The 57,022-nt window shown below is 50.7% G+C and carries 57 protein-coding genes, 1 pseudogene and 1 other annotated feature (2 of these 59 only partly in view); of the genes and pseudogenes, 21 read left to right on the plus strand and 37 right to left on the minus strand.

The annotated features are described in order from the left end of the window. Position 1, minus strand: a 1-nt sliver of a protein-coding gene (locus ACQKPA_RS14680; protein ID WP_427493568.1) for an SgcJ/EcaC family oxidoreductase. Its footprint begins 455 nt before the window's first position; just 1 of its 456 coding nucleotides falls inside the window; only part of the start codon is in view: it crosses the left edge, with 1 base visible at position 1; the stop codon falls past the left edge of the window. 228 nt (positions 2-229) lie between these two features. Between ACQKPA_RS14680 and ACQKPA_RS14685 the strand changes: the two genes are divergently transcribed. Both ACQKPA_RS14685 and ACQKPA_RS14690 read left to right on the plus strand, forming a co-directional pair. Then, complete coding sequence (locus ACQKPA_RS14685; protein ID WP_427493352.1) at positions 230-1,057, plus strand: MerR family transcriptional regulator; 828 nt, start codon at positions 230-232, stop codon at positions 1,055-1,057. Between the two features lie 190 nt (positions 1,058-1,247). After that, entirely contained in the window at positions 1,248-2,012 is a 765-nt protein-coding gene (locus tag ACQKPA_RS14690; protein WP_427493354.1) for an SDR family oxidoreductase, read from the plus strand. Between the two features lie 179 nt (positions 2,013-2,191). On the opposite strand, the gene ACQKPA_RS14695 is transcribed toward ACQKPA_RS14690, so the two are convergent. Together ACQKPA_RS14695 and ACQKPA_RS14700 are read right to left on the minus strand one after the other, a co-directional pair. After that, positions 2,192-3,766, minus strand: a complete 1,575-nt coding sequence (locus tag ACQKPA_RS14695) for a sigma-70 family RNA polymerase sigma factor (protein WP_427493569.1) — start codon at positions 3,764-3,766, stop codon at positions 2,192-2,194. A gap of 86 nt (positions 3,767-3,852) precedes the next feature. Further along, on the minus strand, positions 3,853-4,803 hold the full coding sequence (locus tag ACQKPA_RS14700; RefSeq protein WP_427493570.1) for a hypothetical protein: 951 nt from the start codon (positions 4,801-4,803) through the stop codon (positions 3,853-3,855). Between the two features lie 119 nt (positions 4,804-4,922). Further along, positions 4,923-5,197: a binding site (T-box leader), on the plus strand. 49 nt (positions 5,198-5,246) lie between these two features. Here ACQKPA_RS14700 and trpS point away from each other — a divergent pair. Then, positions 5,247-6,230 (plus strand): tryptophan--tRNA ligase, encoded by a 984-nt coding sequence (gene trpS / locus ACQKPA_RS14705; protein ID WP_427493356.1) that lies wholly within the window; start codon positions 5,247-5,249, stop codon positions 6,228-6,230. A 74-nt stretch (positions 6,231-6,304) separates the two neighbouring features. On the opposite strand, the gene ACQKPA_RS14710 is transcribed toward trpS, so the two are convergent. The 6 genes from ACQKPA_RS14710 to ACQKPA_RS14735 form a co-directional block, all read right to left on the minus strand. Next, positions 6,305-7,456 (minus strand): ABC transporter permease, encoded by a 1,152-nt coding sequence (locus ACQKPA_RS14710; protein WP_427493358.1) that lies wholly within the window; start codon positions 7,454-7,456, stop codon positions 6,305-6,307. Continuing rightward, positions 7,456-8,574: an ABC transporter permease gene (locus ACQKPA_RS14715; RefSeq protein ID WP_427493360.1), complete on the minus strand. Its 1,119-nt coding sequence runs from the start codon at positions 8,572-8,574 to the stop codon at positions 7,456-7,458. The genes ACQKPA_RS14710 and ACQKPA_RS14715 overlap by 1 nt, the downstream gene beginning before the upstream one ends. Before the next feature lie 29 nt (positions 8,575-8,603). Next, entirely contained in the window at positions 8,604-9,539 is a 936-nt protein-coding gene (locus ACQKPA_RS14720; protein WP_427493362.1) for an ATP-binding cassette domain-containing protein, read from the minus strand. A gap of 208 nt (positions 9,540-9,747) precedes the next feature. Continuing rightward, positions 9,748-10,821 (minus strand): sensor histidine kinase, encoded by a 1,074-nt coding sequence (locus ACQKPA_RS14725; RefSeq protein ID WP_427493571.1) that lies wholly within the window; start codon positions 10,819-10,821, stop codon positions 9,748-9,750. A 47-nt stretch (positions 10,822-10,868) separates the two neighbouring features. Beyond that, complete coding sequence (locus ACQKPA_RS14730) at positions 10,869-11,522, minus strand: response regulator (protein ID WP_427493364.1); 654 nt, start codon at positions 11,520-11,522, stop codon at positions 10,869-10,871. A 206-nt stretch (positions 11,523-11,728) separates the two neighbouring features. Next, the gene (locus tag ACQKPA_RS14735) at positions 11,729-12,907 is read right to left on the minus strand and encodes a YhgE/Pip domain-containing protein (RefSeq protein WP_427493366.1); all 1,179 of its coding nucleotides are present in this window, start codon (positions 12,905-12,907) and stop codon (positions 11,729-11,731) included. Between the two features lie 171 nt (positions 12,908-13,078). Here ACQKPA_RS14735 and ACQKPA_RS14740 point away from each other — a divergent pair, with 171 nt between their 5' ends. Further along, positions 13,079-13,690, plus strand: a complete 612-nt coding sequence (locus tag ACQKPA_RS14740; RefSeq protein ID WP_427493368.1) for a TetR/AcrR family transcriptional regulator — start codon at positions 13,079-13,081, stop codon at positions 13,688-13,690. A 78-nt stretch (positions 13,691-13,768) separates the two neighbouring features. Here ACQKPA_RS14740 and ACQKPA_RS14745 read toward each other — a convergent pair whose 3' ends face one another. Beyond that, complete coding sequence (locus tag ACQKPA_RS14745) at positions 13,769-14,818, minus strand: NAD(P)/FAD-dependent oxidoreductase (protein WP_427493370.1); 1,050 nt, start codon at positions 14,816-14,818, stop codon at positions 13,769-13,771. 324 nt (positions 14,819-15,142) lie between these two features. On the opposite strand from ACQKPA_RS14745, the gene ACQKPA_RS14750 reads away from it, so the two are divergent. From ACQKPA_RS14750 to ACQKPA_RS14770, 5 genes are all read left to right on the plus strand, one after another. After that, complete coding sequence (locus tag ACQKPA_RS14750) at positions 15,143-16,015, plus strand: ABC transporter ATP-binding protein (protein ID WP_427493572.1); 873 nt, start codon at positions 15,143-15,145, stop codon at positions 16,013-16,015. Further along, positions 15,939-16,916 (plus strand): iron-hydroxamate ABC transporter substrate-binding protein, encoded by a 978-nt coding sequence (locus ACQKPA_RS14755; RefSeq protein WP_427493372.1) that lies wholly within the window; start codon positions 15,939-15,941, stop codon positions 16,914-16,916. Before ACQKPA_RS14750 ends, ACQKPA_RS14755 begins: the two co-directional genes overlap by 77 nt. Before the next feature lie 68 nt (positions 16,917-16,984). Next, on the plus strand, positions 16,985-17,995 hold the full coding sequence (locus ACQKPA_RS14760; RefSeq protein ID WP_427493374.1) for a FecCD family ABC transporter permease: 1,011 nt from the start codon (positions 16,985-16,987) through the stop codon (positions 17,993-17,995). Beyond that, on the plus strand, positions 17,992-19,002 hold the full coding sequence (locus tag ACQKPA_RS14765; RefSeq protein ID WP_427493376.1) for a FecCD family ABC transporter permease: 1,011 nt from the start codon (positions 17,992-17,994) through the stop codon (positions 19,000-19,002). The genes ACQKPA_RS14760 and ACQKPA_RS14765 overlap by 4 nt, the downstream gene beginning before the upstream one ends. A 156-nt stretch (positions 19,003-19,158) precedes the next feature. Further along, positions 19,159-19,641, plus strand: a complete 483-nt coding sequence (locus tag ACQKPA_RS14770; RefSeq protein ID WP_427493377.1) for a hypothetical protein — start codon at positions 19,159-19,161, stop codon at positions 19,639-19,641. Positions 19,642-19,713: 72 nt separating this feature from the next. Here the strand turns inward: ACQKPA_RS14770 and ACQKPA_RS14775 are convergent, their stop codons facing one another. Continuing rightward, positions 19,714-21,264 (minus strand): BCCT family transporter, encoded by a 1,551-nt coding sequence (locus ACQKPA_RS14775; protein ID WP_427493379.1) that lies wholly within the window; start codon positions 21,262-21,264, stop codon positions 19,714-19,716. A 129-nt stretch (positions 21,265-21,393) separates the two neighbouring features. Then, positions 21,394-21,732, minus strand: coding sequence for a winged helix-turn-helix transcriptional regulator (locus ACQKPA_RS14780; RefSeq protein ID WP_427493381.1), 339 nt, complete (start codon positions 21,730-21,732; stop codon positions 21,394-21,396). Positions 21,733-21,859: 127 nt separating this feature from the next. On the opposite strand from ACQKPA_RS14780, the gene ACQKPA_RS14785 reads away from it, so the two are divergent. Further along, entirely contained in the window at positions 21,860-22,264 is a 405-nt protein-coding gene (locus ACQKPA_RS14785) for a YybH family protein (protein ID WP_427493383.1), read from the plus strand. Between the two features lie 81 nt (positions 22,265-22,345). On the opposite strand, the gene ACQKPA_RS14790 is transcribed toward ACQKPA_RS14785, so the two are convergent. From ACQKPA_RS14790 to ACQKPA_RS14815, 6 genes are all read right to left on the minus strand, one after another. Then, a complete protein-coding gene (locus ACQKPA_RS14790; protein WP_427493385.1) occupies positions 22,346-23,323 on the minus strand; it encodes a ring-cleaving dioxygenase in 978 nt (325 codons plus the stop codon). Positions 23,324-23,551: 228 nt separating this feature from the next. Further along, positions 23,552-24,070: a peptide deformylase gene (gene def, locus ACQKPA_RS14795; protein WP_427493387.1), complete on the minus strand. Its 519-nt coding sequence runs from the start codon at positions 24,068-24,070 to the stop codon at positions 23,552-23,554. 4 nt (positions 24,071-24,074) lie between these two features. Continuing rightward, complete coding sequence (locus ACQKPA_RS14800) at positions 24,075-24,317, minus strand: helix-turn-helix domain-containing protein (RefSeq protein WP_427493389.1); 243 nt, start codon at positions 24,315-24,317, stop codon at positions 24,075-24,077. Positions 24,318-24,482: 165 nt separating this feature from the next. Beyond that, a complete protein-coding gene (locus ACQKPA_RS14805; RefSeq protein WP_427493390.1) occupies positions 24,483-25,436 on the minus strand; it encodes a DMT family transporter in 954 nt (317 codons plus the stop codon). A 274-nt stretch (positions 25,437-25,710) separates the two neighbouring features. Further along, the gene (locus tag ACQKPA_RS14810) at positions 25,711-25,923 is read right to left on the minus strand and encodes a copper amine oxidase N-terminal domain-containing protein (RefSeq protein ID WP_427493573.1); all 213 of its coding nucleotides are present in this window, start codon (positions 25,921-25,923) and stop codon (positions 25,711-25,713) included. Then, positions 25,924-27,222, minus strand: a complete 1,299-nt coding sequence (locus tag ACQKPA_RS14815) for a copper amine oxidase N-terminal domain-containing protein (protein ID WP_427493391.1) — start codon at positions 27,220-27,222, stop codon at positions 25,924-25,926. A 263-nt stretch (positions 27,223-27,485) separates the two neighbouring features. Between ACQKPA_RS14815 and ACQKPA_RS14820 the strand changes: the two genes are divergently transcribed. From ACQKPA_RS14820 to ACQKPA_RS14835, 4 genes are all read left to right on the plus strand, one after another. After that, a complete protein-coding gene (locus ACQKPA_RS14820) occupies positions 27,486-28,175 on the plus strand; it encodes a response regulator (protein WP_427493392.1) in 690 nt (229 codons plus the stop codon). Beyond that, positions 28,172-29,176 (plus strand): sensor histidine kinase, encoded by a 1,005-nt coding sequence (locus ACQKPA_RS14825; RefSeq protein WP_427493393.1) that lies wholly within the window; start codon positions 28,172-28,174, stop codon positions 29,174-29,176. Before ACQKPA_RS14820 ends, ACQKPA_RS14825 begins: the two co-directional genes overlap by 4 nt. Positions 29,177-29,275: 99 nt before the next feature. Beyond that, positions 29,276-30,037, plus strand: a complete 762-nt coding sequence (locus ACQKPA_RS14830) for an ABC transporter ATP-binding protein (RefSeq protein WP_009591195.1) — start codon at positions 29,276-29,278, stop codon at positions 30,035-30,037. Continuing rightward, positions 30,027-31,973 carry an FtsX-like permease family protein gene (locus ACQKPA_RS14835; protein ID WP_427493394.1) on the plus strand — a complete coding sequence of 649 codons (1,947 nt, stop codon included), beginning with the start codon at positions 30,027-30,029 and terminating at the stop codon, positions 31,971-31,973. The genes ACQKPA_RS14830 and ACQKPA_RS14835 overlap by 11 nt, the downstream gene beginning before the upstream one ends. Before the next feature lie 140 nt (positions 31,974-32,113). Here the strand turns inward: ACQKPA_RS14835 and ACQKPA_RS14840 are convergent, their stop codons facing one another. From ACQKPA_RS14840 to ACQKPA_RS14875, 8 genes and pseudogenes are all read right to left on the minus strand, one after another. Next, the gene (locus ACQKPA_RS14840) at positions 32,114-32,599 is read right to left on the minus strand and encodes a DinB family protein (protein ID WP_427493395.1); all 486 of its coding nucleotides are present in this window, start codon (positions 32,597-32,599) and stop codon (positions 32,114-32,116) included. Between the two features lie 136 nt (positions 32,600-32,735). Continuing rightward, positions 32,736-33,134, minus strand: a complete 399-nt coding sequence (locus ACQKPA_RS14845) for a hypothetical protein (protein ID WP_427493396.1) — start codon at positions 33,132-33,134, stop codon at positions 32,736-32,738. A 211-nt stretch (positions 33,135-33,345) separates the two neighbouring features. Continuing rightward, positions 33,346-34,209, minus strand: coding sequence for an NAD(P)-dependent oxidoreductase (locus ACQKPA_RS14850; protein WP_427493397.1), 864 nt, complete (start codon positions 34,207-34,209; stop codon positions 33,346-33,348). A 322-nt stretch (positions 34,210-34,531) separates the two neighbouring features. Beyond that, positions 34,532-35,107 carry a TetR/AcrR family transcriptional regulator gene (locus ACQKPA_RS14855; RefSeq protein WP_427493574.1) on the minus strand — a complete coding sequence of 192 codons (576 nt, stop codon included), beginning with the start codon at positions 35,105-35,107 and terminating at the stop codon, positions 34,532-34,534. Positions 35,108-35,340: 233 nt separating this feature from the next. Beyond that, positions 35,341-35,955 (minus strand): annotated as a pseudogene (locus ACQKPA_RS14860) (FMN-dependent NADH-azoreductase). A gap of 42 nt (positions 35,956-35,997) precedes the next feature. Beyond that, a complete protein-coding gene (locus tag ACQKPA_RS14865; protein ID WP_427493398.1) occupies positions 35,998-37,362 on the minus strand; it encodes an MFS transporter in 1,365 nt (454 codons plus the stop codon). Between the two features lie 93 nt (positions 37,363-37,455). After that, positions 37,456-38,046, minus strand: coding sequence for a TetR/AcrR family transcriptional regulator (locus tag ACQKPA_RS14870; RefSeq protein ID WP_427493399.1), 591 nt, complete (start codon positions 38,044-38,046; stop codon positions 37,456-37,458). Positions 38,047-38,183: 137 nt separating this feature from the next. Next, positions 38,184-38,957, minus strand: a complete 774-nt coding sequence (locus ACQKPA_RS14875) for an HAD-IIB family hydrolase (protein WP_427493400.1) — start codon at positions 38,955-38,957, stop codon at positions 38,184-38,186. Between the two features lie 101 nt (positions 38,958-39,058). On the opposite strand from ACQKPA_RS14875, the gene ACQKPA_RS14880 reads away from it, so the two are divergent. The 3 genes from ACQKPA_RS14880 to ACQKPA_RS14890 all read left to right on the plus strand — a co-directional run bounded on the left by ACQKPA_RS14880 (position 39,059) and on the right by ACQKPA_RS14890 (position 41,067). Then, positions 39,059-39,754 carry a Crp/Fnr family transcriptional regulator gene (locus tag ACQKPA_RS14880; protein WP_427493401.1) on the plus strand — a complete coding sequence of 232 codons (696 nt, stop codon included), beginning with the start codon at positions 39,059-39,061 and terminating at the stop codon, positions 39,752-39,754. Positions 39,755-39,838: 84 nt separating this feature from the next. Continuing rightward, on the plus strand, positions 39,839-40,327 hold the full coding sequence (locus ACQKPA_RS14885) for an RNA polymerase sigma factor (protein ID WP_427493402.1): 489 nt from the start codon (positions 39,839-39,841) through the stop codon (positions 40,325-40,327). Continuing rightward, positions 40,324-41,067 carry a zf-HC2 domain-containing protein gene (locus tag ACQKPA_RS14890; RefSeq protein ID WP_427493403.1) on the plus strand — a complete coding sequence of 248 codons (744 nt, stop codon included), beginning with the start codon at positions 40,324-40,326 and terminating at the stop codon, positions 41,065-41,067. The genes ACQKPA_RS14885 and ACQKPA_RS14890 overlap by 4 nt, the downstream gene beginning before the upstream one ends. 167 nt (positions 41,068-41,234) lie before the next feature. On the opposite strand, the gene ACQKPA_RS14895 is transcribed toward ACQKPA_RS14890, so the two are convergent. The 4 genes from ACQKPA_RS14895 to ACQKPA_RS14910 all read right to left on the minus strand — a co-directional run bounded on the left by ACQKPA_RS14895 (position 41,235) and on the right by ACQKPA_RS14910 (position 44,048). Further along, entirely contained in the window at positions 41,235-42,296 is a 1,062-nt protein-coding gene (locus tag ACQKPA_RS14895; RefSeq protein ID WP_427493404.1) for an LLM class flavin-dependent oxidoreductase, read from the minus strand. Between the two features lie 261 nt (positions 42,297-42,557). After that, positions 42,558-43,067, minus strand: coding sequence for an SRPBCC domain-containing protein (locus tag ACQKPA_RS14900; RefSeq protein WP_427493405.1), 510 nt, complete (start codon positions 43,065-43,067; stop codon positions 42,558-42,560). Positions 43,068-43,085: 18 nt separating this feature from the next. Then, a complete protein-coding gene (locus ACQKPA_RS14905) occupies positions 43,086-43,424 on the minus strand; it encodes an ArsR/SmtB family transcription factor (protein ID WP_427493406.1) in 339 nt (112 codons plus the stop codon). Positions 43,425-43,691: 267 nt separating this feature from the next. Next, positions 43,692-44,048: a nucleotide excision repair endonuclease gene (locus ACQKPA_RS14910; protein WP_339268879.1), complete on the minus strand. Its 357-nt coding sequence runs from the start codon at positions 44,046-44,048 to the stop codon at positions 43,692-43,694. A gap of 152 nt (positions 44,049-44,200) precedes the next feature. Between ACQKPA_RS14910 and ACQKPA_RS14915 the strand changes: the two genes are divergently transcribed. After that, a complete protein-coding gene (locus ACQKPA_RS14915) occupies positions 44,201-44,512 on the plus strand; it encodes a hypothetical protein (protein WP_427493407.1) in 312 nt (103 codons plus the stop codon). Between the two features lie 610 nt (positions 44,513-45,122). Beyond that, complete coding sequence (locus ACQKPA_RS14920) at positions 45,123-46,328, plus strand: MFS transporter (protein WP_427493575.1); 1,206 nt, start codon at positions 45,123-45,125, stop codon at positions 46,326-46,328. A gap of 118 nt (positions 46,329-46,446) precedes the next feature. Here ACQKPA_RS14920 and greA read toward each other — a convergent pair whose 3' ends face one another. From greA to ACQKPA_RS14945, 5 genes are all read right to left on the minus strand, one after another. Then, complete coding sequence (gene greA, locus ACQKPA_RS14925) at positions 46,447-46,923, minus strand: transcription elongation factor GreA (protein WP_071220557.1); 477 nt, start codon at positions 46,921-46,923, stop codon at positions 46,447-46,449. Between the two features lie 321 nt (positions 46,924-47,244). Further along, positions 47,245-48,414, minus strand: coding sequence for a mannitol-1-phosphate 5-dehydrogenase (locus ACQKPA_RS14930; RefSeq protein ID WP_427493408.1), 1,170 nt, complete (start codon positions 48,412-48,414; stop codon positions 47,245-47,247). After that, positions 48,411-48,851: a PTS sugar transporter subunit IIA gene (locus ACQKPA_RS14935; protein WP_427493409.1), complete on the minus strand. Its 441-nt coding sequence runs from the start codon at positions 48,849-48,851 to the stop codon at positions 48,411-48,413. The genes ACQKPA_RS14930 and ACQKPA_RS14935 overlap by 4 nt, the downstream gene beginning before the upstream one ends. Before the next feature lie 17 nt (positions 48,852-48,868). Continuing rightward, the gene (locus ACQKPA_RS14940) at positions 48,869-50,938 is read right to left on the minus strand and encodes a BglG family transcription antiterminator (RefSeq protein ID WP_427493576.1); all 2,070 of its coding nucleotides are present in this window, start codon (positions 50,936-50,938) and stop codon (positions 48,869-48,871) included. Between the two features lie 74 nt (positions 50,939-51,012). Beyond that, the gene (locus tag ACQKPA_RS14945; protein ID WP_427493410.1) at positions 51,013-52,446 is read right to left on the minus strand and encodes a PTS mannitol transporter subunit IICB; all 1,434 of its coding nucleotides are present in this window, start codon (positions 52,444-52,446) and stop codon (positions 51,013-51,015) included. 371 nt (positions 52,447-52,817) lie between these two features. On the opposite strand from ACQKPA_RS14945, the gene ACQKPA_RS14950 reads away from it, so the two are divergent. Further along, positions 52,818-53,276 carry a hypothetical protein gene (locus ACQKPA_RS14950; protein WP_427493411.1) on the plus strand — a complete coding sequence of 153 codons (459 nt, stop codon included), beginning with the start codon at positions 52,818-52,820 and terminating at the stop codon, positions 53,274-53,276. Between the two features lie 76 nt (positions 53,277-53,352). On the opposite strand, the gene ACQKPA_RS14955 is transcribed toward ACQKPA_RS14950, so the two are convergent. Next, on the minus strand, positions 53,353-54,978 hold the full coding sequence (locus ACQKPA_RS14955) for a glycoside hydrolase family 9 protein (RefSeq protein ID WP_427493412.1): 1,626 nt from the start codon (positions 54,976-54,978) through the stop codon (positions 53,353-53,355). Positions 54,979-55,167: 189 nt separating this feature from the next. Continuing rightward, complete coding sequence (locus ACQKPA_RS14960) at positions 55,168-55,863, minus strand: FHA domain-containing protein (protein WP_427493413.1); 696 nt, start codon at positions 55,861-55,863, stop codon at positions 55,168-55,170. Positions 55,864-56,055: 192 nt separating this feature from the next. Here ACQKPA_RS14960 and ACQKPA_RS14965 point away from each other — a divergent pair, with 192 nt between their 5' ends. Further along, positions 56,056-57,022 carry the 5' portion of a glycerophosphodiester phosphodiesterase family protein gene (locus tag ACQKPA_RS14965; RefSeq protein WP_427493414.1) on the plus strand. The gene runs 20 nt beyond the window's last position, so the window shows 967 of its 987 coding nt (coding positions 1-967); it begins with the start codon at positions 56,056-56,058; the stop codon falls past the right edge of the window.

Genomic DNA, 57,022 nt, shown 5'->3' on the forward strand with positions numbered 1-57,022 from the left:
TCATCCTTAACTCCTTTCTTGCTCTTAAGCGGGATCACTGAACCTTCTTTGAACACATTGTACGGTAATTCGGCCGAACTGAATTCCCGCTCCAGGATGAAAACAGACTCGGTCTTGGGACCGAGTGCTCCTTCAGATCCGGCAAGTTGCGTTCTTTACGCAAGCGGGAGCGCGAGATATGATATCGTTATCGACGAGAGACCGAATTGTAAAGGAGGTTGTAACCGGCATGATGAAGATCAGCGCTTTTGCCAAGGTCAGCGGCATTTCCATCAAAACATTGCGATATTATGATGAGCTGGGCCTATTGAAGCCGGCCCATGTTGATGAACAAAGCGGATACCGTTACTATTCCGAGGAGCAGCTTCTGACCGTTAAGCGGATTACCGCCTACAAGAAACAGGGGTTTACCTTGGAACAGCTCAAACCTTTTTTTGAAGAGGATATAGGAACCGATGTCGTCAAGAACAAACTTGAGGATAAAATGACGGAGCTTCAGCATGCGATGCGGAGCCTCCAGCTGCAGTTGGATGAAGTGAACAGCAGGATGACGCGCTTGGAACGATCCGAAGCAGGGAATCCGGGTGGCCCCACTATCCGGGAAGTCCCATCCCAGCGTGCCGCTTTCATTCGTGACCAAGTCCCCCGCAGCCAGCTATGTCTCTTGCTGGATGAGATTACGAAATACGCTGCCTCTTATGGAGAAGAGGAAGCCAGGCAGCTAACCATTCTTTGGCATGACCACGGCAGCGGGAATGCCGACATCGCCGATATCGAAGTCGCAGTCCCCATAACTAGGGGCATACCTGCTAATGGGCGTGTTCGTGTGGACTTTCTGCCGCAACTGATATCTGCCGCATCTCTTGTACATCGTTGTGATCCGTGCATCCATAGCTGCCCCGTTATACCCGAGCTCAAGGCATGGATTTCGTCCCAAGGCCTCGTTCAATCGGAATCGGAGCCGATCCGCGAGATCTATCTCACCTCGGATAAAGATATCTATGGTAAGAAGCGCCCTGCGGAATTGCTTATCCCCTTGCAAGGTAACGCGGAGTAACCCTTCCTTGCCGTGAGGGCTACCGAAACGAACCTCGACTCAGTCTCTATCCATACTTGAAGAAGCAGTAACTCCGGATGTCCTTTTTGTTCATGAAAGACTCTTGAATAATTCTAAACCGCCCTCTTGACTCTCCCCTTAACAGGAGAGTGTACAGTAGCGTTAAATCGAACAAGAGGAGTGGGATTTCATGAAACGATTAGAAGACAAAATCGCATTGGTTACAGGCGGAAGCCGAGGCATCGGCAAAGGAATCGCGCTTCGGTTAGCGGAAGAAGGGGCTCTGGTCGTTGTCCATTACGGAACCCGCCGGGATGCTGCGGATCAGGTTGTCCAGACTATACAAGATCAGGGTGGGCGAGCTATCGCCCTAGGCGCCAAACTGGAATCGGTAGACGGAGCAAAAGGACTCATTCATTCGCTGGAGGAGGAACTTGTTCGCGTAACGGGGGACAACCGTTTCGATATTCTGGTGAATAACGCAGGCATCGGAACCTCCAACACCTTTGAAGAGACGACCGAGGAAAGCTTCGATGAGCTGCTTGCCGTTAATGTAAAAGCACCGTTCTTCCTTGTCCAACAGGCCCTGCCGCTCCTGCGTGACGACGGGCGCATCGTCAACATTTCCTCCGGCGTTACGCGGATCGCCTACCCGCATATTATGGCTTACAACATCACCAAGGGAGCCGTCAATACGTTCACCCTGCATCTCGCCAAGCTGCTCGGTCCACGCGGGATCACGGTGAATGCGGTTCTCCCTGGCATCGTGGATACGGATGTGAATGCTGCATGGCTGCATACGCCAGAAGGGCAGCAGCATGCCGCTGAGATGTCCGCGCTTGGCCGAATCGGTCAGCCGTCGGATATTGCGGATGTCGTGGCGTTTCTCGCATCAAGCGACGGGCGCTGGGTCACGGGACAAATGATTGACGCTACTGGCGGCTCTCATCTGTAACGATAAGAACAACGACTATCGACGCACTCTCAAAGAAGACAGACCACGTTTAGCGGTAGTTTCTCTTGCGATATCAGGCGCAGATCCTCCGAAGTTTATACTTTCTGATATCTTAAAAAGAAGCGATTCATGCCCGGCATCAACGCCAAGCAGGATCGCCCTTTTCTTGTATCTGTTGTTTAATCGGATTCAGCTATCTGCACAACCGACTTCCGCCCCGGGTTCCAGCGACATGACGGATCCTTCCCCCGCACATCCAGGCCTCCTACCCATTTATCTATCCTTCCCGTGCAGGCATAGTCGGTCTTCCCGGCTAATACCTCCCCCCCCAGACTCGTCACTTGGAGCACCCGATCTTGGAAACGGGGTACGGCCAGCTTGAAATTCGGAAATTGTGCTGTATCATCGATATTCAACAAGGAATCAGGCCCCTCTGTCATCTTCGCCAGGTAATACCAGAACTCCAGATCTCCCATTCCGAGTGTATGGAGTTGGTCACCTACCTTGCGGAACAACTCATACGGCTTATGGATTCCGCCCGCCACAGCCTCCAACGTCGTCTGCTCGATGATCCCGAGTCCATTGTTCACAGAGGGCAGCCGTGCCAGATGGGCTTCGAATGCAGCCCTCGCAAAAGGCAGTGCCGAGGAATCAACCTCCAACATGCGCTGATGTTTCTCCGGCAGATCCGAGGCATAGCCTTCCCACAACATGCTGCCCAGCATAAGCTCTTCTTCTCCAATCGTGTGCCATGTGCCTGATAACGTCTTGAGCTGCTCTGTGCTAAGCTGCCCCAGCCCGCGAAACAGCTCGATCCCCGGGTATGCGCCAATGCACAGCAGACTCAGCTTCGTATTTCCCAGTGACTGCTCCTTAAACCAATGCAGCAAGCAGGTCAGCATCGTCTGGTCAAACAGATCATGCTCAAACCAGAGCACGATTTCATCATATTTTTGAAAATCCACAAGCTTCCTCTCCTGCGACTCGCAGGTCTCGATATATTCCTTCTGCGGAATCCCCAGCGTTAGCTCCAGATACTGAGCTCTTGTTCTCCGATGATCCGGCTCGTCCATCTTCGTGAAGACCGGACCAAACGAATAAATCTCCCTCCACACCAGGATATCTCCTTGAACGTTCCCTTGCTTCAGCTTATCCCCTACTGAATCTCCGTTAACGATATGCAGCATACGCCTGCCTCCCTCATACAGATCGGTGAACACCGAGACAAAGTCGGCTACATGAAGCGTATTCTTCAGCTTCCGCCGGGCATCAAAGAGGCGCTTCTTTAAAGCCGGCAAGGATATATCCAAATATTGCGAGATCTCCCGCAGGCTGTAGCCTTGAAAATAATAGAGCTGAACCGCAATCCGCATGTTCGATGGCAAATCCGCTATCGTAGTATGCAGCTGACCGATCATCTCTCTCTTTTCCACGACCGACTCCAAGCTTCGCTGATCTCCCACCGGCAATTCAATCTCATGCAGCGGGAACGTCTGAAATTGCTTGCGGCGCAAGTCTCTGTAACACTGCCGCTCCACGATCACTTTGAACCATCCTGGAAAACGCCGGGGATCCTGCAGCTTATGCAGATTCACAAAGGCCTCCGTAAACGCCTCCTGCACGGCATCCTCCGCTAAATGGGAATCCTGCAATTTATCGTAGGCCACGGCCAGCGCCATGCCGGTATAATGCCGGACCAAGCTTTCCTGGGCCTCCGTACTGCCCCGCCGGGCTTCCTCAATCCACTGGAACACGTTCACTAAAACCTCCCTTCTCGGTGTCTCATAAACTAAGTGCCGATTCGTACTAAAAAGGTTACCTCGCTTCGGAAAATGATCGGCTACGCCGGATGGACAATATAACGGAAATTCTCCAAAGCCTTCTCTGGCGCTTCCGAAGTACGGTTCCAGTGATGATAGAAGCTGAACGGAAATTTGAAAAGATGGCCAAACTCCCAGTCGATAGAAGCCCCGTCTATAACCGCCCAATACTCCGGCTGATTCGGAAGCCACACCGATCTTGCGGCCTCCGCAAGAGGCAGCCTATCCACCGGTGACACAATTCGGATCGGCTGAGCAGCGTCCAGTTCGCGGCTGGCACGGAGTACCTTCACGATTTTAAGCAAACCGGGTAATCCTCTGTGGAAATAAGCACGATGACCAAGATCGTACAATATGTTCAAGGCATGTGAGAAGGTAAGCATATGCCCTATCAAATCATGATGGGCTTCCGCTCTGTAGATCACCGAATAAGCGGCCAGTTCATTCAGAATAAAGGCCGATAGCTGATCGGCGCCCGTTATTTCAGGTATTCCATCAACCTTTTCCAGGGTCAAACGTTTGACCTCGGCTGCCGAATATCCGATCCAAGACCTTCCCGGAATCGTCTTCGCGAAAGAGGAGATTAATTCCGCAATATCTGTTACTTCATGCTGGAGACCTCCTTCCAGCTCATGAAGTGCAGCCAGGCTTATTGCTGCATAAATCACGTTGTGCCCAACCCAGTGCAGACCATCGATCGTATCGTCAAGAGCCGCAAGAATCGTTGACTCTGCGCTTTTCACGTCCATGCTTTCCCCTGTCATCGTTCCCTGCTGCAAGTACTTGTCGATCATCCTTCGATTCTCCGCCGCCACGGCCTCTTCGATTATCTCGGACCCGTGGTTTTCCTTTATAAAAAAATAACCCGCGATTGCAGCCGCTCCGTAGTGTGCTTGCCAAACATCCCCCGTTAGCCGTCTGCACTGCGACAGTATGGATAATCCATCTGCGAGAATCACCGTATCCTTCATCATAACTCCTCTACCCCCCTTGACATTCCCCTAACGCCTGTGTAATGATTCTCATCATATTCATCTTGCTCTCTTCTCATCGGAACAGAGCAGTTCGGATGAATTTAAGAACAACATACCACACGGCTATGAGAAGAAATAGTAGCTTATCTCTCGAGGTCCAAGCGAACCGGCGAATGGTGCGAGGCCCGGTACCCCGGAATAAGTGAATGGATCTTCTCGCTTCAACCCGAACCTTTCGGCTGTGCCGGGGCAGTAGGCCTTGACGGCTCTCCACCGTTATAATGGAGATATGGCAGGAATAATGGTGCATTGCCCCATTTCCACGTCATGCTAGAGAGCGACCGTATAGTCGAATTCGGGTGGTACCGCGGAGTTACACTTCGTCCCATAGTGGGATGAGGTGTTTTTGTGTTGTTCTCAAAACAATTAGGAGGTGTGTTATGCAGCGATTATTGTCAGGCATTAAGCCGAGCGGAGATTTGAATATTGGCGGATATGGAGGTGCTCTCCGTCAATATGTGAAGCTGCAGCATGAGTATGAGTCCTATTTCTTCGTACCGGATCTGCATGCGATCACGGTCTATCAGGATCCCAAGAAGCTGCACCAGCGCACGCGGGACATTGCAGCTCTGTACATTGCGTCGGGCATTGACCCCGATAAAGCGACGATCTTTCTGCAATCCCAGGTCCCCGCGCATGTAGAGCTCGGGTGGTTGCTGGAGACGCAGGCGCACTTTGGTGAATTAAAGCGGATGACCCAATTCAAGGAAAAATCCGAAGGTCAAGAAACGGTAAGCTCGGCGCTCTTCACGTATCCCGTCCTCATGGCTGCCGATGTGCTGCTCTATCAGGCAACGCATGTGCCTGTCGGTGACGACCAGAAGCAGCATCTGGAACTAACCCGCGATGTGGCCGAGCGTTTCAACAACCGGTATGGCCGCACGTTTACGGTGCCTGAGCCGATCATTCAGGATATTGGCTCCCGCATCATGGGCCTTGACGATCCATCCAAGAAGATGAGCAAGAGCAATCCGAACAAAAACAGCTGCGTTCACATGATGGATACGCCGGAGGATATCCGCAAGAAATTCTCGAAGGCCGTTACCGACTCAGACGGCGAGGTCCGGCATGACTGGGAGCAGAAGCCGGCGGTCAGCAATCTGATCGAGATTTATTCGGTATTCTCCGAGGAAGCCATCTCCGTCATCGAGAAACGGTATGAAGGCCAAGGATACGGCACGTTCAAGAAGGAATTGGCCGAAGTGGTCATCGAGAAACTTCAACCGATCCAGGAGAGGTTCCATCAAATCGTGAATTCCTCCGAGCTTGATCGCATCTTGATGGACGGAGCGAAGCGGGCTTCCGAAACCGCAGGCCCAACACTGCTTGCCGCCAAGAAAGCGATGGGATTGGTCACGTTCTGAAAGAACCGAGAGGGCGTCCCTTTGATTACTGTTTCCTTATCGGAAATCAGAACAAGGGACGTCCTGCTTATGTTTTATACATAGCTCTGTGTATCTCTATTTCTTGCGAACTTATAGGTAGCAATCAGCGTTAACGCCAAGGCAAAAGCCAGCAGAATCGCAACATTCAGAATCACGTCGTTCAGCCCGCTTCCTTGCTGAAGCTTGCCGAACGTATCGAGCAGCCAATACTGCGGCAGGAAATCGGCGATTCGCTGAATCGCTTCGGGCATCACGGATAGCGGGAATACACACCCCGCCAGCAGCGAAGTCGGCATGATCACCATCGTCTGGATTCCGTTCGCCATCATGGTGCTGTCCGAGAACGCGACAATGACCTGCGATAAACTGACCGCGACCAGAGCGAACAGCGACAGAATCAGAAACATCTGCCAGAGCGGAATGCCTGGCTCGATATGAAAGAACCGGGTCATGACGAACAAGGTGGCCGCAATCTGGATCATCATCAAAACGATGTTCACGATGGCATTCGAGAAGACGTAGCTGCGGGCCGTAATAGGCGACGATAAGAGTCTATAGTACGTACGGTTCTCACGATCTCGGATCGTCAATGCCGATAAATTCACGGCGGAGAATAACATGAACACAACCAAGTAACCGATCGTCCGGTTGGTCATATCAAGATTGGCCGATTGATCCGCAACCGTAGTCGTGGACAATTGAAACGTTGAGCTGCGATAACCGCTGTATAATTCGTTAAATGCGGCGGCATCGCCACCCGCCATAACCCCCATGGATGAAATATTCTGGACGTACGCGTTCAGATACGATTTGACATACCCCGTAACCTGAGCTCCCTTAATCGATTCGATCCGGACCGGCTCGGGTGCCCCCTGAATTACGCCCTGCGCAAACCCCTCGGGGAAAATCAGCACCGCATCCAGCTCACCCGACACAACCAAGTCATCCGCTTCCGATTCCCTAATGACCGATACCTCGGTATGCTCCAAATGAGCAACAAAATCGATCGTATCTTGCGTGACCTTCTGTTCGATATCGTGGTTCACGATCCCAATGTTAACGGAAGTCTCTCCAGAACCCTTGTAGATTAAGGTGGATAGCATAATGCCGACAATAGGAAGCGCGATAACGAGCAGCAGATTTTTATAATCCTTCAACGAGGTCAATATCGTCTTTCGAATGAGCCAGAGCATATCCTTCATCATTACAGCCCCTCCCTTCTTCGCATCGAAATCATGGCTACAGCCAGCAGCAGGATGGAAAAACCGATATTCAGCATCATCGCGTGCATAGCTGCCGACCCATTGCCTGAATAGATGAGCTGCAGCAGCGCTTCATTGGACCAATGCAAGGGAGAATACGTTGCGGCCTCCCTCATGAATCCCGTTGTGCTTGCAACCGGCGTATATCCTCCGCCGAAAAACGCAGCCAGTTGAATAATGACCATGATGACAGCTCCGGCTGCATTTCCCTTCAGCACGTAACTGATGCCGAGCCCGAGGCTGAGTGCAAACAGGATCTCGGTGAACAAAACCAGGAATACCATGATGGGGTTCTCCCCCCAATAGGCATTGAACATATACTTGCTGATCAGCACAACGATGATGACAAATACGGCATTGATCGCGAGCGTGCCCGTTATTTTTCCGGCAAAAATCTCGGCTTTCGTCACCGGTGAGGCCAATAGGCGCTGTGCGGTGTTTCGCTTTCGCTCACTATCGATGAGTCCGCCTGCCGTCAAGGCGCTATACAGGATGATCATCGTGGTGACCGCAATGGAAAAATAATCAAGCGAACCCGGCTGCCTCGCTCCCTGAATGGAAGACTCCAGCACATAGCTCCCTCCACCATCAACAAGCGGCTTGCTCTTATATCCCGGATCGATCTTCGCGGCTTCGGCTGACAGCCGGTACCGGTCGGTAAATGCGGACAGCATCCCCTGCACAATCCCGTTCTCCATACTGCTGCGGCTGTTTCCATCATAACGGATCCCTTGGCCGTCCATTTCCACGTAACCGGTGTACCGGTTGTTTCTCACTTCCTGCCCTCCGTCCATGCCTTCCTCGACTTGCTCAAAGACGATGCCCGATGAGCGTTCCGCCTCCTGCATGAAAACCTGCCATTGCTCCGTAAGCGCGGGTTCTGCACCGTCGTTATGGTATAACACCCGGATGTCTCCAATCGTGGTACTGCCGTTAAAGGCATTCGAAAGCGCCGTCCCCAGGATCAGAATGAGCAGCACCGGGGTTGCCAGCATGAATACCAGCATCCGCGGCTCCCGGACGATCTTCATCTCCTTCAGCGCGATTCTCAGTACGTTCATGTACTTCCACCTCCTTCTTCCTAAGTCCGCTAATCCCGAAGGCTCCGGCCGGTCAACGTCAGGAACACCGTTTCCAAATTCGGCTCGGACGCTTGAACGGAACGAATTTCAATGCCTTGCGCCATGAATTGCTGAATGATTTTATTCAGGTTATTGACTCCTGCGTCGGAGCTGATGTGCACGATATTCTCCTTCACTTCAACCGATTTGACGCCTGCAATCTCCTTCAGCTTGCTCGATTCAAGATGGGCGGTCGTTTGCACTTCGATCCCGATATCCTTCTGGTCCGTAATAATGGCCTTCAGCTGTGCCTTCGTGCCCTCCGCTATGATCTTGCCGTGGTCGATAATGGCAATCCGTGTGCAGAGCTCCTCCACTTCCTCCATATAATGGCTCGTGTACAGGATCGTACTGCCCATCTCGTTCAGCTTCCTGACCGAGTTCAGAATATAATTCCTCGATTGGGGATCGATGCCGACGGTCGGCTCATCCATGATGATCAGCTTCGGTCTGTGGGCAATCGCGCAAGCGATATTCAGTCGTCTCTTCATGCCTCCGGAGAAGCTCTTCGGGTACATTTTATGTTTGTCACTAAGTCCGACGAAGGAAAGCGCCTCTTCGGCCCTGCTCCTAAGCTCCGATCCTCTCAGTCCATACAATCCGGCAAAAAAGTGAACATTCTCATAGGCGGTCAGATCCTCATATATCGCGACCTCTTGCGGAACCATGCCGATCTGCTGCTTCGCGAACTTTCGAAACTTCATCAGATCCTTGCCCAGGACATGAACCTCTCCCTTGGTCATGGGCATGAGCGACGATATGATATTGATGGTTGTGCTCTTGCCTGCTCCGTTCGCGCCCAGGAAGCCGAAGATCTCGCCTTCCCGTATGTTCAACGACAACTGATCTACCGCTATGAAATCCCCAAACTTCTTCGTAAGCCCTTTGATCTCCAGCACGTTCATACGTTTTTCGCCTCCATATTCCATCCACGCATCAACCGGTGGACTTGATCTGCATTTATCGTACGAAAAAAGGATGCCCTTGCGATAGTGCACAAGTTCATCCTTACCCATGAGAATCTTCATGTTGTTGACGATCCAAATCTTCACCCTTATGGGAAATGTTTTGTTTGACCCGATATCCCTAATCCGCCAAATGCGCTTACCGGGTTTAGCTATAAGGAATTAAAGTGGTCACCGAGAAGCCGCTCGAGCCATCCACGATCACGGTTCCGTTCACGACCGCGGCTCGCTCCTCCATGCCTATGATTCCAAGACCCTTGATTACTTTCTGCATGCCCTTGCCGTTGTCGCTGATCTTGGCCTTGATCATGGTGCCCAGAACTTCGATATGTAACGAGACTGCCGTTGCATTAGCATACTTCATCGTATTGGTTAACGCTTCCTGGGTGTTGTCCTGAATGATTTTCCACTGAAGCGGCGTAATCACATCCATATTGCCCTCATGCGTTAATACGGTCTTGATCGGGTGCTGAGCGGAGAACTCCTCAAGGAATAAACGCATTCGGTTGATGCCGAGCTGCTCCGTCGGAGGCTTTACGTTCTTCAGAACCTGCCTGATGCTCTCAATGCCTTCTTTGGAGATGGATATAGCATTCTGCAGCAGCTCGGCGGACTTGTCCGGCTTCGTTGTCATCAAGCGCTTGGCCGCTTCCATCTGAATCAACGCTCCCGTCATGGAATGCCCGATTTTGTCATGAATTTCCTGGGACAGCCGATTTCGCTCTTCCAGCTTGAACATATATTCAAACTGCCGGATGTACTCATTATTTTCGCTCAGCCGCTGGGTCAACCGATCCAGTTCACGGTGCATCTGCTCGTTCTGCTCCTGATAGGATGCGGCTCGGTTAACAAAAGTTCTGAGCATCGTAAGATAAATATAGGATAGAACGGATGTAGAAACATAGGCCATTACAAACCCCTGAGGTACGATAAGCGCTGGAACCAGCAGGGAGATCAGGATCATCCAGCTCCTGCGAACGTAAAGGGACAACAGCTCGTACAGATTCACGGGAAGCAGCATGAAGAGCAGCGGATGGATGTAGAATGAGGAAGCCGCGACAACAAGAACAGCAAGCAGCATGAGGTACGGCTGTATACTTCGGCTCTTGAAAATATAGACGGATACATTCACGGACAGGTAGAGAAGTACGACAAGGATATACCATGGCGTCATCGCAAGATCAGAGGCATACGACTGGCTGATCACATACAGGAACAGCATGCTTTTGAACCCGATGACCCACAGTTCGGCATAGTTTCGGCGTTCGCTCACTTATTCACTTCCCCCGTCAGATAAAAAATCGCAATCTGGGTTCGATGCTCAAGACCTGTCTTGCTGAGAACCGAAGTGATGTGATTGGCAATCGTGCCTTCGGAAATAAACAGCTTCTTCGAGATTTCCTTGTTGGCCAGCCCTTTGGCGATGAGCGCCATAATATCCAGTTCCCTTTCGGTAAATAGACTCCGGTCGAACTTGTCTGCCTTATCTTCCTTGTCAGGCTTTCCGGGAGACAGCCCGGATTTGATTTTATCCAGTACGACGTCCTGCAGCACATGATGGCCGTGGTACACGGTTTTGATTGCATCGCGAATCCGTTCCGGGTCGTTATTCTTCAGCAGATAACCCTTGGCGCCATTCAGGATCGCATCGGTAATGTATTCATCGTCGTCGAAGGTCGTTAAGATCAGTGTCTTAGTCTGAGTGCGTTCCGTGAGCTGTTTCGTGGCCTCAACGCCATTCAGGTTCGGCATCCGGACGTCCATCAGCGCCACATCCACTTCATGCGCTTCGCAATAGGCCACCGCTTCCTGGCCGTCTTCAACGGTCGCCACGACGTCGAACTCATCAAACGTAGTCAGAATGATTTTCATACCTTCCCTGATAAAAGAGTTATCGTCCGCTATGATCACTTTAATCTTCAACTTACGCTCACACTCCCTTATTCAGGATTATACAGGCTGTCATCTTGAAGAACGATAGTATTTTATTCGCCTAAATAAAAGAGGGGCCGTCACGATGCTAACGCACTACTCCAGGTTCCCGGCTAACATGTACCAACCTGCTTTAAGCAAAGCAAAAAAGCAGTGCGGGTACACACCCCACACTGCCCATTCACCAGCCTATTCTATTAAGAAGCGGTCATCGACTTTCTTTTATCGGAAAGGCTCCCCTTCTTCAGCACCGAGGCAAGCAGCAGAACAAGGAAACCTCCGGCGATGGACCATAGTACGGCAGCATTCGCGGAAGATGCGGAAACCCCGTCAAAATACATCACATCTCTTAGAGCCGAAGCAGCAAAGCGGAGCGGTGTCCACGAGTACAGCCAATCCTGTGTTGCCTGCGGCAGAAACTCCGGCGCCATATTGAGAAGCGGCATTGAGAAGAACATCAGGAGCACCAAAATCCCCATAGCCGGGAGACCCATCCAGTTGAGCAGGGTCGACTGAAGAAGGAAGAAAGTTGAACCGGCCAGCCACAGCATCAACCAAACACGGCCCCCGTTGGTAAACTCCATGCCATACCAGGAGGAGGCCATCCATACCAGGAAACCGGTAGCCAGACCAGCCAGCAGCAATCCGGCAGCGCCTTGCAGCACAATCGAGGTTCCCCTGCCGCTGCCATCAGCTACAGCTTTCTGCAGCGCCTGGAACAAGAACACGCTAATGATCAGACATCCGATCCATAAAATCTGTACCAGCATGCCCGGCGCATTGCCGCTTGCGTGGTTAACCCCGACAGGGTGAACAACCTCCTCATGAACCTCAAACGGGGTAAGGAGAGCCTGTGCGGTTGTTACGGGCAGCATATCCGTCTGCATACTGATCATGGTCAATGCCTGGTTGGAGAGCTGCGCTCCCACCATCTTCATCGCTTGCCCGAGCATCTGTTTCACCGCAGTGGATGCCTGCGTGCTCATCCCCTCGTTCACCAGCACTTGCACCACAGCCGGCTTCGGAGCAGGCGATTGCAGCGACAAGATGCCTGCGCTTAAGTCCTCAGGCAGCACGAGGGCTCCATAATACTTCTGGCTGTCGAGCCCTTTCCGTGCCTCCTCTTCCGAATTGACGATCTCCCACTGAATGGGCAGCTGTGAGTTTCCCTGCAGCATCCCCTTCATCATGTCGCCAACAGCAAGGGGTTCGCCGTTCGGTAACTCCGCCGGCTGATCCAAGACGACCAAGGCAACGGGCAGCGACTTCGGCTTCGCTCCCGCGATCGATCCCATCATGGCCACGCCGAAGACCGACAGCACCAGAATGACAACCAATGCGCCGATCCACAGCATGTTTTGTCTTAAGAAACCCATATCTACCACTCCTCATTGTTAATGAACAAACTGTTGATTAATGATCACATCGTTAATTATAATGAAGAGAGAAATATGTTCAATCATCAGCTTTCAGCGGAGTGTTCATTACTCATCAGTGTACGAGCATTCTGTTGATTAAGTGTTCAAATTGTACTGGAGGGGAATTCCTTGGCCAAAAAGGCGGATCGCCGGCAAATCCGGACCAATCAGCTGTTGCGGCAAACTCTGTTTGAGCTCATGGACGAAAAAAACATAAGCGCGATTACCGTCACCGATATCGCCAATCGTGCAAATATCAACCGCGGTACCTTCTATCTGCATTATCGGGATGTGCCGGATATGCTGGATAAGATCAAAGAAGAGGTGCTTCAGAAGATTAAGAACATCGTGGTCCATATCGATCCCAGGGATTCCAGGGACTATGCGGACAAGGGAGAGCCTTATCCGGCGTCAGAACAAATATTCGAGGAGCTCATGCGTCATGCCGACTTCATCAAGGCCATTGTCGGACCTAATGGGGACATGTCCTTCGTTCGGCAATTCAGGGAGTTCATGAAAGAGCATATGTTTGCTAAGCATGCGTTCAGAATTCCCTCGGACGAGAATCAGATCATTCCGAGCGATTACCTGATTGCATATATGACCTCCGCCAATATTGGCTTGGTTATACACTGGATCGAATCCAGCATGAATAAATCCGCAAGGGAAATGGCGATCATGATGACGCAGCTGATCAACTACGGCCCGTTGATTACCTCAGGGATTATAAAAAAACAATAAGAACGCAAAAAAGAGAAGCGGGGATTCCCTTGCTTCTCTTCTATAGTTAAATGGCATATACACGCATGTCCGCGTCCGCTAATTGATCAATTGCTTCACTAATTCGCGATTGCGCTCCTTGAACATCTCGTTATGCGAAGAGACCATCGCGTACTTTTTGGCATCCGGCTCAATGAACTGCTTCGCGCTGTTCACCGCGTTCGCGGCATCCTGGAAGGCGCCCGCAATCAGGTGCAGCTTCCCTTCAAAATGCAGGATGTCGCCCGCGGCATACAATCCCGGTATGGAGGAGTTGCAGCTTGCGTTGCCCGCGATATAGTAATCATCCACCCGATGAATATCGAGTTTGCTGTTCTCCAAGAGCGACATATCCCGTTCATAGCCATGGTTAATGATCACTTCGTCCACGGCCAGATAGGAAACCTCCCCCGTCTCATTATTGGTCAATTCCACCCGCTCGATCACCTCATGATTATCCGAAGCAATAAGCTTCGTGATCGATGTATTGAGATGGCAAATCGCCTTGCTGTTCATCAGCTGCTCGACCTGGGCTTCATGGCCTGATAATTCGCCTTTTCGATAGGCCAGGTACACCTTCTTCGCCACAGGCTCCAACTCGTTCGCCCAATCCACGGCCGAGTTTCCTCCGCCGGACACAATGACGGTTTTATCTTTGAAATGCTGCAGGGACTTCACAGTATAGTTCAGGTTCGACACCTCAAACCGCTCAGCTCCTTCGATATCCAGCTTCTGCGGATTCAGGATGCCTCCTCCAACCGCCACGATGACTGTTTTCGACAAATGCACGCCGGAATTCGCCGTATGTAATTCGAACAGCCCTTCCTCATTGCGGGCGATCGATTCAACCTTCTCGTTTAACAGCACTTCGGGATTAAACGTCAGACCTTGCTGAACCATCTGCTCGATCAGCTTCGCGCCTGGAACGGGTGTCAGCCCGCCGACGTCCCATATCATTTTTTCCGGATAGACGTGAACCTTCCCGCCAAGCATGGGTTGATATTCTATAATCTTGGTCTTCATGCCGCGCAGTCCACTATAAAAAGCAGAATATAATCCTGCTGGTCCTCCACCAATAACCGTTACATCAAATATCGCTTTCCCACTCATGCATTTCACTCCCGGTCTATAGATTAAAAGGCTGTTTGTGATCACCTTGTAACGTAAATGATTATCATTATCAATTAGTATACGTTGCCTTTCACCGTTTTACAATCAATCATTTAGAAAAAATTCATATTGTCACAATTTCGCCTATATATAGTCATGTAACACCCAGCCAATCTATATATGGATATTATTCGGTTGAAACATGAATATTATTTAAAATTTCCATTAAGATATTTATTGACAATGACGCGGCCCCCCATTATATTTATGGTTGAAATTGAGAATCATTATCGTTTGATAGCTAACTACTCTGGAGGTGAAATGATGATTCGCCTAAGTACAGATCGAATAAGCGTCGGTTACGGCGAGAATCTGATATTGAATCGTCTTAACGTAGATATTCCCGATAAAAGAATCACAACCATTATTGGGCCTAACGGCTGCGGCAAATCCACTCTTTTGAAGGCTGTTACCCGCATTATTCCTTACCAGTCCGGAGCTGCCATTCTGGATGGAGAAGAAATCGCCAAGATGAACACCAAGCTGCTGGCGAAAAAGCTGGCCATTCTGCCCCAAACCCCCGAAGGACCGGGCGGTTTAACGGTTGGCGAGCTTGTCTCCTATGGCCGATATCCTCATCAACGCGGTTTTGGCCGCTTGACCAAGCAGGATATGGAAGTGATTGACTGGGCGCTGGAGGTTACCGGAACCCAGGATTACAAATATCGCTCGGTGGATGCTCTATCCGGTGGACAAAGACAGCGGGTGTGGATTGCGATGGCACTTGCTCAGGAGACCGAAATGATCTTCCTCGACGAACCGACCACGTATCTGGACATGGCGCATCAGCTTGAGATCCTGGAACTGCTGGAGAGGCTTAACATCGAGCAGGAGCGTACCATCGTTATGGTTCTGCACGATTTAAACCAAGCCGCCAGATTCGCAGATTACATTATCGCGATGAAGGATGGAGATATCATTCAGGCCGGAGATCCGGATGCCGTCATTTCACATGACGTATTAAAGAAAGTATTCCATATCGACGCCGAGATCGGCCGCGATCCACGCACGGCAAAACCGATCTGTATCACATACAATTTATTAAAAGGGGAAAAAGAGGATGTACTCAAAACGGAGCAAAACGACAACTACGAAGAAACTACTCATCCCGTTTATAGCGCTGCTGCTCATTCTTAGTGCTTGCAGCAGCAAGCCTGCGGAGACAAGCAGCAACAATGCAGGTGCGGCCGAAACACCTAAAACGGAACAAAGCGAAACTCCTTCCGGGACCATTACATATGAGTCCGAGAACGGACCCGTCGAAGTACCTGCCAATCCGCAGCGCGTGGTTGTGCTGTCCTCCTACGTAGGCGACCTGCTTGCACTCGGCGTCAACATGGTGGGCGTTGATTCCTGGTCCAAGGCCAATCCCGCATTTGCGGACAAGATCAAAGATGCCGAAGAAATTACGGATGAAAGCCTGGAGAAAATCATCGAGCTGGACCCCGACCTCATCATTGGCCTGTCCAATATCAAGAACGTGGATAAGTTGAAAGAGATTGCCCCAACCGTGACCTTCACCTACGGAAAAGTCGATTATTTGACGCAGCATCTTGAAATCGGCAAGCTTGTGAACAAAGAAAAAGAAGCCCAGGCCTGGATCGACGATTTCAAACAACGGGCGCAAAAAGCCGGCGAGGACATCCGTGCCAAAATTGGAGAAGACGCCACCGTATCCGTTATCGAGAGCTTTGATAAACAGCTTTATGTATACGGCGATAACTGGGGCCGCGGTACTGAAATCCTGTATCAGGAAATGAAGCTGAAAATGCCGGAAAAAGTGAAAGAAATGGCAATGAAGGACGGCTATTATGCCCTTTCTGCGGAAGTGCTGCCTGAGTATGCCGGCGACTATGTCATTCTGAGCAAATTTGCCGATGCCGATACGTCCTTCCAGCAAACCGAGACGTATAAGCAAATCCCGGCGGTGAAGAATGGCCGCGTATACGAAGCAGACGGAAACCGGATTTATTTTAATGATGCCACCACGCTGGAGTACCAGCTGGAGTTCATTACGGAACACTTTTTGGGCAACTAGCATATAGGCTGCCCTTGCTCAGACTTATTTAGATTGTATATCCAACTTTAAGATGAAAAGATGATTCCATGACAATGCCTACGAAACGGTCCATTCCTTTTTCCATCAAATTGATTGCGGGCATCATCGTATTTATGGGCATGTTTGTCGTTGCGATGGTGTTCGGCGCAGCTGAAACCAGCATCAAGGATGTGTGGTTTGCCCTCACCACCTCGATGGAGGGCGAGAAATTATCCCTCCTTCGCGAAATTCGGCTGCCCCGTGAGGTTGCCGCCATTCTGGTCGGGGCCGCTCTTGCGGTCTCCGGCGCCATCATGCAGGGCATTACCCGCAATCCGCTGGCGGATCCCGGCCTGCTCGGCCTTACCAGCGGGGCAAATGCGGCGCTTGCCTTCACGCTGGCTTTCCTGCCGGCTGCCAATTATTTTGGCATTATGGTGGCCTGCTTCATCGGAGCAGCGGTCGGTGCCGTGATGGTTTTCGGCATCGGAGCCATGCGAAAAGGCGGCTTCTCTCCCCTGCAGATGGTGCTGGCTGGCTCAGCCGTATCCGCATTCCTGTACGCCATCGCCGAAGGAATCGGCATTTATTTTAAAATATCCAAGGATGTGTCCATGTGGACAGCAGGCGGTGTGATCGGCACATCATGGGGGCAGCTGCAAACGATATTTCCGTTTATTCTCATTGGAATTATGATTGCCATCGTGTTATCAAGACAGCTGACCATTCTTAGCCTCAGTGAAGAAGTCGCCGTCGGTTTGGGACAGAACATTGCTGCTATCAAAGGCATCCTGTTTGTCGTGATTGTCCTCCTGGCTGGAACCTCTGTGGCATTGGTGGGAAATCTGGCCTTCCTCGGCCTGATGATTCCCCATATCGTCCGCGGGATCGTCGGAACCGACTACCGCCATGTCATTCCGATGTCCGCTCTGGTGGGCGCCATCTTCATGCTGTTTGCCGATACGGTGGGCCGAACGCTGCATGCTCCTTACGAAACACCCGTAGCCGCTCTGATCGCCGTCATGGGATTGCCCTTCTTCCTGTTTATCATACGCAAAGGAGGGCGGGGACTGTCATGATTCATCCATCGTTATTAAGAAAACAACGCATTACATTTCTGGTCTTGTTGATCCTTACAGTGGTTACTGTCATCGTTGGTCTGGGTCTCGGTTATTCGTCCGTTAGCTATGACCGGATTATTCCAACCCTGTTGGGCCAAGGCAGCTTCAAAGAGAAATTCATTATCTTCGATGTGCGTCTGCCGCGCATGCTCATTACTTTGATGGCCGGAATGGCGCTCGCCTTATCCGGTGCGATTCTGCAGAGCATTACCCGGAATGATCTCGCGGATCCCGGTATTATCGGCATTAACTCGGGGGCCGGGGTCGGCGTGGCCGTATTTTTCCTGTTCTTCCCGATTGAAGCCGGCTCCTTTATTTACATGCTGCCCTTGGCGGCATTTATCGGAGCTGTGCTAACGGCCGTGGGCATCTACCTGTTCTCTTTCCGAAAAGGCGAAGGACTGCAGCCCGTTAAATTGGTGCTTACCGGTGTCGGGTTCTCCATGGCACTCTCGGGTGTTATGATTGTGCTCACATCATCTGCCGAGCGGACCAAGGTCGATTTTATCGCCAAGTGGCTGGCGGGCGGGATATGGGGAACAGATTGGCCCTTCATTGTGGCGCTGCTGCCCTGGCTGATTATCCTGATTCCGTTCACCCTGTACAAAGCGCAGCGCATGAATCTGCTGGGATTAAGCGATCCCATGGGCATCGGCGTCGGCGTATCCATTGAGAAAGAGCGCATCGTGCTGCTTCTGGCCGCCGTAGCGCTTGCAGCATCCGCGGTGTCCGTTACGGGCGGGATTACATTCATCGGACTCATGGGCCCACACATTGCCAAAGCGCTGGTCGGCCCGCGGAATCAGATGTACATTCCGATTGCCGTATTGATCGGGGGCTGGCTGCTGCTGCTCGCGGACACGATCGGACGCAACATCGTGGATCCCGACGGCATCGCCGCAGGCATTATGGTCGCCATCATCGGCGCGCCGTATTTCGTATATTTGCTGCTGAAGAAAAAATAACCGTTATTTTCTTTTATCTGAACGCCTAAGCCCCTATTGCACTCTTTCCGGTGTAATAGGGGCTTTTTTGTATGCGGTGAATCGCTTTATTTCATACATAGGGTTCATAAATAAGGTAATATAAGGATAATCAGCTGGGTAAACAAAGGAGGCATTATGGCAAAATCAAAGGAAGCGATCGATTCAGCTGCAAAGCGGTGGAGGTCAACATTTCCTCTATGGATCATTATGGCGATCAGTTCACTATGCCAGTTCTTGATATTCGACCTCTTGATCGACCTCGGGCTGCCTCGACAGGATGCAGGCTGGATCAACATCGTCATCGTGGGAGCGTATCTCACAGGTTACTTTGTCGGCGAGCTGTATATCTATCTGGATCGAACGTATGTAGATGCAGAGCAATCCTACACCCCGGGTGACGACATGAAGTCCGGATCCTTCAAGAAACGAATCCTCCTTCAATCTCCCATATACCTCTTTGTGATCCTGACCATCCTATGTTTCAATTGGATTCACGGCTTATTTAGATCCCTTGCACTGCCATCGTGGTATGCCTATTACCTGCACATGTCCTTCCTCTGCTCGTACTGGTTTGGCTATGGTTGCCGTCTTTTCCGAGCTTATCTCCTCACAAAATAAAGAGGGCACCGCATGGATGCCCTCTTTATTGTGCAGGTCATAAAAAGCCTCGTTCCGCCTCGCTGATTGTCTTCACTTCTTGCCCCGGTTGGCCGCTTCCTCCAGACGGCGGAACCGTTTCAGATCGGACTTCCGAATCGGAATCGGCTCGCGGCGCAGCAGCTTCACCACGGCAATGACCAGCAGGAGCAGCAGCACCGTAAACGGCAAAGCCGCAATCATTGAGGCTGTCTGCAAAGCTTCCAGCCCGCCCGCAAACAGCAGGACACCAGCAATGGCTGCCATGAGCGTGCCCCACACGAATTTTGCAATGTGAGGAGGGTTCAGACTGCCGTAGGTGGTCATGCTGGATAAGATATAGGTCGCCGAATCCGCTGATGTCACCAGGAATGTCAGAATGAGTAGAATCGCCAGCACATTCATCACCATGGAGAAGGGCAGCTGGTTAAAGAGCTGAAACAGCGCGGATGTCACGTCCACATTAACGGCCGCCGCGATCCCCGTGTTCTCATGCAGATCAAACCAGATGGCGGTCCCGCCGAACACGGCGATCCACAGACAGGCAATGACCGGCGGCACGACCATTACGCCCACTATGAATTCGCGAACCGTTCTTCCTTTGGATACCCTCGCCACGAAGGCTCCTACATACGGTGACCAGGCAATCGCCCAAGCCCAGTAAAATATGGTCCATTCCCGTACCCATTGGCCCTCGGCATAGGGCTGAAGCCGTAGACTGTACGAGACAAAATTCGTAATGTAATCCCCAAGCGCCAATGTAAAGGTCTCCAGGATAAAAACGGTTGGGCCAGCAACAAACACAAACAATAGCATGATAAGCGCCACAGCGAGGTTCAGGTTGCTCAAGTACTTAATCCCTTTATCCAGCCCTGTTGTCGACGAGATCATATAGGCTACAAAAATAAGCCCCAACATCATTAACTGCAACCCGACGCCGTTGTTCACTCCCATGATGGTATTCAAACCGCCGCTCATCTGCAGTACGCCAAGCCCAATGGAAGTCGCAATGCCCATGACCGTTGCAATCACCGCCAGGATATCAATTGTATTCTTCACGCCACGCTTCGAGCCGGTGACAGGCTCAAGCGCTGTAGATACCAATCCATCCTTCTGCTTACGGAACTGAAGAAACGCGATCACAAGTCCGACAAGGGCAAATACGGACCACTGACTAATCCCCCAGTGAAAAAAAGAATAGCCCATAGCCACACGCGCTGCGTCCACACCTTGTGCTTCGACGCCGCCGAACGGTGTTTTGAAAAAATGGCTCATGGGTTCAGCCACACCCCAAAATACGAGCCCTACACCAAATCCCGCAGAGAACAGCATGCCCATCCAGGTGAAGAACGGATACTCGGGCTGCTCCTTATCACCGCCAAGACGAATCGTGCCGTACTTACTGGCTGCAACCCAGATCAGAAATATAATAATCGCAAAGATCGAGAGCAGATAGAACCAGCCGAACGTATTCGTCGTAAATCTGTACAAATACCCTGCCACTTCACCGAAAGCTCCGGGCATAACAGCCCCTAGAATAGCAAGAATGGCAATGATAACGGCCGAAACCGTAAATACGATGTTCTTGAATAAACTCCCTTTCATATGCTCCACCTCAGGCTATTAAGTCATCCATTCCTATACAGTATTTGTATTTAAACCAGAATTGATGTACTTAATCGGTAAATGTGTGCAGCAGGGGGTTATTCTTCTGATCGAGGCTGACTTGAAGTACTATTCGTCAGGAACCTGTTGCGTATCGATATACAGTTGTCCCAGAATGACCATTTGCTCAAGCACCGCTTTGAAATGGGTCCCGAACTCCGTTATGGAGTACTCCACCTTGGGAGGTACCTCTTGATACACCGTCCGTTTCACGATGCCACTCTCTTCCAGCTCCCGCAATTGTACGGTAAGCACATGCCTTGATACTTCAGGTATTCTCCGATGCAGCTCACCAAAACGCAGCGTTTCCTGAAACAGTTCATACAGTACTCGAGGCTTCCACTTTCCACTAATCATGTGCAAGCCCACTTCAGCCGGGCACCCATACCGCTCATCCTGATATGGCATATGTATCGCTGGACCCCCTTGATCATTGGTCATAAATAGATGACTATGTCATAAAATTCTGCGTACTACTCACAGCTTTTATTTTCAGATAGGCTATTGCTATCATCATACAGAAAGAGGAGATTCAATGAAACCATCCATTCCCGCAAGCCGAGTCTGGAAGCCGGAGGATATGAATGCTGCATTTGCTGATGCTTATAACTCAGGGGACATCGATCAAGTGCTGGCGTTATATGAACCGAACAGTATTCATGTCCACAGCAATGGAAGCTTGGAGATCGGAATTCATTCCTTCCGCCATACGCTGGAGGAACTGCTGCTGCTTCAAGGCAAGATGGTCTCCACCAATCTATACTGCATCCCCTTTGAAAATATCGCTATGATGCGTGCCCATTTTGCCTTGCATACCGTGGACCCGGATGGCCAACCTCTTGTGCTGCAAGGTTATACCTCCGAGATCGTGAGACAGCAACCTGATGGAAGCTGGCTGTACATCGTGGACCATCCGTTTGGTTCGGATGTTATGAAATGAAGGGGAGCCGTGTTTTTCGGGGTACAAAAAAAGCAAACCGGATGGTCAAAACCCTCCGGATCGCTTCTAAGATGAAATGCATTATTCCTTCACGAACTCCTTCGCGCTGCGCACTGTATCGATTGGACGAACCATATTCTCGATCTGCTCGCGCTTTGGCTCCAGGAACGGAGGCAGGGACAGCTTCTCGCCCAGTGTTTCATATGGCTCATCACCCATGAAGCCTGGACCGTCGGTTGCGAACTCAAACAGAATTTGCGGTGCAACTCGTGCATATAGGGACTGGAAGAAATAGCGGTCTACAAAGCCCGACGTATGGAACTGGAAGTCGTCCAGACGCTTGATCCAATGCTCCAGCACCGAGCGGTCCTCTACGCGGAAAGCTGCGTGGTGTACGGTGCCGAAGCCCTGCTGAGCCCGTGGGAGCACGTCGTTGTATTCGACAACCACCTGTGCGCCATTGCCGCCTTCACCAACCTCAAACAGATGAAGCGAGCCTTCCTTGCCGATTTCCGTGAATTGGAGCACTTTCTCCATCATTTCCTTGAAATGATCGAAGTTGGACACCCGTACAAACACCGGGCCGAGTCCTGTAATCGCATGCTCCAACGGAATCGGTCCCTTCTGCCAAGGAGTTCCTGAAGCTACACCCTCATTGTTCTCATCGGAGATGAGCTGATACTGCTGATCGTCAAAATCAACAAAGGCGAGTGTTTTTTTGCCGAATAACTCTTGAATCCCTTGATGCTTTACATCCATTCGGTCAAATCGCTTGACCCAATATTCGAGCGCAGCATCGTTAGGAACACGGAACGAGGTTTTGTAAATCTCGTCTGTACCGTGTCTGCCCTGCGGGATACCCGGAAAATCGAAGAAGGTCATATCGGTGCCGGCACTGCCCTTGTCATCCGCAAAGAACAGATGGTATGTCTGAATATCGTCCTGATTTACCGTCTTCTTCACGAGCCGCATGCCAAGCACATAGGTGAAAAACTCGTAGTTCTTCTCGGCACTGCTCGTAATGGCTGTTACATGGTGAATTCCTTTTAATCCGTTCATGGTTAAATTCCTCCGTCTCTTATATTTAGAAAGTGTTTGCCCGACCTTCAAAAATTATTATTTCGATTTAAAACATCTTTAATTTAAGATAATAATATCATGACAATCCTGTTCCGTCAACCATCTCCACGCATTATCCTAATTTAGCCGTCAATGATATAAAAAAACGGTCGGATATAAGACATCCGACCGTTCTTCTATTTCTTGATAAGAAACTCTTCTTGATCATTAGGTGCCTGTATTGGATAACCCAATGACAGGCAACAGCTCGATGCGTTGATGCGTCTCCTCATGATACAGCCACCCATCCTGGACATGGTCCACATACAATATGCCGTTCAGATGATCAATCTCATGCTGCATGCATCTGGCTAGATAATCTTCGCCTTCCAAAATCACCGTCTCTCCTTGGCGATTCAATGTCTTTACCTTAACTTTATTAGCTCTCTTCACATATCCATAGTAACCCGGATATGAGAGACAAGCTTCAGGGCCCATCTGTTCCCCGTCCATCTCTACGATTTCCGGATTAATCAGTTCTATTAATCCTTCTCCGCAGTCCATAACAATGAGCCTTCGCAATATACCGATTTGTGGTGCGGCAAGACCAGCGCGCCCTTCACTGTCATACAACGTTTCGGCCATATCATCTAGAATCTTCAATACCCTGTCATTTACGGAATCAACTGGCCGGGCGATCTTTCGCAAGATTGGATCACCGAATGGCACAATAGCTTTTACCGTCATTCACTTAAGCCCCCTTAGTTCTAGAAGGAGGTGTATGCACCCATAAGTCACCAGGAGTACACTCTAAAGTTGTGCAAAGGGCATCTAACGTCTCTGCCTTCATCTGCCTGGGCTGGTTCGTTAGCAATGCACTAATGGAAGCAGCTGATAGGCTGTAATCCGCCTTCTCTTTCATCAGCCGCGCCAAAGCCGCCCCCGACCATATCCCTCTCTCTGCCATCACGTTACGTAGCATCCATTCGAGCACAGGGTCCCCCTCCCGTTCGCATAGAAATATTAGCTCACACCTTATTTTATTAGGTACTGCCTAATATCACAAGCCTATTTTTCAGGGAATATAATAAAAAGGGGCTCCCCCAAGAGCTTGATGATTTCGGAAACCTTTAATCGGACACGAATAGACTTTCATAGATTAAGCTGGTTTCGACTTGTTCCGCCCAAGCGGTTTACGACTAGCTCTCTTGGATCTCCCTGCAAGGCTGGTCCCAATCACACCAGTAAGGACAAGCGCTGCTCCAACGACGTGATAATAAGCCAGCTGTTCGTTCAAGAAGGCGACACCTCCGAAAATAGTGACCACCGTTGCCAGATTATTAAATATGCCCATCCGGGATGCCTCTATCTGGGACAAGGCATAGTTGGACAGAAGCGATGTTCCAAGGGAGGATAAAACGCCAAGATACAGAACAGCCCACACGAAGGACGGATGCATAAACGGGTCAAAATAATGGGCGAGTGTCCCCTGCGCAGCATGCTGAACGACCGACATCAGATTAAACAGCACGAATCCGATCATCGACATGATGAACGTAATATCCAGTACCGGCTGCTTCTGCGTCAGTTTACGGGCCATCACGCTGTAAATTGCGTTGGAGAGCGCCGAGAGCAGAATCAGCACAATCCCGAGCGTACTCGAGGTCTCAAAGGAAACGCCCTTCAGCACGAATATAGAGATGATCCCTGTCACCGACAACACGGTAAACAGCTTCTGTGCCCAACTGGAGCGTTCCTTCAATAGCAGCGATGCCAAGACCATCGTAAAGATCGGTACCGTAGCATGGATGATCCCGGCCTCGGCCGAAGAGGTGTAGACCAAACCGAAGGTTTGCAGCGTAAAGAACAGGAACGGATAGAATATCGCCAGCGGCACGATGGCCAGCAGCCGTTTCAGATCCAGCGGGACCTTTCTACGGGCTATGAGAAGCGCGAGCGAGGCGGCAATGAACGAAATGGTGAATCGGTGTGCCAGCGTATCCAGTGGGTTAGAGACCATCAGCGCCAACTTCACAAACAAAAACGAAAAACCAATGAGGGCTGTATATCCCAACGCGGCGGCGTAGGCACGGCTTGTATGCGGTGTATTCATGATAGGTGTTCTCCTTCATCTTCTCTTTTGCATCACAACCGGGAGGCTGGTGCATTTGCTACTTATCTTACGGCAGGATGAACTTCGTTACGATTTGAAATAACCGCAACTGTACCGGTACAGTTCAGGCGATGAAGGAAGTAATGACAAAAAGGCTGTTTCCCCATCATCCCAAGATGATAGGAAACAGCCCTCGTTATACTTTAATTTGTACTTGTATACGTTTCATAACAGGCATACCGGCAGGCCTGCCCGATATCCATAACAATAATCATTAATGACGTTCAATCGAAATCCAGCCGTCGTCTTCCAGATGAAGCGTTGCGCCGAGCGCTTCTGCCATAAACCGGAGCGGAACGTAGGTGGATCCCTTGCTATGAACGAATGGAGGTTCCGGCAGGGTCACGCTCTTACCGCCAACGCTGGCTGTTTTGGAGCCTACGGTCAGAACGATCTCTTCCCCTGTCAGATCATTGATAACTGTAATTTATTTCGCACCTTTGGCCCACTTCACTTCGGCATCCAACTGGTCTGTCAAGTAACGAAGCGGAACGAAGCTCTGATTATTCTTCTTGATTACACCATATCCAAAATCCTCGTTCGAGGGATTAAGAAATATCATTTTGTGCGTGATCTTCAGATCATCCTTCAAGACGTTATAGATGAGGGAATCCTTCTCAAAGTTCCTCAGCACTTGGCCTGGCGTCACCGTTTCGCTCAGGACGTCCAGCACGCCTTTGGACGTGTCGACCTGATTGGCTTTTACCGCGCCGCCGATGTTCCATACTTCACTCTCGGAATATACTTTGAAGGACTTCAGTGGCATTTCCTCGGAAGCTGGAAGAGCGACGGTCAGCTCCAGGGCACTCTTGCGTGTGTTCAGCTGCTCATCGAAGAAATAGTCCAGCTTAAGGATCGTATCCTTGCCCAAGACGGTTTCGGCCCCAGGAATCTCGTCCAATAACTGTTCCTTCTGTTCATCGTAATTCTTCATCATTTCGCTCAATCCACCATGAACAACATCATAGAGCGAAGTGACAACCTCTTCCTTGGACTCTTCCGGCAGGAGCTCCACGTCTTCGCCGTAGGCTTCGCCGATACTGGTCATCATCGGATAAATGGCATCATACGCATCGCCGATCAACTGCTTCAAGCCGGCTTCGTCCTTAAGCAAACTCTCCGCGAACGGCTTGAACAGATTAAGTATTTCCTCACCCGTCAGCTCCATATGAAGATGCGTCAGGTTCAAGCTTTCCCCGTTCACCTTCTCCTGAGCGGACTTCACCGCGATTGTCGATGGGTTCGGGAAATGCTTCAGTACAAGCCCTGCCGCCTTCTTCACAACATCTTGAATCGCCTGCTCATACTGACTGGTGTCCGGCATTCCGGGAACGGTCGTATCCATCGATAGATAGAACGGCTGCTTGGCGCCTTCCAACTGAATCGCCATTCCTTTGGAATCCATGGACAGATGAAGCGGAATCTTCTTGTCCGAATATTGGATGCTGCCCTGAATGGACACCGTTTTGCTATCCTGCACGATGGCATGATCCATATTCAGGGATAACGAATTAATGAGATCAATCGCTTCTTTATCTTCGGACGATAGAGCCTTATCTGATGGCACTACTTCGAATCGAATGCTTGCTTTGGATTCGCTGGATTTCACATCGAGACTGGTAAGCAGCGCCTTGTTAATATCCAGTCCCCCGACGGCCTGACATCCTGTCATAACAACCAGCACAGCTGCAACGAGTACAGTCAACCATTTAAACTTCTTATACATAACGATATTTGTCCCCTCCCAAGTCATAGGCTCATATCTATTATGGAGAAGGGAGGAAATGTTTGTAAATAGGTATTTAAGCCTCGTCATATATGCACAAACGGAAGCCTGCTCATAGATAGCACATATCGACATTTTGCTATACACTGAGAATAAAATGACGAATGCGTAAAGCGCATGTTCAACAGTCAACCTTTCAGCCGGGAAGGTTTGCAAAGGGGCTTTGAACAACCTGAACAACCTTATAAAGCGTGGTGAATCTCTTGTTTAAAATTATGTTAATCGAAGACGACGTGACCCTATTCCATGAAGTGCAGGAGCGCTTGTCGCAATGGTCGTATAACGTTTATGGCGTACGTGATTTCAGCGCCGTACTTCAGGAATTTACAGCGGTTCAGCCCGATCTGGTCATTATCGATATCCAGCTGCCGAAGTTTGACGGGTTCCATTGGTGCCGAATGATTCGCTCCCACTCGAATGTGCCGATTATCTTCCTGTCTTCCCGCGATCATCCGACCGATATGGTGATGTCCATGCAGCTTGGAGCCGACGATTTCATTCAGAAGCCGTTCCACTTTGATGTCCTGATTGCCAAAATCCAGGCCACTCTGCGCCGGGTATACAATTACAATACCGAACGGACCGAGCTGAGAACATGGCGCGGCGCCACCGTTGAATTCGGTAAAAATACCATTAGCAGCCCCCAGGGCACCGCTGAACTGACCAAGAATGAAATGTACATTCTGAAAATCCTCATGGAGCGAAAGAATCAAATCGTCAGCCGGGAAGATCTGATCAAGAGCTTATGGGACAACGAGCATTTTGTCAGCGATAATACCTTAACGGTCAACGTCAATCGGCTGCGCAAAAAGCTGGAGCCCCTGGGTCTTGACCCTTACATCGAAACCAAGGTGGGACAAGGTTATATCGCCACGGAAGAGGCCCATGCATGATCATCGCCTACATTCGGGAACGACTAAGCTGGATTCTGTTCTTCCTGTTTCTGCAGCTGCTGTTTCTGTTCATAGCCGCCGTGGACTCCCAGATTCCGTTCCTGCCCATCCTCTATATCGTGTTTCTGTCAACGATGTTCTTCCTGGTGTTTCTGTTTGTGAGATACAACCGGGAAACCAAGTTCTATAAAAGTCTCCAGGCGTGGGATGACACTTACGACTTAGCGGCCATCAGCGAGCCGGAGCACCCCTTTGAGGCGATTGCCATGGACATCCTCTCCCTTCAAACCGAGCGCTTCAAGAAGGAATCCTCCATGCGTCTAATGGAGATACAAGGAGAGAAGGATGAGCTGTTATCCTGGATTCACGAAGTGAAAACGCCGCTCACCACGATGCAATTGATGATCGAGCGCATGGAAGACGAGACGTTAAAAGCGCAGCTCCAGTATGAATGGCTCCGCATTCACCTGCTGCTCGACCAACAGCTGCACCTGAAGCGTATCCCCTTTATCCGGAATGATCTGCTGATCGAGGTATCCGCTCTTGAGCCGATCATCTTCCAGGAGATACGTGCACTCAAGTCCTGGTGCTTGCAGAAGGGCATCGGATTTGACGTTTCCCTTGAGGTAACGGAAGTGCTTAGCGATGCGAAATGGCTGGGCTTTATCGTCCGTCAGCTGCTAACCAATGCGGTCAAATACAGCGACGCTTCGGATATTATCATCGAGAGCGATCTCACGGATGATCATGTCAGACTTACCATCCAGGATTTCGGGCGCGGCATTGATCCGAAGGACATGCCCCGTATTTTCGACAAAGGCTTCACCTCTACCACCTCACATCAGGACATTGCTGCAACCGGCATGGGGCTCTATCTGACGCAAAAAGTAGCCGATGCCCTGCTGATTCGCATTCAGGTGGAATCGAGGCCGGGCATAGGTACATCCTTCACCTTAATCTTTCCGAGACGGAATGATTTTGTGAGCATGACCGGCATGTGACAACAATGTCACATGCTTTTGCACTTTGTTCGGCGAATCGAAGGAAATGGCGCTGTGACTCCTTTATGATAAGGACAGATAACAAAGGAGTGAGTGAAATTGGCAATTCTTGAAGCAAACCAAATTCATAAAAGCTACGGGAACAAATTCAATAAACAGGAAGTGCTGAAGGGCATCGACATCCGCGTGGATAAAGGCGAGTTCGTCAGCATCATGGGCGCATCGGGCTCAGGAAAAACCACGCTGCTGAACGTGCTCTCCTCGATCGATAAAGTGAGCCTCGGCAGCATCAAAATCGAGGGCAAAGAATTTACGGGCCTGAAGGAGAAGGAACTGGCGGAGTTCCGGAAGCACCATCTGGGATTTATTTTTCAGGAGTACAACCTGCTGGATACATTGACCGTCAAGGAAAACGTGCTGCTGCCGCTCTCCATTAAGAAGGTATCCAAAAAGGAAGCCGATCAGAAGTTCCAAAGAATCGCGACCGAGCTTGGCATCTACGAACTCAAGGATAAATATCCGAACCAAATCTCCGGGGGACAGAAGCAGCGGACCTCCGCGGCCCGCGCGTTCATCCACGATCCCAGCATTATTTTTGCCGATGAGCCGACAGGGGCGCTGGACTCGAAGTCCGCTTCCGATCTGTTGAACAAGCTAAGCGAATTAAATCAGAAGATCGACTCCACGATTATCATGGTTACCCATGATCCCGTGGCCGCCAGCTATTGCACCCGGGTCGTCTTCATTAAGGACGGACAGATCTACACCCAGCTGAACAAAGGCGAGCAATCCCGACAGGCCTTCTTCAATGACATCATCAAGACTCAGGGCGTGCTAGGCGGTGTTCAGAATGAACATTAATTATCTGATCTACCGGAATTTGAAAAAGAATATCAAGAACTATTATCTGTATGTATTTGCGCTGATCTTCAGCGTCGGTCTGTACTTCGCTTTTGTCACGCTGCAGTATGACCCTGCGATGGACGAAGCGAAAGGCTCCATCAAGGGAGCGGCAGCGCTTGGAGCCGCCTCCGTGCTGTTAGTGGCCATCGTGGCGATATTCCTGCTGTATGCCAATACGATTTTCATTAAACGTCGCAGTAAAGAGATTGGACTGTTTCAGCTCATCGGACTGACCAAAGGCAAGATATTCCGAATCCTTAGTGCAGAGAACCTGATTCTGTATTTCGGCTCCATGGTCATCGGCGTCTTTGCAGGATTCGCAGGTTCACGCTTAATCTTAATGATTCTGTTCAAGGTCACCGGCGTTGATACCGAGGCGGCTCTATCCTTCTCAACCGAGGCGCTGATCCAAACCGTGATTGTGTTTGCCGTCATCTACGTTCTGATTATGATCATGAATTACACATTCATCAAAAGGCAGAGCATTCTGTCCCTCTTCCGCGCCGTATCCACGACCGAGAATCAGATTAAGAAAATGTCCTTCGCCGAAATGTTGTTCGGACTGCTCGGCATCGGACTCATACTTCTCGGTTATTATGTGTCGACCAAGCTGTTCAGCGGAGATTTCACCACCATGAACGAGCTGTTCATGGCTATGATCCTGATCTTGGGATCGGTTATCATTGGGACTTATCTATTTTATAAAGGTTCGGTCAGCTTTCTATTCAACGCGATCCGAAAGAGCAAGGGCGGTTACTTGTCTCTGAATGAAGTGCTGTCCCTCTCCTCCATCATGTTCCGCATGAAATCGAATGCGCTGCTGCTGACCATCATTACGACCGTATCCGCACTCGCGATCGGACTCTTGTCACTCAGCTATATCTCATACTATTCTGCGGAGAAATCGGCCGAGCAGAGCGTGCCCAACCATTTTGCGGTTGCGGACGAGAAGGATCTTGCGGCTTTCATTCAGGCGCTTACGGATGAAGACATCGAATTTAAGCAGACCAAACGCGACGTGATTCAGGTGGATTCTGATATATCCCAGGTTATTGGGGCCAATCTGGAGGTTGCGCAAGGAAATCCGAACTCCATGATTCTCCCTGTAATCAGCGATGAGAGCATCGAGGGGATGGATGTTTCTCCCGAGGAGACGCTGTTCACGGGTTCCAACGATGCCATCCAGCAGTTTATGGCCATTCAGGCTACAGGAGAAATCGTATTCCAAAGCCCTAATCACAGCATTAAGCAGAAGATGATCGGCCTGAACAAGGAAGCCTACGTATCCTATTATTTTGCAAGCGGTGGGCTGCCGACAGCGATCGTGGACCAGACTGTATTCGATCAGCTGGCTCAGGATCTGGATCCGAAGATCCAGAAGAAATCCAATGTCTATCACGGCATCGATATTGTGGATCCGATCGCCATTGATCAAGCGAATCAAATTTTTAAAGACCTCGGCTTTAGCGAGGAATCAGGGAACCTCTCACAGACCGAGCTGATCTTCAACCAGAAGAGCAATATGGGGCTGATGATGTTTATCGTGGGATTCCTCGGGCTTACCTTCCTGATTACTTCAGGATGCATCCTGTACTTTAAGCAGATGGATGAAGGTGAAGAGGAGAAGCCAAATTATACCATTCTCCGGAAACTGGGCTTTACTCAAGGAAACCTGCTGAAGGGGATTCAGATCAAGCAGCTGTTCAACTTCGGCATTCCGCTGGTCGTCGGGTTGTCCCACAGTTACTTCGCCGTTAAGTCCGGCTGGTTCTTTTTCGGAACCGAGCTCTGGCTGCCCATGGTAATGGTTATGCTGCTGTATACGGCACTGTATTCCATATTCGGGTTGTTATCGGTCATGTTCTATAAATGGGTAATAAAAGAAGCGTTATAAACGAAGTGCATGGATGGACCCAGGGGTTTTCCGGTTCCGCCCATGCTTTTTTTTCATTAGCAGGGAGATGTCTAGGGATCCGGGAGAATCTAACTTCGAAGATTCCAATCGTGGAAGCCTTAAACCGTGAACAACGTGGATTACCATTCCAACGCTCTGCAGCTCTTCTGCAGCTTGCGAATATACACAATCTGGCCGATATGATAGGCATTGTGTGTGGCGGCATTGCTCATAATCTCCCACCACTTGGCAGGCTCCGGAAATCCGTTCACTTCCTGCTCAAGCTTGGTCTCTGACAGCAGCTCCTGCCACTGTAATAAGACCGCGATCAATCGGTCTCTCAACTCTGCAAAGGTTGCGTTATCCGGAATGATAAAGCTTTGATGATTGTCTCCAACAGAGGGCACGGCATCTATCCGCGATTCGCGGTACCGGGACTGCCATGTTTCATTCCAATACAGCAGATGCTGTATGGTCTCAACAATGCTATGACTATCATTGGCAGGTGTCCAGAACGCTTCATCTTCGGTCAGATGTTCCACGGATTGCTGGAACGGGATGTGCCAGCTGGGATCATTCGCATTCGCTAACAGTTGATTCATTAGAACATCACTTGCATGCGCCATAGGTCATTCACTCCTTCATAGCCTGCTAATAAGCAGCATCACAAATCATGACTAATTTTACTATAGGATGAAGTCCTGTGATTCGCAGAAAATGATTAAAATCATTCTTTCTCGATTAGTCTGTCAGCAGAGGCCCCTACCTCACATGGAACAAGTCCAAATAATACTGCGCCGTTGGCGTATCATTCTTGAAACGCAGCTCGATCTTCTCCCCGCTTCCCTTGCACAGGCCCACCGTAATTTCAAAATAGCTTGCCCCGTGCATCGCATCAACAGGACTTGCATGATAGTCATCCTCCGCCATCGTTGTCCGCTCGTTGATCGATAGAATCCGTTCGCAGCCAAAAGAAGGATAGGTCTCGTGATATATATCCTGAAGTGACGATCGAATAACCGGGTATAACTGCTGCAGCATGGCCTTCTCGAGCTGCTGCTCTCTAATCTTGTCTTCTGGCTCAGCATACGCTTGGCTTCCCGAAGCTGAGATGAGGAGTCCGCATAGAAGGAGCAGACAGAAGGTTAATCTTGGCTTCACGCGCATTCACCTTCTTTTCGTTTTCTACTTAGGATTTCCTTTCTCATCTTATTTAGTCCGCCTTGCATATGGGTTCATCACTATACAAAAAAAGACTGCCGTAAAGGCAGTCCTTTCCCCCGTTTATATGGTTGATGATTGCACAACGGCGTGCCCGTCGTTCTTTTCGGTCCCGCACCAACGATACCCTTGTTTTCAACGGGCCTGGCTCCTAACGCAGCACTTTGACAAGCGCACCAAGCTCCTCATTTCCGTAACCCGCATCCACTGCTTTCTGGAAAAGACCTAAAGCGAACGTTGGAAACTCAGCGTTGATTCCAGCTTCCCGCGCTTGCTCCACGAACATTTTTACCGTTACCAAACATGTATTGAGAGAGCTTTGCGGTTGATCGAACGTGTTGGCATGAATGATATCTCCCTCATATTTGATCATTTCTCCCATTGCTGGGGCTATTGCAGAGATCATCGATCCGAATTCATCTACGCGAAGGCCATCGGATTCAAGGATGCGTGCAGCATGAAAGAAACCCATCATTGAACCGAACAGCGTCGAGAGAAATGCCAGATCCGTCGAGGACGCTGCGCTGACCTTTTCTCCCAGAAAAGGAACATTTCCGGCCAAGCTTTTAAGCAGCTGTTCGCTCTTCTGGTAGGCGGTCTGCGTGCCCGATGTGAAAATTGTGGTGTCCGGTCTTCCGATCTGCGGTGGCGTAGCGGGGATGGCACCATCCAGGTAGTCAGCCCCGCGCTCCCGTGCCCATGCTGCATTGTCCCTTGCCTCCTGCGGAGTCCCAGTGCTTAACTGCACGAACACCCGGCCAGTGAGGGCGGCTGCAACATCAGGGGTATCCAAAATGCTGTAAGAGGTCTTATAATTGGCTACACAGACAATCGTGACCGGGCTAGCGGCTATCGCAGAAGCAGCATTGGGTGCAAGAATCGCTCCGTTCTGGACTAACGGTTCTGCTTTCTCCACCGTTCGATTCCATACTGTAACTTGATGACCGTTTTGGAGTAATGCCTGTGCAAGCGCGGCGCCCATTGGTCCTAAACCGATTACTGTTACTTCACTCATACTATTTCCTCCATGTATTATTTAATTGACGAAACAAAACTGTTTTGTTTCGTTTGATGAAAACAATACAATACGGTGTGTCAGTGTGTCAAGTTATTTCTTCCGTGTCCAAGTAAAAATATAGTACACAAGTTCTTGTCATTAAGTGAGTGCAACAATTACACCTTCACCTACCAACGCTATTTCTCAGATTAGCCCTCTCCTCCCTTGTTATTAAACAGAACCATTCTGCATTTTTTTGTGACACTACTAAATTTGTCCATTTCAAAAAAACACAAAAAACCTTAAGCCAGCTAAGCAGCTTAAGGTTCGGGGTCAAATCTTATTGATTCGTTCGGTCGAGATATAACTCGATCAAATGTGTTGCTAACGTTTTAAGTTGGGCTGCTGGTCCTGAGAAGCCGTACACGGAAACGGAGGACAACGCGCCGTTTATAACAAGCATCAACTGATCAGTCAATGTGTCATCATTCACGCCGGCTAACTGTGTCAGGCGGGATAAGCGCTGACGGATGGCACGGTTGTACTCTACAGCTAGCAGATGAACAGGGTGATCTTCTTCGGAGAACTCAGCAAGAGCGTTTAAGAAATGACACCCTCGATGGTAGCCCGGCTCCAGCATCTCGATCGTTGCATCGATTAGAGCCAATAACTGCTCTTTAGGCTTTCCCTCTTTTTTAGCGATCACTTCGTCAAAATGCTCCCAATTAATATGATCCTGTTCTTGAAGATATGCCATTACTAAATCGTCCTTGGTTGGGAAATGACGATAAAGCGTGGCTTTGCTCACGCCGGCTCGTTCTACAATGGTATCTATTCCAACGGAACGAATGCCTTCGCGGTAGAAAGATTCTGAAGCGACGTCCAGAATATGTTGGCGTGCAGAAGCGCGTACCATTTCCTTCACCTAGCCTTCTTCGTGTTATGCCAAACGAAACAATTCTGTTTCGAATTGTAGCATGTTTTCTAGCATAACAGCAAGGTACCTGGGACAATGAGAGCTGTCGAAATATGTGGGCACATGCACACTAACTCTAGATAAATACTCCGGAATTGTATATGTGGTACCTTAAAAAAAAAAGCCCAGCCGGTGGTTGGCTGGACTCTCCTTCTAATCTGCAACACCCTATCTCAAAATTCTTGAGCTGCCTCTGCAGCCTGCCGCAGTCCCTGCTCGATAATCTCCTCACTCCGGTCGCGGAATTGATTATGCCCTTCAATCACAACGGTTGTCACGTTCGTCATGCCGAATACATTCAGATGATTCTTGACGAAGCTTACCGCCATCTCCGATGTGTCTCCTTCCGCATACACGCCGCCTCTGGCATTCAATAAGGCCGCCTTTTTATCGGATAAGAGCCCTACCAACCCTTGCTCCGTGTACTGGAAGGTTTTGCGCGGATGGTGCATGTAGTCCAGTTACGAATGCAAAACAGCCGGGACGGTCAAGTTCCATAGCGGGAATGCAAACACCACCTTGTCTGCGGCCATGAACCGCTCCAGATGCTTGGTAACGATATCCCGCGTAGCTGCTTCCTCCGGTGTGAGTTCCATGCCCATAGCAGACTTAAAATTCCCGTTAATCATCACTTCATCCAGATAAGGAATATGCTCCTTATACAGATCCACTTCAATTACGGTATCCTTCGGATGGGCCGCTTGATAGCTCTCCAGAAACGCATCATATAGTCTTCCCGTTACGGACCCTTGGCGGTTATTGGCTTTGATAAATAAGGTTGTTGTCATGTAAATCCCCTCCACAATGTATGATGATGCTGCATGAAATGCTTAATTTGGGCTTCTCAACACAATCCCCTTGGACTCCCTTTGACCGAACTGAACATAATAGAACAGCATGATGGCTATCAGCAGCACAGCCAAAGCTAGGTAGATATTGCTATAGAGGTTCCCCTCCGTGTAAAAACGGATTGGATTCCAGTGGATGCCGGACTTGATATCCAGCATCTTGCCATACACGCCCGAGGCCATGCCTGCCGATATAAAATTCAGCATCTGCATCAGTCCCATCCCGACTCCCGCTTGTTCCTTGTGCAGGCTGAGCGAAACGGAATTGGACAACGCAATCATTACAAACGTCTGCCCCACATGTCCGAGAATCAAGAAGACCGCGATCAGAACAGGCGATATGCCAATGAAGGTAGACAGCAGCGCAAAGCATGTCAGCAATAATCCGACGGCCACTAGGAAGAGATACGTATTCCCCCTCCCATCCGCAAGCCTTCCCCCTGCTTTACCCAGCAAGGCCGACGCGATTGCGGCCGGTACCATGACAAAACCAACCCACCCCGGCGAGAGTCCCTGTACCTCCGACAACAACAACGGACTTAAAAAATGCAGAGAGAACCCGATGCCGCTAACGATGAACATCACGATTAATCGGAGGGTATAGTTTTTGTTCCGAAATAATCCCGGATCTACAAACGGTTCGGCGGCCGTACGAATACGTATGATAAGCAGCCCGATAGCCAGCAGTCCAAGAAGAGGCTGCCACCAGGATCCGTTCGTGACGCCGAGCAGGAGAAAGGTGACCGCAGCCGCTAACAATCCGCCTCCCAACCAATCGAATTGGCCGGAGGACTGAAGTTCTTCTTCCTTCAAGTATTTTCGATATAAAGGAATCGTAATTAAGATCAGCAGCGGAATACAGAATAACCAGCGCCAATCCGCAATACTGGCTACAAGTGAAGACACAATGGGACCGAGCGCACTGCCGATGGACAATCCCACGAATGCCGTGGCCATAGCCGATCCCCTTCGCTCGGGTGCAATGTAGCGTACCGGAATTAACATCGCCGTTGCCGGAATCGCCGCGGCTCCGACGGCCTGCAGACATCTGCTGACCAGCACCATCCAGAACACTTGCGAGAACAGGCCGACCAGCGATCCGACCGCGAACAGGAGCAGTCCGATCGTAATCAGATTTCGAAGTTGAATCCGTTCCGTGAGCTTCCCATAGAGGACCGTTCCGACGCCATAGATCAAGGAATATGAAGAACTGACCCAGCTGACTTGAGCCGTCGTCAGGCCGAATTCCTCCCGCATGTCCGGCAGCACGAAGTTAAACATCAAGCCGCTCATCGCGGATAGACATAATGTGAACATCACAACGCGCATTAATCTCTGTGTTTCCATCTCCTGAACCACCTCTCATTGGCTTCCTTTATAAATTCGGTATACAACAGTTATGACCGTCAGTACTTACTGACATATTGTTTGAAAAAAATACTAGGGGGTTAACGCCCTAGCAAAAATCCGCACGCTTTCCTCGATAAAGGCATCAAGCGTCACGGGAGAGAACATCTCTTCCGAATCGAGCTCGTTCATAAACGCCCCGAAGTTTATCATCATGAACGAAATGGCCCGCAGCTCCGGATCGCCTGCGATCATTTTGCCCTTCTCGGTCATCACGGTAAAATACTTCGTCAATACATCCATGTATTGCTTGGGATGTTTGCTGGTGATCTCCCGCAGGCCCGGTAAGTTATCGTTCTCCTTCACGCTGATCGTGATCAGCTTCCGATTCCGAATCATCAGCTCGTGATAAGTCCGGCTGATAAGAAGCAGGTCTTCGCTTAAGTCTCCTACCAGCTTATCTTCAAACAGCTTTGTCATTTCTTGGCCATAATGATAGCGTTCAAAAGCCGTTTCCAGAAGGTTCCGCTTACTGCCGAATTTACGAAACAGGGTTTTCTCACTTAAGCCGGCAGCCGTAGCGATTTCCTGGGTGGTTACCCCGTTGTAGCCCTTCCGAGAGATGAGGTCGATCGCGGCCAGCAGCAGCTTATCATCCGTGCTCAGGTTGTCACCATGCTCCATGAAGGCCCTCCCTCTTATTTTATGAATGTCAGTACTTACTGTCATTTGTTGAACCCATCATATTCCTATTGAGTATGCTCTGTCAAGCATTTAACAAAAAATATGCCAATCCTACATCCCGAAGGAGCCTACCGGCCCTATACACTTGTCGCAGCATATTGACGCCCGAGCGCCTGCAGCCGTTCCGCAATCGCATGCTCGATATCGCGATCCAGCGGCAGTTGTTCCGAGGCGTATGGTGCCAGCAGCGGATGATCACCGATCATTACCGCGTGCAGGGCATGCTGGAACATCGAAATATCGTTGGCATCATTGCCAAAGGCAACATATTCGCCCTCCTTCATGCCCAGCTGCTGAAGCCCGCTCCATTTATGTATCCCCTTAGGGCTGATATCCAGCACATTTTCCCCTCCATGCACGTGAACAACGACATCCAGTTGTCGCAGCCTCTCCTCCACTTCCGCCATATGGTCCGAGGTCAGCATCAATATTTTCACAATCGAATTCAGCTCCTGAAGCGCCATGTTCTTGGCCAGCATGTGCGGGTCTAAATGAAGCAGAATCGGATGATCTGCAGGACCCGTATAGGCATAGTCCCATTCTCCATCGATCAAATAGCTTACGTTATACGTTGTTAACAGCTGCAGAAGGCTCGGAAGTGCCTCGCTGTCAAAGCCCGCCGTGGAGATTAGCTTTCCCCCTGCCGCCACCATCGAACCGTTGCCTCCGATCATCGGGTAGTGATGAACACGCTCATGCAGGACGGGAAGCAAGTCGCGAATCGGCCGGGCGGAAGCAAAAATAACCTCATGCCCTTGCGCCACCAGCTCCTCCAACGCCTTCAACAACTCATCCGAAACCGGCTGCCCTTTAAAACAAATGGTTCCGTCCAGATCGAATACAAATTTCATGCCCTTGCCCTCCTGTATCTTCTCATTGCTCTTATCATAGCAGTTGATCGTATAATGAGAAGGACATTTGTCCAGGAGAGAAAGGAGCAACTCAAAGACCCATGAAACTACTTCATGATGCACCCTTGCTGAGAACCAAGCTGGAGCAATTTCAATTCGAGAGCATGCTGGATCTGAGCAGGCCTGTGCCTTTTACATTGCAGCAATATGAGCCTGGCGAGATCATTCTGCATGAAGGCTTCGCCATGAATTCCCTTCTGTTCCTCGTGCAAGGGAAGATCAAGGTGACCTCCAGCATCGAAACCGGCAAATCGCTTCTTCTGCGCTTTGGTCATCCTTTTTCCATCATCGGGGATATTGAATTGATTCGAAGCGTTCCGGTCCAATCCCAGATCGAAGCCGTTAACGAATGCCTGTTCATCGGGCTGTCCTTTGACTATATTAAGCAACATGAAATGACAAACGCCCGCTTTACATCCACCTTGCTGGATCACCTGAGCTATAAACTTCAGACCTGCACGACCGCTTCCCGCGTCAATCTGCTGGCACCTGTGGAGAACCGTTTTGCCAGCTATCTCATGTCCACCATGTCGCCGGGTTCCAGCCCTTCCTTCGGAATGGAGCTGCAGACCGACCATATCGGAGAGATCGCCAGCTTGCTTGGCACCACGCATCGACATTTGAACCGGGTCATGCATGCTTTTGCACAACAGGGGATCCTGGGAGCGAAACGGACAGACCATCCGCATTCTGGACTGGAACGCGATGGAGACGGCATCGAATGGAATCCGCTATGAGTAGATCGCCCAGCCGAAACTTTTTCCGCAAGTTCTTGTAACGAATCGGCCATTGCCCGGTCATATAGGCAAGGAGGTGAATATGTGACGGATTTGCACCAGATCTATCATCAGCACTTTCATGACGTGTATCGGTTCCTGCTGTCGCTTAGCAGAGATGAGCATGTTGCGGAAGAACTCACACAGGAGACGTTTTTCAAAGCGCTGAAGCATATCGATTCATTTCAAGGCACGTGCAAACTAAGCGTTTGGCTCTGCCAAATCGCTAAACATACATACTTCTCCTATCTTGATAAGCAAAAGCGATATGAGCCGGCCCCGCAGGTCGAGCACAGCAGCGATCTGGATATCGCGTGGCAAACCGTCGATAAAGCAGAGGCTTTCCGAATCCACCAGATTCTGCACTTGATGGACGAGCCGTATAAAGAGGTGTTCACGCTGCGGGTCTTCGGAGAGTTGTCTTTTGGCGAAGTCAGCCAGCAGTTCAAAAAAACCGAGAGCTGGGCAAGAGTCACCTTCTTTCGAGCCAAGCAAAAAATTCAAAGCCTGTACAAGGAGGAGAACCGACTGTGAGCCGAGTTTCGTGTGATATTATTCAGGATTTGCTGCCCTTGTACTATGATCATGTGTGCAGCGCAGACACCAAAGCCCTGGTAGAAGAGCATCTAGCCGATTGCCCGGATTGCCGGGAGGTGCTAAGCCATATGAGCTCCCCTATGCCCCTGCCAGCCCAAACAATTGAACAAAACAATGATGAGGGAGCCGGATTGCGGCAAGTTGCCGCCCAATGGTCGCGCACCAAGTGGATCGCGTTTACCAAAGGTTTGTTGCTCACTTGTCTAGCAGTTGGACTCCTGTTCCTAATTTATGTAGGCCTGTTCAAATGGAACATTACCAACGTACCTACCCGCGTTATGCAAGTATCCGATATCAGCCAGCTGAAGGATGGGCGCATTGTCTATCATGTGAAGATGACCGACGGTTTCAACGTCAATCAGGCTAGCTACGACACGGATGCGGAAGGAAACTTCTATGTAACACCCAAGCGCCCCATCATAAAATCCAAGAAGTTCGCGAGTATGGGGCTATCCAACATGTACTATTTCAATGATATTAAAGAGCAGAATGCCTATGAGAAGAGCTTTGGCGAGGGTGTTCAAATCAAGGCCCTCTACCTGGGAACGCCCGATGACCGAATTCTGATCTGGGAACAAGGCATGGAGCTGCCTCCGGCAAGCGAGTCCGTCGAGTTGCAGTTTAAGAGTGATGAGAATGAAAACAAGAGACCGCCAGGGCAGCCATCTGGACCCTGAAGCGGTCTCTTGACCTTTAAACCGTCGTAACGGATTTACGCAACAATCTCCACTCGATCCAAGCCGACCAAGCAAGATGTACACCACCTTGTCCGTTTATGTCACAAAAGATCGGGCCGAAAAAGGTTACGTGTAATTCCATTCCATATGAGTAAAATTGCGCCAGCTTACTCCGCAGGTTCACCCGCCGCTTCCCAGCGGTCAATTTCCGTGCGCACCCGAGGGGCGACTTCGGTTCCCAGCAGTTCAATGGCTCGCATGACTTCATCATGAGGCATCGTTCCCACCGGCACGTGCAGCATGAAGCGAGTAATGCCCACGTGCTTGCGCAGATGAATGATTTTTTGGGCGACCGTCTCCGGGTCCCCCACATAGAGCGCACCATCGAAGCTCCGAGCCGCATCGAATCTTGCACGGTCGTAGTATCCCCACCCCCGCTCCCGTCCCAATACATTCATGCTGGCTTGAGTGGATGGGAAGAACTTGTCCGCTGCCATCTCCGTATCTTCCGCAATAAATCCATGGGAATGGGAGCCGATCGGGAGCTTCGATACATCATGTCCCGCATGCGCGGCCGCTTCTTTATACAGCTTAACCAGCGGCGCGAACTGCAGGGGACTTCCGCCGATAATCGCCAGTACCAGCGGCAGACCGAGCAGGCCTGCGCGCACAACCGATTCCGAATTGCCTCCGCTGCCAATCCATACCGGCAGCGGATTCTGAACCGGGCGCGGATAGACGCCTAAGTTATGAATCGCGGGGCGATGCCCGCCCTGCCAGGTTACTTTTTCCGACTCGCGAATTTTGAGCAGCAGCTCCAGCTTCTCCTCGAACAGCTCATCATAATGGCTTAGATCGTAGCCGAATAACGGGAATGATTCGATGAATGAACCTCGGCCCGCCATAATCTCGGCACGCCCATTCGAGATGGCATCCAAGGTGGCAAAATCCTGAAATACCCGCACCGGATCAGCGGAGGACAGCACCGTAACCGCACTCGTCAGCCGAATCCACTTCGTCTGGGACGCAGCCGCAGCGAGCACAACTCCAGGCGATGATGCCGCATAATCCTTACGATGATGCTCACCTACCCCATACACATCCAAACCCACCTGATCAGCCAGGACGATTTCCTCAACAACCTCGCGCAGCCGCTGCGCGTGGCTTATCACTTCGCCTGTCTTCACATCCGGCCAAGTCTCTACGAACGAGCTAACCCCAATTTCCATTATGATTTCCTCCTATTATGCTTTGCCGCGAGGCAGAACCGTGGCAAAGGTTATCGTTGTTTCATGCCATCGGGCAGTCAACCTCGTTATCTATCATTCAATTATCTTTATATTGAACTTTTAGCTCGGATTTTTCAAGTTACAAGTTAACTGATAACGTAAATCCTGTGGGTCTATAGATATGAGAAAGTCAAAAATGGCCAGAACCCATGCGGATTCCGGCCATTCAGTTTACCTTTTAACCATGTATTTGAGCTTGGCTTATTGCTTTTCTGCCAAGTATTCCTCCAGACGATCCCAGGTTTGGGTAATGCCTTCTTCCATTCCCATATCCAGCACGGTTTTAAGAGCCTCCGGAGAATCGTACACTGCCCGGTTGATCAGCTTGGTCTTCCCATCCTGCTCCACAAAGGTCAACGTAGAAATAGGGGCAGGCATTCCCTCTGCAATAGTGCCTTCCGCATCGGAGAAATAATCGATAAGAACAATTTTCTCCGGCTCTTCGATCTCCTGGTACACCGATTTGCCCCAGGATTCCATGCCGTAGAAATCCCCTTGATTCTGATCCAAACACTTCATGCAGTAATGCCACGAGCCGCCCGGACGAAAATCCATATTGGATACGGTGACCTCCCATCCGCGAGGCCCCCACCACTGCTTCAGATGCTCTCCATCCGTAAACACTTTGAATACAAGCTCCCTAGGTGCATTAAACACACGTTCCAATACAAGTACTTCCCCTTCAACCCGCGTAATCATTTGGTTCGTCATTATATATTCCTCCTCGAATTAGATGGTGTTTAATCCCGTTTCTTTATATCCGATTGCAGTTTCTAAGTAGTTATCCAAGTTGTCGAAGCGCTCGTTCCATATGCTTCGGTAATTATGGAGCCAATGGTCCAGTTCTACAAAAGGCTCCGACCGCAGCATATAGTTCCGCCGGTTCGCCTCCGCCCTTACCTCCACCAGCCCGGCTTCCAGCAGCACCTTCAGATGCTTGGAGGCTTGCGGCTGCCGAATGTCAAGACGTTCAGCGATTTCTCCTACCGTTAAAGGCCCCTTCAGCAGGAGATCCACGATACGAAAACGGTTCGGTTCGGCTAAAGCGTTAAATGTTGTTAGTTCCATCTTATTGTGATGACCGGTACAGACCCGCTGCTATAGCGTTTACGGTAATTGTCTGCTCTCTCTGTCCACGTCACCATCATCACCTCTTTTTTTGCTGATTTAATGGTGTGCCGTACTTCCTGATAACAATATACCATGATAGGAATATTCCTGTAAAGGAATATTTAAATATTTTTTTTATTTTTTTCATAACACAAAAAAGCAATAAACAGAGGTCATTTACTCGACCACGTCTATTGCTTCTTGTCATTTATCCTTCGTATTCCCTTACTTAAAGAACACCTTGTCTACATTATATTTGGCCTTGAATTCATTAATGATATAGGTCTCATAGATCTCTCTATGAACGGCGTCTTCAATGATGCAGACCTCGATTCTTGTAACCTCATCCCGATGCTCCTTGATCGGAGAGACGCTATCTTCAAAATGCTTCTTGATTCGCGGTCTTAGCTTTCTTGCTTTGCCAACAAACAGGAGTTCCTCCTTGCTGTTGTAGAACATGAAGATCCCGCCCCGATCTCTGGGAATCAGGTGAAAATCCGTAAATCCGTAAATGTGGCTTAACTCCGGAGCAGCCTGCTTGGTAATGGTAACGTCCACCTTGGGAATGGTTATATTGATCACGACTAACGCTCACTTCCTCAATTCATATATTGATCTAAATCGTATCACTAATCTGCTTATTTGCCCATGCGGGAAATTCAAAATCACCCTTCTCTAGGCATCCGCATAGGATGAAACTAGGTATGACTAATAACGATGGGGGTCTTTTTTATATGAGCATTCAACATTCCGGACACCAGGAACAAACCTTATATCAAGCTGAACCCAACATGACGCACAACATCAAATCGGTTCGCGATCATATTCACCATCTATGCGAGCAGCATGCGAATCAGCTGGTTCGTGTCGAAACGCTCGACGGTGATGTTTTTGAAGGGACGATCATGCATTGCGAGAAGGGGATTCTGTACTTGAGTCTGTCCGGGTACGAAAACCAGCGCGGCTTCGGCCCCGGTTACTATAATAATGTCATTCTCCCCCTAGTTCTCTTCGAATTGCTTGTCATTACGCTGCTGTATACCTAAACCCATATAACCCGATTAAGGAGTGAACCCATTATGGCATTTATGCCGCCGCAAGGACCTCAGGGACCACAGCAAGGGCCCTTATCCCCACCTCCAACCACGATCCCCCAACAACCTTTGGCCAGTGTTTTTGCTGTTGACCCGGGAGCGATCATAGGATGTTTGTTTCGCTTCACCTATATTTGGCCGAGATTTGGGCCTGGCTTCTGGTTTTTTCCGACCTTCGTCGGCCGCACCTCGGTCGCCGGTTTCCGATGGACGGGAAGAAGATGGGTCTTCTCGGGATTCGATTTAAGAAGGATCGAGTCGTTTACCTGTTACTGATCCTTATCATCATCAAGGGCTGAAGTCAGCAGGTACGATCAATGACCTCGGTGATCCACCCGCTCATCAAGAGAGTGCCCCTGCGGCGCTCTCGAGCTCTTGCATCATGGACAAGCTTCCCTTAGCAGAGGCTTCCTTTTCAGGGTATCCATTTTTCCCGAAAAATAAAGTTCTTGATTATCCTCCGACAACATTAAATAATATGTAACAGTCCCTCTTTAAAACCGATAATGGAGATTGGGATTATACCATTAACAAACACAGCAGAAAGGTTGACTTGAACACCATGGATATATCGCAGCATGCCACTGGGAAAAAAAGCGCCAAAGAGCCCTTTCCCATCTCTATACTGTCTTTAACCGTGGGCGCTTTTGCCATTGGCATGACGGAATTTGTCATCATGGGAATACTCCCTAATGTCGCAGATGACCTGAATGTCAGCATTGCATCGGCCGGGCAGCTGATTACAATGTATGCTCTTGGGGTAGCCGTAGGAGGCCCTATTCTAACGGTTCTAACCCACCAAATACCGCAAAAAAAGCTGCTCCTGCTGCTCATGGGCCTATTTATTCTGGGTAACGGCATTTCGGTATTTGCTCCGAGCTATGCCGTTCTTATGGGTGCCCGAATGCTGACCGCGCTGACGCACGGTACTTTCTTCGGTGTGGGAGCCGTCATTGCTTCGAACCTCGTGCGGCCGGACAAGCGTGCCGGGGCGGTATCCATCATGATGGCCGGATTAACGATAGCCAATATCATCGGGGTTCCGATCGGCACCTTCATCGGCCAGACGATGGGCTGGCGGGCTTCATTCGGCGCAATTGCCGTTATGGGGGTATTGGCATTGATCGGCATCCTGATCTTCATTCCGAAGCTACGGCAGGAACAAGCGTCAAGCATCACGCAGCAAATTACAGCCCTTATCAGACCACAACTCCTTCTCTTCCTGCTGATCGGGGCGCTTGGCAACGCTGGCCTGTTCGCCGTCTTTACTTATATCGCGCCGCTGCTGATTGAGATCACCGGCTTTGCCGAGCCGAGCGTCACCTGGATTCTGATCCTGTTCGGTATCGGCGTAACCGTCGGTAATATCGTGGGCGGAAGGCTGGCCGACTGGAAGCTGCTGCCCTCCATTCTGGGTGTTTACTTTGCGACAGCCGTCATTCTGACCATCCTCACCGTGACGATCCATAACCCGGTCACCGCCGTACTGACCATCGTGTTGTGGGGAGCTGCCTCTTTCGCCGTTATGCCGGGAATGCAGGTGCGTGTCATGAGTCTGGCCCAGTCCGCTCCCGCTCTCGCCTCTACGGCAACCCATTCTGCGGGCAATCTCGGAAATGCAGCAGGGGCCTTTATCGGAGGGTTGGTCATTACCCATCTAAGCTTAACGGCCCTGCCTTGGGTGGGCGCTGGTTTGGTGGGATTCGCCTTCATTCTGGGAGCAGCTTGTTATATGTATGAACGCAAGGCCATAACGGTTAATGCTTAGTCTGTCCCGATAGCTACAAAACGCTCGTTGCCATACGAGGCACGAACCATGTTGAAAAGGCGTAACCGGCCATTGCACCCCGGTTACGCCTTATATATATTCGATGATCCTTCTGCGTTTACAGAGCTTTGATCTCCAGCAGCTCGTACTTAACGATACCCATCGGCGCATCCACGTTGACCTGATCGCCTACTGCTTTGCCCATTAGCGCCTTGCCAAGTGGACTTTCATAGGAGACTTTATTGTTCAATACGTCGGCTTCTGCCGGTCCTACGACCTGATATTCAAGCTTCTCCGCAAACTCGATGTCATTCAGGACGACATTCGAACCAACATTCACCGTTTTCGAGCTCACTTGATTGGCGTCGACAATCCGGGCGTTGTTGAGTGTTTTTTCCAGGATGATGATGCGCGTTTCCATAAACGCCTGGTCGTTCTTGGCCGAGTGGTACTCGCTGTTCTCCTTCAAGTCACCATAGCTGATCGCGAGCTTGATCCGTTCCGCTAACTCTTTGCGTTTTACATACTTGAGGTCATCAAGTTCTTCCTGGAGTTTATCATAGCCCTCCTGGGTCAAGATCAGTTCTTCTGCCATGTTCATCACATCCACTTTTTAATTTCTTACTTCTAGTGTACTCTTTATTTCGAAAATAAGCGAAAACTTTCTGAAAATCGATGGATGGAATATTTGGTAATTAAAACCAATTACAGAATTGCCACTACCCCAATTGAACCACTTGGACACTATATATGAAGGATTATTTTAAACAAATCAGGATCGTTGTATACCCTGAGAGAGAACCATAATAGCCCCTGATTTCTCCGCAGGGAGAAACAGGGGCTATGCAAGATAGATGGAATGCCGTGGCCTATCGGCACATGGCATCGACCTGCTATGACATTCACCGCCAATACCTTACGAACCCGCTTCGATATCAGCCTTCAACGCATCATACTGCTCCATCAGCTCACCCATGATCGGATGCTCACCAGCAATGCCGGTATATTGGGAAGCCGTGTCGCTTGCACCGATATCCCGAACCGATGCTTGCAGCTCCACGCTTTCCGGATCTTCCGGAACATCGAACATCAGAGCCGCTGCCATGGATTTCGCCAAGCTCTTGTACGCAAGCCCGCTTTCGAAAGCCAGCATGGCCGGCGACACCAGGCGGTCGCCCGGGGACAGCTTCCGGATCGGGGAGCGGCCTACGCGGGACACCTCGTCGGTCAGCGCCGGATTGCGGAACCGCTCCAGGATGGTATCGATATAGGCTCCATGCTCGGAAGGATTGAAGCCGTGTTTATGCACGAGCGCAGCTCCCGTCTCCTCCAGCACCGCACGGACATGACTCGCTACCTCTTTGTCCTTCATGGCGTCCTGGATCGTCTCGTAGCCTTTTAGAAACCCTACATACGCGGCCGAGCAGTGTCCGGTATTCACCGTAAACAGCTTGCGCTCAATGTACGGCTCCAGGCGGTCCACGTAGTGAATGCCTTCTACAGGGACATAATCCTCAAACATCTGCGAGCGGTCCACCGCCCACTCATAGAACGGCTCCACCACGACCTTCAGACGGTCCTCATGCTGCTGCAGCGGCACAATCCGGTCTACGGCCGCATCCGGAAACGCAACCCGCTGATCGGCCTTCTGCTTCGTCTCGTCATCAAGCTTCCCGTAGACGTGCTCTTTCAGCTGCGTGCTCCCGCCGATGGCATTCTCGCATGCGATAATATGAAGGGGTGCAGCCGACTCCGCTTGCAGCCGGAGCTTCAGCCCCTCGGCAATGGTACCGGCGATGAACTTCAGAATGTTCACGCCTACCGCTGTTGTCACGAGATCCGCTTCGGCTACTGCACGTGCGGCAGCTTCCGGCTCCGAGGCGCTATTGAGTGCCGTGATGCCTTTAACGATCGTGGTCTCCTGTCCTTCGCTGGCCAAGGTTACGGGATACTCCCCGCGCGCTTTCAGCTCCGACACCAACTCTTCGTTCACGTCGATAAAACAAACCTCGTAACCGGCTTGTGACAGCAAGAGCCCTATAAAACCGCGTCCGATGTTCCCTGCTCCGAAATGGACTGCTTTCATGCGCCCATTCCTCCTTCGAAGATCGCAAGAATCTCCTCTTCGCTGGAAGCGTTCATCACCTTCTCAATGCTCTCGTCGTCCGTGAAGATCATGGCCACATTCGTTAGAATCTCCATGTGGTCACCACCGGCAGCTGCAATACCAATGACAATAAACGCCGGCTCATCTCCTCCGAAATCTACGCCTTCCGGGAAGCGGACGATGGACAATCCCGTCGATATTACCATGCCTTTAGCCTCTTTGGTGCCGTGGGGAATCGCGAGTCCTCCGCCCATATAAGTGGAGGCAATCTCTTCGCGTTCCAGCATTTTATCTACGTAATCTTCGGATACATGGCCTGCCTGTACAAGCAGATTCCCCGCCATGCGGATGGCTTCACTCTTGCTATCAGCCATTGCGTTCAGTACGACTTTATCTTTGGACAGTATGTTACTCATGTTGGTTCTCCTTCTTTCTATGGTCTGTGATTGAAAAAATGCTGAAGCTCTTCCGCTAAATAGGATCGGATTTCTTCCTCGCTGCCCCGCTCCATCAGCTCGATCAGCTCGAAATGAAGCAGCATGGCGCTAATTTCACTGAGCACCTCCAAGCTCTCCTTCGGAAGCTGCTTCGGTGCCAGCATCAGCAGTATGACACCCGCCTCCGCCCCGTCCTCCAGCGGCGCTGCATGCGCCAGCCGGAACAAGGTTAGAGACGGCCAGGTAATATGGCGGCTGCGCGTATGGAACAAGGCCAGCGTCGTATCCGGAATGAGCTGGGTGCCCATCCGTTCGCGCTCAAGCAAACGCTCCATTACCTTCTCCGCATCACGAACAGCCCCGCGCTCAACCACCTTAGCCAAAGCTTCGCCCAATGTGCCCTGCAAATCATCCTGCCGATTATCCAGGTGGTACACATGAAAGCCATCCAGTAGCGTTACGATCTCGTTCATCAGGGCAGCCTGCATGCGCAGACGCTCGAATGACGCGATCTTACGCTCTTCCTCGATGCGCTTACTGGCAGCCATGCCTGCAGCCGGTTTCAGGGATGTGCTCTGGATGAATTGCAGCAGCGCCTCTTTATCATCCGCCGTGAGCAGCGGACTTAATCTCACATACCGTTCCTTCGGCAGCGGAAGATCAATGGTCGAAATAATAAGGTCATATTGCTCCTTCGGTATCCGGGCCGCTTCATACCACGAGACGTTGCCGAGCACCTCAATCTGCGGCATCTCCTTATTCAGCCGGGTCCCGAGAAGCCTTGAGGAGCTAAGACCGCTGGAACATACCAGGATGGCCTTTAGATGATGTCCCAGCTGGTTCAGCCGTTCGCTGGAAGCACCGAAATGCATAACCAGAAACCCGATTTCTTCATCCGGGACGATCATGTCCAGCTTCATGTCATCGACGGAACGACGGACAATTCCGAACAGCTCCTCATAATCCTTCCGAATCGGGCTCAGCAAGGGATTCCGGATCCGGGTCCCTTCCCGAATCCGTTTCATGGCAGCCCCGATGTGCTCCACCAGACCTGTCCGCAGCGTGCGGTCCTCCTGGAATGGAATGCCGGTGCGCCCCTGAACCCGTTCGATAAGACGCTGGGCGATTTCCACCATCTCTACATCCGTGTGAGCCAGTTCGCTGATCTCGGACATGTCCTTCGCTGATTCGAACAAATGAGCAATATATTTCATTTCAGGATCGTGAATATCCATCTTCAAGATTTGTCCTAGACGACTCGCGAAATCCTTTGCCTCCTCCACCGACGAAGAGGATTTACCATATGCCGTAATATCCGTTGTCTCTATGATCCGCCCCTGCTTGATCCTGTTTACGGAAACCGATAACGCTATGAGCATCGCGGTATATGCACCTTCGCTAAGCCCCTCCGTCCAGTCCCAGTTCATATCCCATAAACATTTCTCTACATCGAGCAGCACCGGTTTATCAATCATGGAGAGCAGACGTGCGGTCACCGGCTCGCTTTGATCGCGATATCCATCCCCGACAAGATCGGAGTAATCCAAATATTCCTCGACAAGCCGACAAATCGCCAACCGCCTTACGCCTTCCGAGCCTTCAATCTCGATACCATAACCTCTGCGGCGAATCAGGGTAAGGTTAAACCGCTTCATCCATGGCTCCAGCTCATCCAGGTCATTACTGATGGTCGGCACGGTGACCTTTAAACTATGGGCCAAAGCAAACAGTTTAACGGGCTCATTCGCCTCAAGCAGGGCGCATAGCATGAGGATTTTGCGCTCTTCCACGGAATAATCGGCCGGCTTCCCTGTAAGCAGGCGCTTCCGCAGCTTAGCCATGTCCTCAGGCGTCTCCTCTTCCAGCCGGATGCCCGTTCCCGATTTTTTATGAAGCAGAACGCCCGTGCCCTGCAGTTCCTTCTCAATCTCCTCCATTTCCCGGTGAACCGTCCTGACGCTGACCCCGACCTCAGCGGCTATTTCTGCAGCCGTCATGCCCTCGTTCCTGCTCATCAGGAGCAGAAGGATTTGTCGTTGGCGGGCAGTGATGTGTCCCAGACGCATGGCCCCCTTCTTCATGAAATGAAAGACAACGCCGGCGTTGCTACGCCAGCGTGTCATATGGTTTTAGGCTTATGTTAGTCTTTGAGTCGTTCCACCAGCTCATCATATCTCGGACTCTTCAAGAAGTTGTCGATGGAGATATGCTCCGCATTCGGATTCTTCGCGATGGCCCGCTCGGTGAGTGTTTTCTGGGTAATGACGATATCCGCGTCATCCGGTATTTCGCTTACCGCCGAGTTCACAACCGTAATATCAACGCCCGCTTGCTGCAATTTCTTTCTTAATACCGAAGCGCCCATCGCACTGGAGCCCATGCCGGCATCGCAAGCAAACACGATTTTGTTCACATTCGCTTTGTCCAGATTAGCTACAGCCGCCGAAGCAGGAGCGACTTGGTCGTTCATGCCGCCGGTTTTCATTTCTCTCATCTTGGCGGATGCTTCTTCCAGATTCGGCTCTTCGTCGGTCTTTTTGCCTGTTTTGAGCAGTAATGCCGCTACAGCAAAGGAGACAATCGTTGCAACAAGAACACCGGCCAGGACCGATATCAGGCCGCCTTTAGGCGCCATGGCGAAGTAAGCAATGATGCTGCCCGGCGACGCTGGGCCCACCAAACCGGCTCCAAGAATCTGGAAGGTGAATGTTCCGGCAACGCCACCCGCGATGGCAGCCAGGATCAGAACCGGCTTCATCAGAATATACGGGAAGTAGATCTCATGAATACCGCCAAGGAAGTGAATGACAACTGCCCCCGGTGCGGAAGACTTGGCAGATCCGCGTCCGAAGAACCAATAGGCGAGAAGAATGCCCAGTCCCGGACCCGGATTCGATTCCAGCATATACAGAACCGATTGACCGATCCGTGCCGACTCCTCTGTGGCGATCGGACTAAAGATTCCGTGGTTGATCGCATTGTTAAGGAACAATACTTTCGCAGGCTCAACGATAATGTTGACCAGCGGCAGCAGATTCGCATTGACCAGTACGTCAACACCGGCTGACAACGCTTGGGTAATCCCCTGTACAAGCGGCCCGATTCCGGTGTACGCCACCAATGTCAGTGCGCCGCCAATAATGCCGAGCGAGAAGTTGTTCACCAGCATTTCGAAACCGGATTTGATTTTGCCTTCAATCAGCTTGTCGAACTGCTTCAATACCCATGCGGCCAGCGGACCGACTATCATTGCGCCGAGGAACATCGGAATCTCCGCCCCGACGATAACGCCGACCGTGGTAACCGCGCCGATCACCGCACCGCGTTTGCCATGGATCATCTGCCCGCCCGTGTAACCGATCAAGAGCGGGAGCAGGTACTTGATCATCGGGTCAACCAGCGCTCCCAGATTCTCATTCGGGAACCAGCCGGTCGGGATGAACAGAGCCGTAATCAGACCCCAAGCAATAAACGCACCGATATTCGGCATCACCATACCGCTAAGGAGACGGCCGAGCTGCTGTACCCTTACGCGAATGCCTTTGGAAGCGTTTGTATTTGTCTCGTTGGACATCGTATATAGACCCCCTAGTCATATTTGAAAATAAAACGGAATGTTGTTGTGTCGCTATCTTCTGACATCTCTATGTTAAGTCAGCCCGGCAAAAGGCTCAACGAAAGGAAAAGCGGGTTTCGTCAAGAATATTGTTGACAACTTTTAAAAGGATCATGTCGTTTTTATGAAAATACCGCCGCATCGCGGTTTCATTCGTAGATCAAGCCGGCCCCTGATCCTGTATATTCCAAGCTTTCATGCCCAACCACGTAATTTCACGGATTGCGTACATCCCCGTCATAAGTTCACAACATTCCTTCGGTAAACTGAACCTCATAACGGATAACATCGTGAATCCGAACTTACAACGATGGAGGTTTTCCCACAAAATGAACACACAAGCAAGAAATCACATCGGTCTATCGATGTTCACTATCATTCTGTTGGCTTTGCTCGGTCTGCCCCGCGTGATTGCCCACGATTTGCAGTGGGTCGACCCCCACGGGTTCATCAACCGGCTGCTTGTCTTTATTCCCCCGATCGTCTGGATTCTTTATGTACTCGGAAAGCGGCATAGCGTCAAACATCCATTTGTGCCCTTAATGGCCGTCGGTGCAGTCTATGGATTGCTCTTGGGCATTACCCATCAGCTATTGTGGAATATGGCATTCGAAACGCCGCCGGCTCTGGGCGGCAATCTGGCGGATCTGCCCGCAGCAGCGGGCAGCTTTCTGACCAGAGCCTTCGCCTTCATCAGCAGTGTTGTGACAGGTACGGTGGTTGGCATCGTCTCAGGCATGGTGGCCACAGTGCTTCATCCGCTAGTGAAGGGGCGATCAAGGCGCTAGCCATGAACGGGCCGATACAAAAAAGAAGCGTCGAGAATCTCTCGGCGTTTCTTTTGCTTTAGCCTGCTTTATTCTTCTACACAAAATGAGATAACACGAACACAGCCGGCGAGTTCCAATAGATGGCTACCTCGTTGGTAGAATAACTCTCCATCACATCAGCAAAGGAGGCGGCGGGCGCCTTGCCTGCCAAGTGCTCACGCGCATAGTCATCGTGAAGCCCCTTATTCGGTCCGCCGGAGACGAGGCCCGGAACCGGCTCCTCCACGCCGTCGCCTTCGGAAGGACGATGATGCGGGTGCAGGATTGGCTTAGCCCCAAACCCGGTCACATAACTCATCCCCGTCACGTTCGCCCCGAACACATAGTGTATATGCTCGTGAATATGACGATCATAATCTTCGGAACCTGACAGTCTTCCCGCCACCAGCAGAAGCATCGCGTGATTCAATACCACCATATTGCTGCCCCAAATATATTGATCCGGCAGCAGCGAGATCCCATACCCGTCCCGATCACTGACAGCAGCAAGCTCATCCGCACGCTGAAGCAGACCCGTCATCAGTTCCTTTGCCAGCTCGGGCTCCTCTTCCCACTCCGACATCAGATAGGCGAAGGTTCCATAGCCGCCCATGTCCGCCCAACCCAATTCGTATTTCCCGAATGATTCCTGCCTGGCTAATGCTTGAAAAGCCTCATGATACCGCTCCTCGCCCGTTGTGCGGTATAACTCTGCCGCGGCCCAGTACCGTTCATCCGCATCCTGGCCGTCGCCGTATTCACCTGTAGCGATATCTGGCGGATTGCGGAAACCCGGCATGTTGGGATGTGCCTCCAGCCATGCCCAAGCATGTTCCGCTGCCTGCAGACAGCTTGCGGCGAAGGCTTCATCATAGGGGGAATAGATCCGCGATGACATCGCCATGACTCCGGCAAAACAACCGGTTGCCGTTGCGGAGATCGGCGACAGATACAGCGGAGCCGTATCCTCCTCCGGCATAACGTCTCCCGCCGGAAAACGCAAGGTCGTGAGTTTATGGAACACGCCTCCCGATTCCCCCTGCATGCGCCGCATCCACTCCAGCTCATACCGGCATTCATGAAGCACATCCGGCATGCGACCGTCGCTTTCCGGCAGTGGCAGCTGCTGAGCGAACGCCTCCGGGTAAAACTCGAAAGCCAGCAGCAGATCGGCTACCGCTTTGGCACCGGGAACGACATACTTGCCATAGTCGCCGGCATCGTGCCATCCTCCCCAGGCATCCACCTGCCGCGATTCGTCTCCATGAACGATGGCAGGCGTAAGATGGCAGGCTCCGTGCTGCCAAGGTCCGGCATGCAGCTCATCCAGTACCGTTCCGCAGCGGAAATAATAAAACGCTTTCAACAATGCGCGGTGCGCATCCTCGTATACCTCATCGGCTATGACGAAAGGCACCGACGCTTGCCCATGCTCCGTCTCAATCCGATACGTGCCGGGCACTGCCCATGCGGTGAAATCCCCTCGGCTTACCGTCTGCCCGCTGGCCACATCCTCGATGGCGGGTGATGTTTGGCCCTGCCAAACCACCTCGCCGTTTAATGCATTGACGATATGAAACCGTCCACCCTGACCGGCAATGACGGCAACCTTGGCATCCTGGCTGCGATAGCCTAACTGGTTGACGGCAATGCTGTTTTGCTGTCCATGCTCCTTGTTCATCTCCTCTGCTCACCCTTCCGATTGTCGATTCGAAATTTCCATGCTTTACAACTTCGATAACGATTGCCAATCCCCTCTCATCCGCTATATAAAATGCAATGCCAAATGAAGCAAGCCCTTCCTACCCATGAGGAAGAGCTTGTCTGTTGTGTATTCATCTTTGTTTCATTTGAGTTCCCACAATCACGTTTATCCATCGGCTTGCATCTGCAAAATATAACCTTTCCCCCGGATGCTCTCAATGTCCAGAATGCCTCTCGTCTTCTTACGGACCCGGTAAATCAACGCATTCAGCTCCTCCGAGCTCACATCGGGCACTTCATCCGTTCCGCAGCTTCGCTCGGGCCAAACGTAGGCCTTGAGCTGATCCTTGGACACAAACTGTCCTTGGTGGTTGATCAGCAGCTCCATGCATTTGTACTCTTTTTCCGAAAAAGCGTACACATCCTCGCCGTATACCAGCTCCTGCTTGAACGGATTGAGCCTAAGCCCGACTGAAGCCTCGACTGCAGCCAGCTGTTTGATGAGCGGTGTAATGTCCATCGTCTCATCCATGCTGAGGATGGAGAAGGACAACACGATCAGATCTCCAGCGAGTACAATGGTATCTCCATGCTGGAGGGGAATTTCATCATGGGGAGCCAGCCGTTCCTGATTGACGAAGGTGCCATGCTTGCTGTTCAGATCCTTAATGCTGAACTTCCCGCTTCGATACAGCAGCGCTGCATGCCGCCGGGACACAAAGATATTATCAAACGCGATATCCGGATCAAAATGCTGGCCCTTGCGGCCAAGCACCGTTATGGGTTTGGTCAAAGCTATAACGTCCCCACGCTCGTAGGGATTCCCCCGCTCCACCATCAAAAAGGAGGATTTGTCCATCATACTCCCTCCCGTTCTTATATGCTGCTCATTGTGTTTATCAGTTCGCTATTATGCAATTGTTATGATCCAGCTATTGAGTATGCGCCCAAAATCACTAAGATTTAAGGAAGAAGGATTTAATATAGAGAACTTAGATAGAGATAACTATAAATCTACTACTGCATATTGTATACGATTTTGGGGGATTGGATCATGCGAAAACTAAAAAGATGGAAGAAAATCATACTGTTTTTTCTCGTGTTGTTTGTATTTCTGTTTGTTAATAATACATCCCTGTTCACCAAAGACCGTGACGCCGAGCCGCTGTTGCTGGCGCATCGGGGGCTTGGACAAACCTTCTCGATGGAGGGCATTCAAGCTGACACTTGCACTGCCTCCCGCATCTATGTGCCGGAGCATGCTTACCTGGAGAACACCATCCCGTCCATGAAAGCCGCATTCGAAGCAGGCGCCGATATCGTCGAGCTGGATATCAAGCCAACCAAGGACGGACAGTTCGCCGTGTTCCACGACTGGACCATGGAATGCCGCACCAACGTGGAGGGCTCGGTCAAGGATTATACCATGGAGCAGTTAAAAAACATAGACATCGGGTATGGTTACACCGCCGATCAGGGAGCGACATATCCTTTTCGGGGAAAGGGAGTCGGGTTGATTCCGTCGTTAGACGAGGTATTGGAGGCATTTCCTGACGGTTCATTCCTGATCCATATCAAAAGCACCGACCCCGAAGAGGGAAAACTCCTGGCAGAGTATCTGTCCGGACTGCCGGTGAAGCGTCTCAGCCAGCTGACCGTATATGGGGATGACGAACCGATCCGAGCATTAAAATCCCAGCTCCCATCCCTGCGCGTCATGTCGATGGGCACGCTGAAGAGCTGTCTCGCATCCTACGCCGGAGCCGGCTGGAGCGGCTACCTCCCATCGGTCTGCCGCAACACCCAGCTGCATATCCCGGAGAAATACGCCCGTTACTTGTGGGGATGGCCGGATAAATTCCTGAACCGGATGGACAGCATCAATACACGGGTCATCCTCGTCGCCGGGGATGGCGGCTGGTCGGAAGGGTTCGACTCCGAGTCGGATTTGGAGCGACTGCCGGAAGGCTACAGCGGCGGCATTTGGACGAATCGGGTCGACGTTATCGCTCCGGAGCTGA

Source organism: Paenibacillus sp. NPDC093718 (genome assembly GCF_050279985.1).
Lineage (GTDB): Bacteria > Bacillota > Bacilli > Paenibacillales > Paenibacillaceae > Paenibacillus_AQ.

Bases quoted from the DNA above. Each gene is read 5' to 3' on its own strand.
- ACQKPA_RS14915 (WP_427493407.1), top strand. From the start codon at position 44,201: ATGAGCATTCAACATTCCGGACACCAGGAACAAACCTTATATCAAGCT.
- ACQKPA_RS14935 (WP_427493409.1), bottom strand. From the start codon at position 48,851: ATGAGTAACATACTGTCCAAAGATAAAGTCGTACTGAACGCAATGGCT.
- ACQKPA_RS14825 (WP_427493393.1), top strand. From the start codon at position 28,172: ATGATCATCGCCTACATTCGGGAACGACTAAGCTGGATTCTGTTCTTC.
- ACQKPA_RS14960 (WP_427493413.1), bottom strand. From the start codon at position 55,863: ATGATGGACAAATCCTCCTTTTTGATGGTGGAGCGGGGGAATCCCTAC.
- ACQKPA_RS14870 (WP_427493399.1), bottom strand. From the start codon at position 38,046: ATGGAGCATGGTGACAACCTGAGCACGGATGATAAGCTGCTGCTGGCC.
- ACQKPA_RS14685 (WP_427493352.1), top strand. From the start codon at position 230: ATGATGAAGATCAGCGCTTTTGCCAAGGTCAGCGGCATTTCCATCAAA.
- ACQKPA_RS14865 (WP_427493398.1), bottom strand. From the start codon at position 37,362: ATGGAAACACAGAGATTAATGCGCGTTGTGATGTTCACATTATGTCTA.
- ACQKPA_RS14805 (WP_427493390.1), bottom strand. From the start codon at position 25,436: ATGAATACACCGCATACAAGCCGTGCCTACGCCGCCGCGTTGGGATAT.
- ACQKPA_RS14920 (WP_427493575.1), top strand. From the start codon at position 45,123: ATGGATATATCGCAGCATGCCACTGGGAAAAAAAGCGCCAAAGAGCCC.
- ACQKPA_RS14895 (WP_427493404.1), bottom strand. From the start codon at position 42,296: ATGGAAATTGGGGTTAGCTCGTTCGTAGAGACTTGGCCGGATGTGAAG.
- ACQKPA_RS14880 (WP_427493401.1), top strand. From the start codon at position 39,059: ATGAAACTACTTCATGATGCACCCTTGCTGAGAACCAAGCTGGAGCAA.
- ACQKPA_RS14720 (WP_427493362.1), bottom strand. From the start codon at position 9,539: ATGAACGTGCTGGAGATCAAAGGGCTTACGAAGAAGTTTGGGGATTTC.
- ACQKPA_RS14735 (WP_427493366.1), bottom strand. From the start codon at position 12,907: ATGGGTTTCTTAAGACAAAACATGCTGTGGATCGGCGCATTGGTTGTC.
- ACQKPA_RS14955 (WP_427493412.1), bottom strand. From the start codon at position 54,978: ATGAACAAGGAGCATGGACAGCAAAACAGCATTGCCGTCAACCAGTTA.
- ACQKPA_RS14930 (WP_427493408.1), bottom strand. From the start codon at position 48,414: ATGAAAGCAGTCCATTTCGGAGCAGGGAACATCGGACGCGGTTTTATA.
- ACQKPA_RS14770 (WP_427493377.1), top strand. From the start codon at position 19,159: ATGGCAAAATCAAAGGAAGCGATCGATTCAGCTGCAAAGCGGTGGAGG.
- ACQKPA_RS14715 (WP_427493360.1), bottom strand. From the start codon at position 8,574: ATGAACGTACTGAGAATCGCGCTGAAGGAGATGAAGATCGTCCGGGAG.
- ACQKPA_RS14745 (WP_427493370.1), bottom strand. From the start codon at position 14,818: ATGAGTGGGAAAGCGATATTTGATGTAACGGTTATTGGTGGAGGACCA.
- ACQKPA_RS14875 (WP_427493400.1), bottom strand. From the start codon at position 38,957: ATGAAATTTGTATTCGATCTGGACGGAACCATTTGTTTTAAAGGGCAG.
- ACQKPA_RS14725 (WP_427493571.1), bottom strand. From the start codon at position 10,821: ATGCTGTTCCTGTATGTGATCAGCCAGTCGTATGCCTCTGATCTTGCG.
- ACQKPA_RS14690 (WP_427493354.1), top strand. From the start codon at position 1,248: ATGAAACGATTAGAAGACAAAATCGCATTGGTTACAGGCGGAAGCCGA.
- ACQKPA_RS14710 (WP_427493358.1), bottom strand. From the start codon at position 7,456: ATGATGAAGGATATGCTCTGGCTCATTCGAAAGACGATATTGACCTCG.
- ACQKPA_RS14850 (WP_427493397.1), bottom strand. From the start codon at position 34,209: ATGAGTGAAGTAACAGTAATCGGTTTAGGACCAATGGGCGCCGCGCTT.
- ACQKPA_RS14905 (WP_427493406.1), bottom strand. From the start codon at position 43,424: ATGGAACTAACAACATTTAACGCTTTAGCCGAACCGAACCGTTTTCGT.
- ACQKPA_RS14950 (WP_427493411.1), top strand. From the start codon at position 52,818: ATGAACACACAAGCAAGAAATCACATCGGTCTATCGATGTTCACTATC.
- ACQKPA_RS14945 (WP_427493410.1), bottom strand. From the start codon at position 52,446: ATGTCCAACGAGACAAATACAAACGCTTCCAAAGGCATTCGCGTAAGG.
- ACQKPA_RS14755 (WP_427493372.1), top strand. From the start codon at position 15,939: ATGTACTCAAAACGGAGCAAAACGACAACTACGAAGAAACTACTCATC.
- ACQKPA_RS14815 (WP_427493391.1), bottom strand. From the start codon at position 27,222: ATGTATAAGAAGTTTAAATGGTTGACTGTACTCGTTGCAGCTGTGCTG.
- ACQKPA_RS14750 (WP_427493572.1), top strand. From the start codon at position 15,143: ATGATTCGCCTAAGTACAGATCGAATAAGCGTCGGTTACGGCGAGAAT.
- ACQKPA_RS14700 (WP_427493570.1), bottom strand. From the start codon at position 4,803: ATGAAGGATACGGTGATTCTCGCAGATGGATTATCCATACTGTCGCAG.
- ACQKPA_RS14775 (WP_427493379.1), bottom strand. From the start codon at position 21,264: ATGAAAGGGAGTTTATTCAAGAACATCGTATTTACGGTTTCGGCCGTT.
- ACQKPA_RS14855 (WP_427493574.1), bottom strand. From the start codon at position 35,107: ATGGTACGCGCTTCTGCACGCCAACATATTCTGGACGTCGCTTCAGAA.
- ACQKPA_RS14785 (WP_427493383.1), top strand. From the start codon at position 21,860: ATGAAACCATCCATTCCCGCAAGCCGAGTCTGGAAGCCGGAGGATATG.
- ACQKPA_RS14840 (WP_427493395.1), bottom strand. From the start codon at position 32,599: ATGGCGCATGCAAGTGATGTTCTAATGAATCAACTGTTAGCGAATGCG.
- ACQKPA_RS14790 (WP_427493385.1), bottom strand. From the start codon at position 23,323: ATGAACGGATTAAAAGGAATTCACCATGTAACAGCCATTACGAGCAGT.
- ACQKPA_RS14835 (WP_427493394.1), top strand. From the start codon at position 30,027: ATGAACATTAATTATCTGATCTACCGGAATTTGAAAAAGAATATCAAG.
- trpS (WP_427493356.1), top strand. From the start codon at position 5,247: ATGCAGCGATTATTGTCAGGCATTAAGCCGAGCGGAGATTTGAATATT.
- ACQKPA_RS14940 (WP_427493576.1), bottom strand. From the start codon at position 50,938: ATGCGTCTGGGACACATCACTGCCCGCCAACGACAAATCCTTCTGCTC.
- ACQKPA_RS14765 (WP_427493376.1), top strand. From the start codon at position 17,992: ATGATTCATCCATCGTTATTAAGAAAACAACGCATTACATTTCTGGTC.
- def (WP_427493387.1), bottom strand. From the start codon at position 24,070: ATGACGGTAAAAGCTATTGTGCCATTCGGTGATCCAATCTTGCGAAAG.
- ACQKPA_RS14760 (WP_427493374.1), top strand. From the start codon at position 16,985: ATGACAATGCCTACGAAACGGTCCATTCCTTTTTCCATCAAATTGATT.
- ACQKPA_RS14900 (WP_427493405.1), bottom strand. From the start codon at position 43,067: ATGACGAACCAAATGATTACGCGGGTTGAAGGGGAAGTACTTGTATTG.
- greA (WP_071220557.1), bottom strand. From the start codon at position 46,923: ATGGCAGAAGAACTGATCTTGACCCAGGAGGGCTATGATAAACTCCAG.
- ACQKPA_RS14780 (WP_427493381.1), bottom strand. From the start codon at position 21,732: ATGCCATATCAGGATGAGCGGTATGGGTGCCCGGCTGAAGTGGGCTTG.